A 54,267-nucleotide genomic window follows, 5' to 3' on the forward strand; every position below is an offset into this window, starting at 1 on the left:
GGCGGCTTCGCTGAGCGGGCGAAGCTGTCTGTTTATTTTCTTTTTGGCACGATTTTTACGATCGCCATTTACCCGGTGATCGGCCATTGGGTGTGGGGCGGCGGCTGGCTCGGGCAACTCGGGATGCAAGATTTCGCTGGTTCAACCGTTGTCCACTTGCAAGGCGCGATTGCGGCGCTCATCGCCACGGTCTTGCTTGGCCCGCGCATCGGCAAGTTCAATAAAGACAAGACGCCAAACGTCATTCCGGGGCATAACCAAGTGTATACAGTCATTGGCGGATTGATTTTATGGATCGGCTGGTTCGGCTTTAACGCTGGCAGCACGATGGCGGTTGGCGACGGATTTTTCGGCTATGTGGCCTTGACGACGAACTTGGCTGCTGCGGCGGGGGCGGTCGCTGCGATTGTGACGGCGAAAATTTTGGTCGGCAAAGCGGACATTCCGACGATGGTCAACGGTGTGTTGGCGGCATTGGTTGCCATTACAGCGGCGTGCGCGTTCGTCGAACCGTGGGCGGCGGTCATCATCGGTGCAGTGGCGGGATCGTTCACGTTCTGGACGTCCATCTACTTCGAACGCAAAGGGATTGATGATCCAATTTACGCCTTTTCCGTCCACGGCATTGCCGGCATTATCGGCACGATTTCAACTGGGTTTTTCGCTTCGCCGCGTTTAGTCGAGATCACGGGCATCGGGAAGGCCGGACTGTTTTACGGCGGCGGATTTGATCAGCTGATTGTGCAAACGGTCGGGGTGCTCGGCGCTGCGGTGTATGTCGCTGCCGTTTCGTTTATCATCTTATATGCCATGAAGAAAACGATCGGACTGCGTGTGACGGCGGAACAAGAAATTTCAGGTCTTGATATTAGCGAGCACGGCTCTTATGGCTATCCGGAACAGCTCGATCCCGCGTATCAGCCGAAGACAGCTGCCCAGCAATAGCCAAGGGGGAAAAGGAGGTGGAATCGTTGGCGGAAAAGGTGGCCGAACGGCTAAGTGCAGCCGAGTCGGCCGCCGAACTTCGTTTTTGTCATGATGAACTGGCGCGTGAACTGCGGCGCTGTTTGACGCTTGAACAAATGGAGCAGCTTGCAAGCGACATCGTTTGTGTGCATGAAGCCATCCTTCGCCGCGCGTTTTTCCTTGCGGAGCGGGAGACGATGAAACAGTCGGTCGGCATTCGTCCCTCGGCGTGGTGCTGGTATGTGATGGGAAGCATCGGCCGGCGTGAGCCGACGATCTGGACGGATCAGGATCACGGCGTTTTATTCGACTGTCCCGAGGAAGTGGAGGCGGATTGTTATGAATTCATCCGCCATATGGCGGCGATTGGGGTGGACATGTTGCATGAGGCTGGGTATCCGTACTGCTCCGGTTACGTGATGGCGACGAACAAGCGGTGGGCGCAGTCGGTCCGCGGTTGGGAGCAACAACTTTCTTCCTATTTCGAAAGCGGGTGGCCGAACGACATTCGTTTTTTGTTGATCGCGATGGATATGCGTCCGCTTTATGGCGAGCTGAGATTGGCTGAGGAGGGCAGGAGGATGTTGTTTTCAGCGGTGGCCAAACGGCCGCCGCTGTTGGCGCGCATGGGGGAGCACGTTCAATTCCCTCCGGTTCCGCTCGGTTGGCTGGGTAACGTGCAAACGGAGCGATGGGGGCCGCATAGTGGGGCCGTTCATATGAAACAAAGCGGCTACGTGCAACTCGCCAACGCCTTAAAATGGTTAGCCTGTTTTGCTCAAGTCCCAGCGGCGGACACGGCAGAGCGGCGGCGGGCGCTTGAGGCGGCGGGCGTATTGACGGCACCGCTTTCCACCGCCGTTGGCGAGGCGCTGTCTGTTTACTATTCGATTCGTCTCAAGTACAGCACCGAGGCGAGGGATGGTCGTGAATATGTGTTATGGCGGACGCTTGAGCGGACAGAGCAAAAGCAGCTGAAGCAAGCGATGCGCACCGCAAAACGGTTGCAGCGCTTTGTCGCCCGGCAGGTGGCTCGCATTCATGCATGAGCGGCACCGTTTTTGGCAGCGGGCGCTCCGCTTGTTGTCGCTTGGCGTTCCGCGCGAGGCATCATCCGCCTTATTTGGGCATGACCATTCGCTGCAACAGGAAACATGGCTTCGCTCGCTGCAAAAGGAAAAACAGCACATCATCAATTGGCATGACCGTTTGACTGACATCCCGTTTGTCATCATCGATATGGAAACGACCGGCTTTTCCCCGGAGCAAGGCGATGAAATTTTGGCCATGGCGGCAGCGAAAACGGTCGGAGGAGCCGTGACCGATATGTACATGACGCTCGTCAAGCCGGAAAAGCCGATCCCGCAACACATCTCCGCCTTGACCGGCATTGAGGCGAAGGATGTGGTGTTCGCTCCGCCGCTTGCCGAGGCGCTGCGCACGTTTGTGCCGTTTATTGCCACAGGCGTTTTAGTCGGCTATCATATCGGCCATGATTTGGCGTTTTTGCGCCATGCCCTTTGGCGCCATTATCGGCAAAAATGGAGCGGACGATTTCTTGACTTGCAGCCGATGATGACGCTGATCGGCCATTCGTGCCCGACGTTTGACGATGCGTTAGCTTGTTACGGCATCTGTTGCCCGCGCCGCCATACGGCGGATGGCGACGTCGAAGCGATGGCAAAGCTATGGGCGATTTTGCTCGATGAATTCCGCCAGCGCGGCATCGACACGCTGCATGATCTGTACGCCGCGCTCAGCCGCCACTGACGCTCCTAGGCAGGGCAGAGGACTGGAAGGTTGGTGGAGAATGGTCATTGTTCGCCAAGCGATCGAGTTCGCCGTGAACAAAGAGTTGATTTTACAGGATCAATGTCGTTTTGGCCTAGGGCATCGGCTGAACGAAAAAAAGCGCTAAGTTTGGCGCTTTTTTTGCTGGTATTAGAGCGGTTTGGTCGGCGTCGGTTCGGCGTAGCCTTCTTTATATTTTTCATCGATCATATGCCGAATGTCTTTGATCGATTTCCCTTGATCGTAAGCGGCGATCGATTCAGCGGCGATCTCCAAGCAGACGCCGCATTTGGTCGCATGATCATCCCAGACGACCGAGCCGTCTTCTTTAGTTTCATAGACAAAGCAGTCATAACTGTTCTTATGGCCAGCTGATTGCCCGCAGCCGCAATAGCAAGGGATATTCTCAAGCAGCTCGCGGTGTTCAGCAGCCTGTTGGTACAAGACCGCCATCTCTTCTTCAAACGCGCTCAAAAAGCTTGGCAAATGCTCGATCGATTTTGTTGTTTCGCGAATATCGCCAGTGGCGGTTTTCGTTATATGCGAATGGCTTTGTTCTTGGCTGTTGCCATCTGCGCATCCTGACAGAAGAACGCTAAACGACAACATACATGCCGCCATCCATACTGGACGTCTCAAATTTCTTCTTCCTTTCTTTTTGGTCGTTTCCTGGCTCGGTTATTGACAGTTTGAATGTATCATACTTTGTCTTGGGCGGCAACCATCTTGTAGCTAGGCGCGCTGCGCTCACCATTCCAGCATAAAAATGACTGATCAAGGCAGTGCGTTTTCATAAGAAAAAAAGAAGACGATGCAAAGGAAGAAGAGGCTTTGCATCGCCTTTCACTGCATTACTGGCCTTGCAGAAAATATTTTTCAATATCATCCAACATCAAGTGGGCCGCAAGTACTCCGCCAGCCGTGTTCCAAATCGTGTCGCTCACTTTGTACACCTTGCCTTGTTTCGCGACGTTTAAGTTTTGAAAGAGTGGGTCGTTGATCCATTCTTTTTCAAGTTCGCTCGCTTTGCCGTCCCCCGTCTCATATGTAAAGTAGAACAGGATGTCGCCATCCATTGCTGGAATGCGTTCTTTCGTCACGCCGGTTTCCGCAAAGTCGTTTACGTTTTGCGATTCCGGGCGGGCGAAGCCAAGTTGATCCAAAATGACGCCGGAGAACGAGTCTTTATGGTAAATGCGCACGTCACCGGCCATAAAGCGGACGATCGAGACTTTCATGTTTAACTTGTCGCCGAGTTTTGCTTTTAAGTCTTCAATGCGTTTGTCATATTCAGCAATGATTTGTTTCCCTTTTTCCTCTTGGTTCACAGCTTTCGCATACAGCATAAAGTTGTCTTTCCAGTTGCCGCGCAGCGTTTCTGAGAACACGGTCGGGGCGATTTGTTTCAGTTGTTCGTAAATTTTTTCATGGCGCATTTTGTTGCCGATGATCAAATCCGGTTTCAAGGCGTCGATCGCTTCCACGTTCGGCTCTGACTCCAAACCGAGCTCTTTGACGCCTTCCATTTTATCTTTAATATGGTCGTACCACGGATCGCCCGTCCACGATTTGACGGCGCCGACCGGCTTTATGCCTAGCGCCAGCAACGCTTCTGTTCCTTCGTTCGTCAAAATGACGACCCGTTTGGGTGTTCCTTTGATTTCGGTCGGGCCCATGGCGTGTTCGACCGTGTAGCTCACTTCCGCTTTCGCCCCATTGTTTTCCGCTGGTTTGGCTGTTTCTTCCTGTTTTCCGCCGCAGCCCGCGAGAAGCAGGAGAGAAAGAATGAAGGCGGAAAAAAGGGTGAGATGTCGTGATTTCACTAGCCAATCCCCCCCTTTGTATTTGATAATGAATTTCATTTACGTTGATAAATAAATAAGATTGAGAATCATTGTCAACTATAAATAAAAAATCATAAGAAAATGCGAAAAAAATATTGACGATGAGATTCATTATCAAATAGACTTGACGATAGAGATATAGAGAATGAAGCAAGGGAGATCTCAGAGATGCTGGCGACAAACCGTCAAAAAATGGTTGGCCTTATCGGTTTGCTGATTGTGCTGCTTGCCGCCATGTGGATGAGCATCGTTTGCGGATATACCGATACGAGTTGGCGGCAGGCGGCGCTGTCTTGCTTGATGGAAAAGAGATTGCCAAGCAGCCGACCAAGGAAATCGCCCGCCGTTTGGCCATTTTGCCGCAGTCGCCTGTGGCTCCGGAAGGATTGACGGTCCTTCAGCTCGTCAAGCAAGGGCGTTACCCATATCAAACGTGGCTCAAGCAATGGAGCGACGAAGATGAGCGCGCCGTTGCGCGCGCTTTGTCAGCAACAGGACTGACAGAGCTTGCCGAGCGGCCGGTTGATTCGCTGTCCGGCGGCCAGCGCCAGCGCGCATGGATTGCCATGACGCTGGCGCAAGAAACGGACATCATCTTGCTTGACGAGCCGACCACTTACTTAGATTTGGCGCATCAAATTGATATTTTGGATTTATTGTTCGAACTCAATGCAACAGAACAGCGGACGATCGTCATGGTGCTTCACGATTTAAATTTGGCGTGCCGCTATGCGCATCATCTCGTCGCCATTCGCAACAAAACGGTGTACGCCGAAGGGAAGCCGGAGGATGTCATTTCCCACCAGCTCGTGAAAGATGTGTTCCAAATGGACTGTCAAATTACGTACGATCCGCTCTTTGGCACTCCGCTTTGCATTCCGTACGGCAAAGGGCGGCGCATTCTACAGAAAGAAGGCGTATCGTGATGAGGTTAAGTGAAGAAGAAGTGAAAGCGTTGGAAACGTACCGTTTTTCGAGCGAAGCTGCTGATGTCTCGTCATCGATGTTGTTGGCCCGGCTGCTGAATGATGACGGGCAGCTCGCGAAGTATGTGGCGCACGTCCGCGCCGAGATGGGGGCGGCAAACGACGCGGTTGCCGCTTCGATGCTCGTCAAGCGCCTAAGCTTTTTGGCGCCGATGGCCTTATACGCCATGTCGGTGTGGAACAAGCGGCTTGTGCTCGATCCTGAGCGAATTTGGCTTGATACGGACGGCGAAGGGGAAATGTGGATGCCGCGCTTTTGCCTTGCGCCGCCGGAAGCGGAGATGTGCGGCATTGAGCGCAGCGGTTGGCGCGAGCAGGCCGTTCGCGACGTGTTCGCCGGCTTGTTCGCTCCGCTCATCGTCCGGTTGCGGCGCCTGACGCGTGTATCGCCGCTCATCTTATGGGAAAATGTCGCGATTTATGTGTACTGGGTATATGAACGTTGGCTTGAGGATGAGTCGCTTGCTCCGGTCGCCGACCGGCTGCGCGATGATTTTTATTTCCTTGTTTATGACGCAGACGGCCGCCTGTTTGGCCAAAAAGACAATCCGCTCCGTCGCTTTTGGAAAGGCGCGAGCGGCATGCAGCGGACAACGTGCTGCCTATACGTGCAAACCAACGGGGGGACATGCTGCCAAACGTGCCCACTCAAAGCCCGCCAGCGGCAAACCGGGTGACCGGAAGGCCGCCGGTGGGCAGTTCCATATTTTTGACAAAATGTTTGCGAAATTTGTTGATTTTTGCCGTGATTTTCGTGAAAATGGAAGTGTGGACATCGCTTATTTTGGTGAAACGGCGAGGTAGCAATTGCATGGACAAATATACGGCCTTTTTCCATCACTTCACAGAAGCAGTGGTCATCTTGAATTTGCAAGGCGTGATCATTTACAACAATCCGGCTTTTGCCGGCTTGGCGCTGAGTGAAGAAGTACAGAGGACGCTGTCCGTCGAAGGACGGGCGTTGGTTGAACGGGTGAAACAGCGCCCGGCTGCCTTTCGCTGGGAGTTGCTTGGCGGCTTATTGGTTGCGGGGGTGTCGCCGATCATCGGTGAAAACGGACAGACGGCCGCCGTCTTATGCGTCCTGCGCCGTCAAGCGGAAGAGAGCGGGCTGCAGGAGCGGCTGGCCGAAGCGGAAAGGCGCTTGCAGCTGATCGTCGAACATTCGAGCGATTATGTATTGATTTTTTCCCGCCACGGTGAGTTGGCGTACATTCCGCCGTCGTGGAAACACAAAACGGATGAGCGCCATCCGATAACGTACAAAGATGTGCTGGCGTTTGTCCATCCGGATGATGCGCCGGCGGTGGCGCAAAAACTGGCTGAGCTGTACGATACATATGAAACGCAAGCTGCAGAGTTTCGCAAACAAGGGGAGCAGGGCGAATGGATTTGGGTCGAAGCGCAAGGGGAGGCGATTCTCGACGAGGCAGGGGCATTGGATTGCGTCATTGTAACCGTGAAAAACATCAGCGAGCGGAAACGGTATGAAGAGAAGCTCTGTCAGCTTTCCTACTTCGATTCGCTTACCGGCATCGCCAACCGCAGCTATTTCGAGCGGCATATTCATGAGCTGATCGCGAGTCAGACGCCGTTTGCCCTTTGCTATTTGGATTTTGACAAATTCAAATGGATCAACGATCATTTTTCCCATCAAGCCGGCGATTACTTTTTGCGCGAGGCGGTCAAGCGCGTCGAGCGGGCGTTGCGTCCCGGCGACTTTTTTGCCCGCATCGGCGGCGATGAGTTTGTTCTCTTGTTGCCAAACATCACGAAAACGGAGATGACCGCCTTGGCCGAGCGGCTTGTCAGTTCGTTTCACGAGCCGTTTTATTACGACAAACAGCTCATCCAATCGACTTTATCGATCGGCATCGCTTTTTTCCCGAAAGACAGCGATCGGATCGAGCAAGTGATGAAATACGCTGATCAAGCGTTGTACGAAGTGAAAGAGCGGGGGCGGAACGGCTATGCCTTTTACCGCCCGACCGAGCATCGGCAGGCGGTGATCGAGCAAGATTTGCCGTTTGCCGTTATGCGCGGGCAGTTTTATTTATGCTATCAGCCGAAAGTGAGGCTTGCCAAAGGCCGGGCAATGGGCGTTGAGGCGCTGTTGCGCTGGCGCCACCCGGCGCTTGGCGACATTCCGCCGCTTGATTTCATCCCGCTGGCTGAAGAGAGCGGCTTTATTTTTGAAATTACGCTATGGGTGTTGGAACGGGCGTGCCGCCAAGTGAAAGAATGGGAAAGAAAATTTCCCAGACTGAAGTTAGCGGTCAATTTATCGCCGTTTTTGCTCAACCGCCCCGAACTTGTCGAGCATGTGAAGCGCATTTTGCGCGAGACGGGGCTAGCGCCTGATCGGCTCATTTTAGAAGTGACAGAAAGCGGGCTGATGGAAAACATTGAGACAGGAAGACACATTTTAACCGAACTGCAGCGACTTGGTGTACAGGCGGCGATCGATGACTTTGGCACCGGTTTCTCTTCGCTCGCGTATATCCGCAATTTGCCGGTGTCGCTGTTGAAAATTGATCGCAGTTTTATTCAAGGCATTGCGGAAAATTCGAAAGATGCGACGATTGTCGATACGATCATTCATTTAGCCAAAAGTTTGGATATTGAAGTGTTGGCGGAGGGAGTCGAGACGGAGTCGCAAGTGGCGCTTCTGTCGCAAATGGATTGCGACTACGCGCAAGGATTTTATTTCAGCCGTTCGCTTGAAGCGGAAAAGCTGCAACAATGGCTAGAAGAACACAACCGCAACGCTTGCGGCGAACCGCCGGCGTAGCCGATCTTTTCCGTTCATTCTTTTCCTCGTTTTGCCGCACACTAACATTGAGCATGGGCAAAGAGGAGGAAACGAAGATGGAATTTGTGCCAAGAAGCGTCGTGATCGACGAGTTTATCGACACGCTTGAGCCGATGATGGAAGCGTATGGCCTCGACCAAGTCGGCATTTTTGAAGAGCATGGTGAAGGCAATCGCTATTATATCGGTTATACGATCAACAAAAATGACGAGATGATCACCATTCACATGCCGTTTGTCAAAAACGAACGCGGTGAACTGGCGCTTGAGAAGCAGGAATGGACCGTTCGAAAAGACGGTCGGGAGAAAAAAGGCTTTCATTCGCTGCAAGAGGCGATGAAAGAAATCATCCATTAACAAGCAGGCGGCCCAGCTCGGCCGCTTTTTTGGCTGACGGAAGGGGAGAGAGGAGCATGATTGCGGAACTCCGCATAGCAGATGAAAAAATGGCCGCTATGGTGCTACGCCTGCAGCGGCGGCGTATGCGATCGAGGCGCAGCTCATCGGCAGCACAGCGCTTCCGCCGCTTCACGATGCGATCGCTTCTCTGCAACGATGCAGCGATCGCTTTTTTGGCTATTTTCAAGGCGAATGGCTCGTTGGGGCGATCGCCTATGAGCGAAGCGGCCCGACGCTTCACCTTTGCCGGCTGATGGTCGACCCGGATTTTTTCCGCCAAGGGATCGCCAGCACGTTGCTTGACTTTGTCATCAAGCAAGAACCGTCGATCAGCGAGATCGTCGTGACGACCGGAAGCGGCAACGCGCCGGCCATTTGCTTTTACGAACGCCATGGGTTTCGCGCCATCGAGCGCATCGAAACACCAGAAAAAATCGAGTTACTGAAACTCGTGAAACGAAGCGGATGACAAGCGGGTGTGAGTTTTCAGTTGTGCATAATGCCGATCTTGGCCATACAGATCCAATGGCAGTGCTGCCGAAAGGCGCTCAAGCAGAGATGAAAAGCGGATCTGTTGCGTTTCGTTTGCCTGAGCGGGCGGTTGAATGATCGATAGATGAATAGAGAGGAGAAGCAAAGGAACACATGGGGACAACCTTGTATTTGACCAGACATGGGGAAACGAAGTGGAACGTCGAAAAGCGGATGCAAGGATGGCAAGACTCGCCGCTCACGGAAAAAGGGCGGCAAGACGCCATGCGGCTTGGAAAGCGGCTTGAAGCGGTGGAATTGGCCGCGATTTACACAAGCACAAGCGGCCGGGCGCTGGAAACGGCCGAGCTCGTCCGCGGCGGGCGGCTCATTCCGATCTATCAAGACGAGCGGCTGCGAGAGATTCAACTTGGCGATTGGGAAGGCAAGACGCATGACGAGATTCGGCAAATGGATCCGACTGGGTTCGATCATTTTTGGAACGCGCCCCATCTGTACGCTCCAAGGCGAGGCGAGCGGTTTTGCGACGTGCAGCAGCGGGCGCTTGAAGCGGTGCGGCGCATCATCGAGCGGCACGAGGGAGAAACGGTGTTAATCGTCACTCACGGCGTTGTGCTGAAAACGCTTATGGCGGCGTTCAAGGGCGCGCCGCTTGACCAGCTGTGGGCGCCGCCGTATATGTACGGCACGAGCGTGACGATTGTGGAGGTGAATGCGGACGTGTTTCGCCTGGTTGTGGAAGGCGATGTTTCCCATCTAGAAGAAGTCAAGGAAGTATAGATAGGGAAGAAGGATGGAGAATTGGAGGCGGCGCTGTTTCTTCGGTTCATCGCCATAATATGCGCTTGGCCAAGCGGATCGGTTTCTTGCGCCATCATGCATCCTCATTCATGATTCAAGAAATGGATGAAAGCTATGAGTGGGCGCCTTCCAGTACAACGTTTGGTGAAGAACTGCTTTTTCTTATCAAGTCTAGTTATCCAAAAAAACAGCCCCGTTTTCCTCGATCGGGAAGCGGGGCTGCGCCGTTTATACGAGCCCGAGCCATCTCGCTAGCTGTGCGGTCGTAAAGGTGACCGCAATGGCAATCGCTGTCGGCAAGGCAAAGGCGACGAACGTCCATTTTGCGCTTTTCGTTTCTTTGTAAATGTTGACGAGCGTCGTGCCGCATGGGTAGTGAAGCAGGGAAAACAGCATCATATTAAGGGCGGTGAGCCACGTCCAGCTGTGGTCGAGCAAAAGTTGTTTAAGAGAATGCAGACCATCGGCTTCGATGAGCGCCCCCGCGGATAAATAGCCCATCAGCAAAATCGGCACGACAATTTCATTGGCTGGCAAGCCTAAAATGAACGCCATCAAAATGTAGCCATCCAATCCCAATGCTTTGGCAAATGGGTCAAGCCAGTCGGCTAAATACGCCAGCACGGTCGTATCTCCCACGTGAACGTTGCCGAGCACCCATGTCAGAATGCCGGCCGGCGCCGCAACCGTTACCGCCCGTTTCAGCACATAGAGCGATTTGTCGAGGGTGGTCCGGATGATCGTCTCCATGATTTTCGGGCGTCGGTACGGCGGCAGCTCCAGCGTGTAATGGGTCGGAATGCCGCGCAAGGCCGTCTTGGATAAGACCCATGAAACGGTCAACGTGACGACGATGCCAAACAACACCATGGCGACGACCACACCTGCTGTCACGAACGTGTTCCATCCGCCTGTATAGCCGGCTGCCATAAATAAGGAGGAAAGCAGGATCAGCGTTGGCCAACGTCCATTGCAGGGGACGAAGTTGTTGGTCAAAATGGCCAGCATTCGTTCGCGCGGTGATTCGATAATGCGCGTCGACATGATGGCCGCCGCGTTGCAGCCGAAGCCCATGGCCATCGTCAGTGATTGTTTGCCATGCGCCCCCGCTTTTTTAAACAAGCGATCCATGTTAAAGGCGACACGCGGCAAGTAGCCATAATTTTCGAGCAACGCGAATACGGGAAAGAAAATCGCCATCGGCGGCAGCATCACGCTGACGACCCAAGCCGTGCCGCGGTATAGGCCAAGTACAATGAGGCCGTGCAACCAGTCGGGGGCGTGAATCGCTTGAAAGGCCATGGTGAGATACGTTTCGATCGTTCCGAACAAGCGGGCGAGCGAATCGGAAAATACGTTGGCGCCGGCGATCGTCATGTACAGGACAGCGGCGAGAAGCGCCAGCATAATGGGAAATCCCCACCGCTTCGACGTGACGATCCGGTCAATTTGTTCCGTTCGATCACGTTTTGCGACCGCTGTATGCGTGACACATTCTTGAGAAAGCGCAGCGGACGTTTGGAAAATGGCAGACACGATCTGTTCACGCGTGTCAGCCGGTGCTAATGACTTGGCTTCGTTCATGAGCTGGTCAAACTGATTTGACAGATCCGCAGCAGGCATACGCGTTCCCCTCCTTGATCAATGGTTGCGGCGGTTGTTTCAGCGCTTGAAGCAGCGATGCATCACCGTCAAGGAGACGAAGAGCGATCCAGCGAGCAGGATACGTGTCTCCCATCACGTCTTTCACGAGTGGAAGAAGTTTGGCAATGCCTCGTTCGATTTCCGGGCTGTACCGGATGGAAAGCGGGGTGGTGTTGATGCGGCCATGCGCCATGGCATCCACTGTATCAAGCAGTGCATCGATTCCTTCCCGGTTGCGGGCCGAGATCGGCACGACCGGCACGCCGAGTTTGACGGCTAATTTTTTTGTATTGATATGAATGCCTTTCTTTTTCGCTTCATCCATCAAATTGATAGCGATAATGACGCGGTCGGTCATTTCCAATACTTGAAGCGCTAGATTCAAGTTGCGTTCTAATGCCGTCGCATCGACGACAACGACCGTGACGTCAGGACGTTGAAACAGAAGAAAATCGCGCGCCACCTCTTCATCGGCTGAATTGGAATAGAGCGAATACGTTCCCGGCAAGTCGACGATCCGGTACAATGCGCCGCGGTGGCGGCATTCTCCTTCGGCATGAGTGACCGTTTTCCCGGGCCAGTTGCCGGTATGTTGGCGCAGGCCCGTTAAGACATTGAACAACGTGCTTTTGCCGGTGTTCGGATTTCCCATTAAGGCAATCGTATACGTCATATCAGTCATGGTGGATCTTCTCCCCGTAAATATAGTCGCTTTCTTCTTTCCTTAATGCGATCGTCGTGCCACAAACGCGATAGGCGGTCGGGTCGCCAAGCGGGCTTCTTTGTCCCACCTTCACTTCCCCGCCGGGTACAAATCCCAAATCAAGCAACCGCCTTTTTAACATAGGATCAGGAACATCAACCTTTTCGATGCGAAATCGATCGCCCGGTTTCATATCGGAGAGGCAGCAGTATTTTGCTTTTGCCATAAAAGTTTCCCTCCAGTTAATATTTTTTGTTAAGGACATTTTTTTGGATTAGACCAACTTTTGAATTTATCATATTCCAGTTGCCTCGCTGTTGTCAACAAATTCGTTTCATCTTTTTCTGACAGAGTTGTCGAACCAACAACTATTCAAAACAGTAGGAAATCATGTTATCATATGAATAGTCTGAACAAATTCCGAAAACGCTAAACGGCAAGAAAATGGAGATTCCGATCCGCAAGCTGCTCCTTGGCTTCCCGCTCGAAAAGGCGGTCAACCCAGGCTCGATGGCCAATCCAGAGGCGCTCGACTTTTTCCTCGAGCTGGCGAAGACGCTGGCGGCGAAGACGCAGACAAGCTGAAATGCGAAAGGTTGTTATTAAGTGACGATGCTTAATAACAACCTTTCTATGTATTAGTGAATTATAAATAGAGGAGTCGGGGGCATGGAAGAAAGCAAGCGGACTAGGCTAGTTTGGAAATCCATCGGTGATTGAGGAGCGGACGACGGTGAAAGAGATGTTGGGGCGATGAGACGAGACGGTGTCCGTTTTCATGATGAGAAAGTCCGGAAGATCTGTTTAGGAGAACCTTCCGGGCTTCATTTGCGGCGACGATGATTCGGAGTTTTAGTATGACGTAAGCAGGGGGATGTTGTTTGATAATGGCTATGTTCACACAGGATATGGAACAAGCGTTCAACGTCGAAGAGATCAACGAAATGGAGCGGACTGACGTCTAGTACATATTGAGCGCCGTCTTGACCCGCCTGATCTCCTTTTTGTTTTCGAACAGCTCTTCAACTAAAATGTTTTGGCCGTTGGCGACATCGGTGATCCGTTTGTCCATGTCGGCCACTTGCTGGCTTAATTGGTTGAGTTGTTCATTCGTTTGCTGCACTTGTTTGGCGAGCTGGTCGACTTGCTCATGAGTTTGCTGTACTTGGTGATTCAGCTGCTGCACTTGGCTGTTAAGGTGTTGGACTTGTTGGCCCAGTTGCTGCACTTGTTCGTTTGTTTGTTGCACCTGTTGACCGAGCTGTTGCACTTGCTCGTTTGTTTGTTGCACCTGTTGGCCCAGTTGCTGCACTTGTCCGTTCGTTTGTTGCAGCTGCTCGGCAAGTTCTTTAATGGCTTGCCAAATCATTTCATTTGTAATATCCCCCATTCGACAATCTCCTTTCTCGTTCGATTCTCTCTCTATTATACATGACGAAAGATGGGAACGATAGAGAAAAGATGGCGAAATGTTTTTCTTTGCGGCGCGCCCCCTCGATGTGATATAACAAAAGAATGTCAACAGTACACTATTGGAGGATGGGCACTGTGATCCGTGTCAGCCATTTGCATAAATCGTTCCGCGTCCATCGCCGCGATGCGGGATGGCTTGAGGCGGTGCGTCATTTATGGCGGCGCGACTATCGCGTCATTGAGGCGGTGAAGGACGTTTCGTTTACGATTGAGAAAGGGGAAATCGTCGGCTTTTTAGGGCCAAACGGGGCAGGGAAAACGACGACGATGAAAATGTTGGCCGGTCTCTTGCATCCGACGTCAGGAGAGATCACGGTCGGCGGGTTTGTGCCGTTTGAGCAAAAGCCGGAGTTTAAAAAAATGATGAGCTTGGTGATGGGGCAAAAAAGCCAGCTCATTTGGGACATTCCGCCGATGGAGACGTTTTTGGTCAATAAAGCGATTTATGACATCGACGATCGGTCGTTCCGCCAGACACTCGAGGAATTGACGGAGCTGCTCGACTTGGCGCCGCTTCTTGACAAGCCGACGCGTAGCTTGTCGCTTGGCCAACGGATGCGCTGCGAGCTGGCGGCCGCGCTGTTGCATCGGCCGCACGTGTTGTTTTTGGATGAGCCGACGATCGGGCTGGACGTCCATACGCAGGAAAACGTGCGCCGCTTTATCGTCGACTACAATCGGGAGCACGAGACGACGATTTTGTTGACGTCGCATTACATGGGGGATGTCGCGGCGCTTTGCGACCGGGTGATGATCATTAACTACGGGCGATTGATTTACGATGGGGAGCTGTCGGTGCTGACGGAGAAGCTGGCGCCGTACAAGCGGCTTGAGGTTCGGTTTTCTCGGCTGCCGAATGTCGATTGGAGCGAGTACGGCGAAGTGGTGGAAATCGAAGAAGGAACGATTGTGCTCAGGGTGGCGCGCGAGACGGCGGCGGAGACAGCAGCGCGGTTATTGGAACGGTTTGATGTCCGCGACATCAACATCGAAGACCCGCCGCTTGAGGAAGTGATTGCGCGCGCGTTTTGGGAGGAACACGTATGATTCGCAAATATATCGCCCTATTGCGGATGAAATACATCGAAATGCTTGCGTATCGGCTTGCGACGTTCGTCTGGATGACGGGCGCCATCACGCAGCCGCTCATTACGATGTTTGTCTGGATGAACATTCATCCGGAAGAGAGCGAGTCGTTTCTGTTCTATTTTATGGCGGTCATTTTTGTCGAGCGGATGACGAGCGCGTGGGATGTATGGGAGCTCGACCGTGAAATTCGCGAAGGGACGTTTTCGAATTTGCTGCTTAGGCCGGTTCATCCGATCCATTGGGCGATTGCGGAAAACATCGTTTACAAATGGCTGTTTGCCGTCATTTTAGCGCCGGTTTGGCTGGTGGGGGCGGTGTTTTGGCCGCCGCTTCGCCCGCATATGACGGCAGGGCAAGCGGTGCTGTTTTTGGCGGCGGTCGTATTGGGTGCGGCGCTTCGGTTTTTGTTGAGCTACTCGTGCGGGCTGCTCGCGTTTTGGGTCACAAAGGTGGCGGCGGTGTACGGGGTGATCGACGTCATTTCGTTGTTTTTGTCAGGACGGATCGCGCCGCTGGAAATGCTGCCGCCGGCGCTTCGCGAATGGAGCGAATGGCTGCCGTTCCGCTATATGATCAGTTTTCCGATTGAAATCGCCACCGGGGCGGCGGATGGAGGAGAGTTGGCGCGCGGCTTTGCGGTGGCGGTCGGGTGGATGGCCGTGTTTGTCGCGGGGGTGCAGTGGCTTTGGAAAGCAGGAATGCGAAAAAACCAGGCGGTAGGTGGGTGAATATGCGGCGGTATGGGCGGGTGTTCCGCGAGTTTTTCCGTGCTTGTTTGGTTGAGGAATTGGAATATCGAAGCGAATTTTTCGGCAATTTCATCGCCAGCTTTTTTGGTCTCGGCATCGCCCTGCTTACGATCCATATCTTTTTTTATCAGACGGACCGGTTAGGCGGCTGGACGTATGGGGAAGTGCTTGTGCTGCTCGGCGTTTTTAATACGCTGCGCGGATGGATCGATTTCGCGCTTCGGCCGAACATGCCGCGTTTGCTTGAGCATGTCCGGCGCGGCACGCTCGATTATATTTTGACGAAACCGGTCGACAGCATGTTTTACGTCAGCTTCCGCCACCTTGTCTTTTGGCGGTTGATCGATGTGGCGCTTGGCTTTGGCGTCATCGGCTACGGCTTGTATGTCGAACGCTACGTGCCGTCGGCGGCGGACGTCTTGATGTTTTTCGTCGTGATGACCGCGTCACTCTTGCTTATTTATTCGTTATGGATGATCCTCATGACGACGTCGTTTTGGGTGGTGCGCATTGATGATTTGTCGTTTATTTTCGATTCGTTTTTTGATACGGCCCGCTTCCCGGGCAGCATGTACCGCGGCGCGGTGCGCTTCGTGATTACGTACGTTCTGCCGGCGGTGTTGATCACCAATACGCCGGCTTTGGCGCTGCTTGGGAAATGGAGCATGGCTGCGGTGCTGGCGGCTTTGGCTGTGGCTATGCTCTTTTTATGGGCTTCCCGCCGCTTTTGGCGGTTTGCCTTGCGCTTTTACACCGGGGCGGGCGGGTGAGGAAACGGCTCCCTAGACGGGGGCTTTTTTTCTTTAGTCATGGCTATTTGGCCAAGATATCGACGGTGATCGGCAGTATATCGACGAGCATCATGCTGCTCGATTCGCTTCTTTCCGCCGTGAATGATGGGGAAGCGTTCCAGTGTTTATGACTCGAGCGTTCGGTTGATTGTTTCTTTCCTTGCATTGGCTCGGGATGCTCTCCTTTCGCCGGCGACTCCCAGATCCATTTTTTCCATATTGATGGTTGGATGGCGGAGAGAATGGACACGGAGAAGGGGGAGGATGACTGTTTCTTTGCTTTCATATTCGTTGACTTTTACGTCAACGTCAATTAAAATAAAATTCATAATATTACTTCTATAAAAGGGATGGCCATGCACTATTTCACCATTTCCGATTTGGCGCACGAGTTTGATGTGAGCACCCGGACGATCCGCTATTATGAAGAACGCGGATTGCTCTCCCCAATCCGGACCGAGTCAGGGCAGCGGCTGTATACGAAAAAGGAGCGGGCAAAGCTCAAGCTCATTTTGCGCGGCAAACGGTTCGGCTTTTCGCTTGACGAGATTCATGAGATGATTTCGCTGTTTGATGAGGACCGAACGGGGAAGAAACAGCTGGAAAAAACGGTCGAATACGGGCGGCGGAAATTGAAGGAGGTGAACGAGCGGATTGAGGATTTGCTGCAGCTGAAGGCGGAGATGGAAGCGCTGCTTTCCGATTTTGAACAGCGATTGCGGCAATGGGAGGGATCGGATGGTTGAACATTTCAGAGCTGCTTGCCCGCAATGCGAGGAAATTTCCCGACAAGACGGCGATTATCGATGGGGAAACGGAGCTTTTCTACGCCGAAGTCAACCGAACGGTCAACCTATATGTATGGGAAGAACAATCGAAAGGGGCAACGTATATGATTCCGATCGTAACGGCTGAGGAAATGTACGCCATTGACCGGGAAGTGGCAGAACGGATCGGCATCAGCGCTGACTCGTTGATGGAAAACGCCGGACAGGCGCTGTTTTGGGCGCTGAAGAAGCGGATTCCGCCCGCTGCCAAGGTGGCGGTGCTCGCGGGCACGGGCAACAACGGCGGCGATGGGTTCGTCATCGCGCGCATGTTGAAAAGTTATGGCTATGAAACCGATGTCTGGCTCGTTCCGCCAAAGGAAAAGGTGAAAGGGGCGGCGCGCACGGCGCTTGAGGTGTACGAGCGGTCCGGTTATGCATGGATCGCTTATGAAGGAAAAGAGCGGGAGTTGGCGGCGCTCTTGCCGCATTATGACATCATCATTGACGCCTTGCTTGGCATCGGCGTCAAAGGGGACGTACGTCCGCCATATAAGGAAATCATCGAGCAAGTGAACCGTTCGCCGGCGGTCGTTTATGCGATTGACGTGCCGAGCGGGGTGCCGGCGGACGGTGGGGAAGCCGGCATGGCGGTCCGCGCTGATGCGACACTGACGGTGCAATGCCCGAAACTTGGGGCGTACACGTTCCCGGCGGCCGATTATTACGGAGAGCTCACCGTCGTGGATATCGGCATTCCGCCGGCGGCGGTGCAGGCGAAGGCGGCTGCTCGGTTTTTGTGGGAAAAGAGCGATGTGGTGCGGACGATGCCGAAGCGAACACGGTCATCGCATAAAGGAACGTACGGCAAGCTGCTCATTGTCGGCGGGTCCAAGGCGATGGCCGGCGCGGTGACACTCGCCGCGAAGGCGGCGCTTCGCAGCGGGGCGGGGCTGGTGACGATCGCCGTTCCGGAAGCGATGTATGAGGCGGTCGCCAACCGCGTGCCGGAGGCGATGTGTCGATTATGGCCGGCCGAGGGCGGCGCGTTTGCCGGCGCGGCCGATTGGGACGGGCTTGAGATCGATGCGATCGCGGTCGGCCCAGGGATGGGCCGGACGGAAGGGGTTCGCCGCTTGGTCAATGAGCTTGTGCGCCAGCCGGTGCCGCTTGTCATCGACGCCGATGCCTTGTTTTTTTGGGGCGACTACGCCGAGCTGGTGCGCGAACGGAGCGCGCCGACGGTGATCACGCCGCATCCGGGGGAAATGGCGCGCCTCCTTCGCCGCCCGGTCAGCGAGGTGGAACGCGACCGGTTTGGCGCGTCGAAGCGGCTGGCGATGGAATATGGCGTCTATGTCGTGTTGAAAGGGCCGTATACGATTGTGACGGCGCCAGACGGGGCGCAATATGTAAACGCGACCGGCAATCCGGCCTTGGCGAAAGGCGGGAGCGGCGACGTGTTGACGGGCATCGTGGCGGCGTTTTTGCTGCAGCACGAGGCGGTGCAGCCGGCGGTGAGCAATGCAGTGTTCGTGCATGGAAAGGCTGCTGATTGGCTTGTTCAACACGGTCATTCGTCCTGGGATGTATTGGCGTCGGACGTTGTGGATGCCTTGCCGGCTGTGCTCACTTCGCTGACGTGATCAACCGGCCCATTGAAAGGGACAATGGGGGATGAACACGATTCCTGCCGGTTTGCGATGACCGGCTGGCGTATGGGCTGTATGAAATAGCCCCTTACACCGCCGGCATTTGCGAATTCTCGATCCCATTTTCAACGCTGAAGCCGTATTTGCGCCTGCGGCTGTAATGGTTGGTTTATCAGCCGACATTCAGCTTCCGCTGATCGCTGGGCTGCGACCTTTACGCGTTTGAAGCGAGAGTCTTCTTTCGAAACGATGATCAACGTTGCGGAAAGGCGGAAGCTCCATTTTTGTACAAATAGGGATATCGTGAATGTAGAAATAAAAGAAGGGAGATGGGAATCGTGCCGCGATTCGTTTGGCTTGAAACGGAGGAAGAAGTGAGAAGCGCCTTTCCGGTGATGCGTGAGCTGCGCACCCATTTGGATGAGGAAACCTACACGGCGCTCGTGCGAGAAGCGCAAGAACAAGAAGGGTATCAGCTTGTGGCGTTATATGATCAGGACAAAATGGTTGCGGTTGTCGGATTCATGCCGATGATCACGCTCTATAACGGCCGCTTTATTTGGGTGTGCGATTTGGTTACCGCTTCGAGCGAACGTTCGAAAGGATATGGAAAGGTGTTGTTGTCCTATGTGCACGAGTGGGCGAGGGAGCACGGCTACGGGATTGTTTCGCTGTCGTCCGGCCTGCAACGGATAGACGCCCATCGCTTTTATGAGGAAAAAATGGAATATGCAAAAGTCAGTTATGTGTTTTCAAAACGCTTATCGAGTTGAATCCAACGGCGTCTGTTCAGCAGACGCTTTTCATTTTGGGGGTGGAAAATTGTCCTACTTTTCATTATAATAAGAATATATAGTCCGTATTTTGGAATTAATATTCTGATATTCGGAATTGAGGGGCAATGATGAACAAAACGGTGTTAAAAACAAAAGAACTGCTTGATTTGTTTCTCGACTGCGAACGGTTGACTTTGCCAGAGATGGTCGAACGGCTTCAGATGCCGAAAACATCGGTATACCGGATGGCGCAGTCGCTTGTCGCGCTTGGCTTTTTGCAAAAGCGGGGCGATCACTATGAACTCGGTTTGGCATTGTTGACGTTTGGGTCGCTCGTTGCCGAGCGGCTCGATATTCGTCGGGTGGCGCTGCCGGTGATGGAGCGGCTGAAAGAAGCGACGAACGAAGCGGTGAATCTTGTCATCCGCGACGGTGATGAGGCGCTCTATATTGAAAAAGTCGAGACGTCCGAGCCGGTGCGCGTCTATACGAAAGTCGGCCGGCGCGCGCCGCTGTACGCCGGCGCGTGCCCGCGCGCTTTGCTGGTCTTTATGGACGAAAAAGAGCAAGCACGCTATTTGGAACGAACAAAACTTGTCAAAATCGCCAAAAATACCGTAACGGACAAGCAGGCGTTGCGTCGGCAGTTGGAAGAAGATCGGAAACGGGGCTATACGGTCAGCTATTCTGAGCTGGAAAACTATTCGGCGGCTGTGGCTGTACCGATTTTTAACCATGAAGGCGCGGCCATCGCCGGGCTGAGTGTCGCCGGCCCGGAACAGCGTTTTTTGCCGGATGATGTGGCGCGCATCGTTCCGTTGCTTCGGCAGGCGGCGATGGAGATTTCACGTGAACTTGGCTTTCAAGGAAAGGGATGGAAATGAACTATACGCTGTTTCCGTTATGTGAATATGCAGTGACCGTCCGGTTTGCCGATTATATCGATGAGACCGTAAATGATATCGTTCATGAGACAGCGGTTCGCCTAAAGAGAAAACGAAAAGAAGGGGTCAACGAAATTGTGCCGGCGTTTTCATCGCTTACCGTGTATTACGACCCGCTGGCGATTGGTTATGCGGACGTATGCCGGTGGCTGCGCGAAAAGGTCGAGTCGTCTGGACAGACGGACCGGCCTTTGGCGCGAACGGTTGTTATTCCTGTCTGCTATGGCGGTGAATTTGGGCCGGACTTACCAGAGGTCGCCCGCTTTCACGGGATATCGGAAGATGAGGTGGTTACGCTTCATTCGGCCGGCCGCTACCGTGTCTATATGATCGGGTTTTCGCCCGGGTTTGCGTATTTGGGGGGCTTGTCGCCGCGTTTGTCCACACCGAGGCGGGCGGTGCCGCGCACAAAAGTGCCCGCCGGTTCGGTCGGCATCGCCGGCGGGCAGACGGGCGTCTATCCGCTGGCGACGCCGGGCGGCTGGCAGCTGATCGGCCGGACGCCGCTCCGCGTATTTGACCCGCACCGGAAGGAGCCGAGCTTGCTTTCCGCCGGTGACATTGTTGAATTTCGGCCGATTGGCGCCGATGAATTTGCACGTTGGAGAGATGAACATGATTGAAGTCATGGAGGGCGGATTTTTTACGACCGTTCAAGACAGCGGGCGTTTCGGCTACCGGCATGCCGGGGTGCCGGTGGGCGGGGCGATGGACGCGTGGGCGTATCGCCTTGCCAATGCGCTTGTCGGCAACCATGGCGATGAGGCGGTGCTCGAGGCGACGATGTCCGGGCCGACGATTCGGTTTCACGCCGAAACGGTGATCGCCATATGCGGCGGCGAGTTCTCATGCGCGCTGAACGGGCAGCCGTTGGTGCTTTGGAAGCCGGCGGCCGTCAAGCCGGGCGATGTGTTGGAAATCGGGGCATGCCGAGTGGGATGGAGAGCGTATATGGCCGTAGCAGGCGGCATTGATGTTTCGCCTGTGATGGGCAGCCGTTCAACGTACGTCCCGGCGCAGCTTGGCGGTGTATCGGGCCGGCCGTTGCGGCGCGGGGATGTGTTGAAGATTGGGCCGGCCGCTCTCATTTTCCCTTCAAAGCCGCTGCGTTGGGGGCTCTCCCGGTTGGCCAGCCGCTATATCGGCGGAAAAACGAAAACGGTGCGCGCTGTCCCTGGTCCGGAATATGACGAGTTTACGCCGGACAGCCGCACTCAGTTGTTTGCCGCCTTCTATGAGGTGACGCCCCAATCCGACCGGATCGGCTGCCGGCTCGCAGGCCCGGCGCTAGTCCGCGCCCGCGAGAAGGAGATGGTGTCGGATACCGTCGTCTTCGGCACTGTGCAAGTGCCATCGTCCGGCCAACCGATCGTGTTGATGGCCGACAGCCAGACAACGGGCGGCTACCCGCGCATCGCCCAAGTGGCAGCGGTCGATTTGCCTTTGTTGGCGCAGGCGCGTCCCGGCGACCGTATCCAGTTTCGACCGATCGCGCTTGAGGAAGCGGTGCAGCTTTATATCGAACAACAGCAACGGCTGGATCGGTGGATTGCCGCCATTCGCCGTCAATGGGAGGGAGAACGGTGAGGACGATTGATTTGAATTGCGATTTTGGCGAAAGCTTTGGGGTGTATAGGCTTGGGCAGGAAGAAATCTTATCGTACGTGACCTCTGTCAACATCGCCTGTGGGTTTCACGCCGGCGACCCGCTCGTCATGCGGCGGACGGTGCAGCTCGCCATCCAGCATGGCGTTGCCATCGGCGCCCACCCCGGTCTTCCTGATTTGCTCGGATTTGGGCGGCGGGCGATGGCGGTTTCGCCCGAAGAAGTGTATGCGTACGTTGTTTACCAGATCGGCGCACTTGCAGCCTTTGTCAAGGCGGAAGGCGGCGTGATGACGCATGTGAAGCCGCACGGCGCCTTGTACAATATGGCGGCGAAAGACGCGGCGTTGGCCGAAGCGATCGCCAAAGCGGTGCGCGATGTCGACCCGTCGCTTGTCTTGTATGGTTTGTCGGGGAGCGAGCTCATCCGCGCGGGCCGCGCTTATGGCTTGCGAACCGCGAGCGAAGTGTTCGCCGACCGGACGTATCAGGCGGATGGTTCGCTCACTCCAAGAAGTGATGCACGTGCCATCATTGTGGATGAAAATGAGGCGGTCCGCCAAGTGCTTCGCATGGTTGGCGAACAGCGCGTCCGCTCATTGCAAGGGACGGACGTGACGATTGAAGCCGACACCGTCTGCCTGCATGGCGACAATGAGCAGGCGGTGCGATTTGCCAAGCGGTTGTATGAAGCGTTGCAGCAAGAAGGCATTGCCATTCAGGCGCTGCGATAAGAAGAGAGACAATGCATAAGAATGAAAGCCGATTAAGCGTGTTGATCGGGGCCGTTTTTTTGATGGCGACATCGGCCATCGCTCTCGGGTTGGCGACATTGCCGTTTTTCCATGTCACCGGGATGGTGCACAGCATGCACGTGCCGATTTTCGCCGGCTAAGCGCCGAATTCAAAACCGCTGCCAGCCGGCTTTGCCCGGCCGACAGCGGTTTTCCGTTTGCCGTCCGTTTTTTGCCATCATTATGAATAATTTTCCTCATTTGTTGAACAATAATGAAAGACATCAGCCGGGCGAAAGGAGGGAGAGAGGCGCTGGTGACAGAAAAACGACTTCTGTTCTTCTCACTGCTGGCCATCGCCTTATATGTGTCGCCGTACTTTGTGCTCGGTGAAGATGCGCATATGCGCGTCCATGACAATTTGGATTCCAACATTGCCTGGTATAAAGTGCTCACCCGAAGCGGCGAACTGTTTGGACCGGTTGACGGAATCATCCCGCAAATCATTAACGGATTGCCGCGCAACGCGTTCGGGACGGAGTTCAGCGGCATCGTCTGGCTTCACGCTTTGTTTCCGTCCATTTACGCCTATGGGCTCAGTCAAGCCGCAACCCGCGTATTGGCGTTCATCGGCATGTATTTGCTGCTGCGAAAACATGTGCTGCCGGCCGGACGCTGGGGATGGATCCGCATCGGCGTTTCGTTAACGTTCGCGCTGACGCCGTTTTGGCCGTCGGGGATGTTGAGCACGCTCGGCATGCCGCTTGCGCTTTGGGCGTTTTTAAACATTCGGGGCGGGGAGCGTTCATGGGTGAATTGGGCGGTGTTGACGCTCTTGCCGCTTTACTCGAGCTTTGTGCTTGGCTTTTTCTTTTTCCTAAGCGCGCTTGGGATTTGGTGGCTCATTGATGTCATCCGCGGCAAGGGTTGGAATTGGCGGTTTTTGGCGGCCATCGTCTATATGACGGTGCTCTATTCGGCGGTCGACTACCGGCTTGTCCATTCGCTCTTGTTTTCCGATGAACCGACAAGCCGAGACGAATATTTCCACGCCCGCCTGCCGCTTTGGCGGGTGATCCGTCTGACGTTCAAAAACTATGTGCTCGGCCATACTCATGTGATGACGGTGCACGGGTTCGTCATTTTGCCGGTGACGCTCATCGCCTTGTACTTCGTGTGGAAGCGGAAGCGCTGGCGGCAGGAAATGCCGTTTCTTGTGCTGCACGTATTGAACTTCGCGTTGTCGACATGGTATGCATTTTGGTTTTACAAAGGATGGCTGCCGCTCACGGAACGGTTTGATTTGCTCGATAAGTTCAATTTCGCCCGCTATCATTTTTTGCGGCCGATGGTCATTTACGTTTTGTTTGCGATGGCGCTGAAAATTATTTGGCAGGAAGGACGGCGGTGGCGGGCGGTCAGCGCGGCGGCGATCGCTTTGCAGCTGTTGGTGCTTGTCTTGCACAATGAGGAAATCGTCTACCGCAACAAGCCGTCATTTCGCGAATTTTACGCTGAGAAGCAATTTGCCGCCATCCGCGAGTATATCGGCCGTCCCGTCCATACATATCGCGTCGCCAGCATCGGCATCCACCCGGCGATCGCCCAGTACAACGGTTTTTACACGCTTGATACGTACAATAACTTTTACCCGTTGGAATACAAACACCGGTTCCGCTGCATTATCGCCAAGGAGCTGGAAAAAAACAAAAAGCTGCGCGAGTATTTTGACGAATGGGGCGGGCGTTGCTACCTTTTTGTCGACGAACTCGGCAAACATTATATGTTCAAGAAAACGTCGAAGCGGACGATCCGCCATCTTGAATTGAACACAAAAGCGTTTTACGCCATGGGCGGGCGTTATATTTTCTCGGCGTTGCCGATTGAAAACGCAAGCGACAACGCGTTGCATCTTGAGCGTGTGTTTCGCTCGGACGAATCTGCTTGGACGATTTACTTATACAAGGTCGCATGGAAAGGGGGAACGTGAGATGTCCGAACCGGTAGTAGCCATCGTCGTGCCGTGTTACAACGAAGAAGAGGTGCTCCCAGAGACGATCCGCCGCTTGCAGGCGCTGCGCGGCGAACTTGTTGAGGAAAAAATGATTTCGCCCAAAAGTGCGCTCTTGTTCGTGGATGACGGAAGCCATGACGATACATGGAAAATCATTTACAAGGCGAGCTTGTGCCATCCGGAAGTGAAAGGGCTGAAACTGGCGCGCAACGCTGGGCATCAAAACGCGTTGCTGGCCGGTCTGTTTGCGGCAAAAACACACGCCGACTGCTTGATTTCGATCGATGCCGATTTGCAAGATGATTTGTCGGCCATTCGCGAATTTGTGCAAAAGTTTCGCGAAGGGTATGACATCGTTTGCGGCGTGCGCCGGCGTCGCGATACGGATACGTGGTTTAAACGCCATACCGCCCAAGGATTTTATCGGTTAATGAAGATGTTTGGCGTTGATCTCGTGTATAACCATGCCGACTACCGTCTGATGAGCCGGCGCGCGGTCGAGGCGCTCGAACAGTTCGGGGAAGTGAACTTGTTTTTGCGCGGCATCGTTCCGCTTCTAGGTTTTCGCTCGGCGGTCGTCTATTACGACCGGAAAGAACGGCTGGCCGGAAAAACAAAATACCCGTTAAAAAAAATGATCGCTTTTGCGCTCGACGGGGTCACATCGTTTAGCGTCACCCCGATTCGCTTTATTTCGCTCATCGGCTTTCTCTCGTTTGTCGTCAGCCTCATCTTCGGCGCCTATTTTCTCTTTTTAAAGTGGGCTGGACATACCGAGACGGGATGGACGTCGCTCATTACCTCGATTTGGCTGCTAGGGGGGATGCAGCTCATCGCCCTTGGGCTGATCGGGGAATACGTTGGAAAAATTTATAAGGAAACGAAACGGCGGCCGCGCTACATCGTCGATTTGGATTTATGGAACTGGCCACTGCCGCAGCGGCTGTCGCCATCGGCTTCGTCCGAGGAGGCGGAAGCGGAGAAGCGGCTGCGGCCATAAGGAAACGGCAGGCGTGCACAAGCGCGCCGTTTTTCTTTGTCTTGCAATTCTAAAAAAGAAAGAGTAGACTGATGGATGGGAATGATATGGCGGATTGGCGGGGGATGCAGAGAAGGCGGTCTTTCGCCAGCTGGCAAAGGGTGTTTGTCGAGAAAGGGGAGGGTAAGTGATGGCCGATTGGCGTGAATGGGCGGAACTGCGCGAGCGGGTGAGAGAGGCCAATCCGCTCGTCCACAATATGACGAATGTCGTCGTGACGAATTTTACGGCGAACGGATTGCTGGCGCTTGGCGCTTCGCCGGTGATGGCGTATGCGAAAGAGGAAGTGGCAGAGATGGCGAAGCTTGCCGGCGCGCTCGTATTGAACATCGGGACGCTGAACGCTGAGGAAGTAGAGGCGATGTTGATCGCCGGCCGGGCGGCGAACGAAGCCGGTGTGCCGGTGGTGTTCGACCCGGTCGGAGCCGGGGCCACGCGCTATCGAACGGAGACAGCGCGCCGCATCGCCGAACAGGTGAAGCTTGCAGCGGTCCGCGGCAATGCGGCGGAAATCGCCAATATGATCGGCGAGACGTGGGCGATTAAAGGCGTCGACGCCGGGGAAGGAAGCGGCGATGCCGCGGCTTTGGCGAAGCGGGCGGCGGCCAAGCTTGGCACCGTTGTGATCATCACCGGAAAGGACGATGTCGTCACGGACGGAAACACGACGTATTTGGTTCACAACGGCCACCCGCTGTTGACGAAAGTGACCGGGACGGGCTGTTTGTTGACGTCGGTGATTGGGGCGTTTGCCGCTGTTGAGCGTGATATGGTGAAGGCAGCGGTGGCGGCGCTCGCCTATTATGGCGTCGCGGCGGAGCGGGCGGCTGCAGAAGCTGGGGAGCGCAGTCCGGGCCGTTTTCAGTCGTTGTTTCTAGACGCGTTGGCGCACACAAGCGCCGATGATGTGAAGCGTGACGGACAGGTCGAACAACGGTAAAAGGAGAGGGGCGCCACATGGTATTCAAAGCGTTGACGATTGCTGGTTCGGACAGCGGCGGCGGCGCCGGCATTCAAGCGGATCTCAAAACGTTTCAAGAGCTTGGTGTGTTTGGCATGTCAGCGATCACAGCGGTGACGGCGCAAAATACGCTCGGCGTGCAAGGCGTCTTTCCGCTGTCGGCGGAGGCGGTCGCCGCCCAGATCGAATCGGTGGCCGCTGATTTAGGCGCCGATGCGGTGAAAACCGGCATGCTTTTTAGCGCCGATATCATCCGCACCGTGGCTGAACAGGTGAAAAAACACGGCTGGGAGCGGCTTGTCGTCGATCCGGTGATGATCGCGAAAGGAGGCGCCCCGTTGCTGCAAGAAGAGGCGGTGGCGGCGCTGAAAGAAGAACTGTTGCCGCTGGCGCTTGTCATTACGCCGAACATTCCGGAAGCGGAAGCGCTGACCGGCACGGCCATCCGCACGATGGATGACCGCCGCGAAGCGGCGCGCCGTCTGCACCGGATGGGCGCCCGCTACGTCGTGATTAAAGGCGGCCATGATGACGACGGCGAGGAAACGGTCGATTTGCTGTATAATGGAGACGGATTTTCGTATTTTAAAAGCAAGCGGATCGACACGCGCCATACGCACGGGACCGGTTGTACGTTCGCTGCGGCGATTGCGGCTGAACTGGCGAAAGGGCGCCACCCCGCTGATGCTGTGGCAACGGCGAAGGCGTTTGTACAATCGGCGATTGCCCATCCGCTCGGCATCGGCCAAGGCCACGGGCCGACGAACCATTGGGCGTATCGGCAATATGGGGAGTGAGACGGGTGACGCGCATCACAAGCGAAGAAATGAAAGAGCGGTTGGCGGTGTACTTTATTATGGGAACCCCAAACAGTGAGAAGCCGGCGGAGCAGGTGCTCGAGGAAGCGCTTGACGGCGGCGTGACGCTGTTTCAATTTCGCGAAAAAGGACCGGGCGCTTTCAAAGGGGAAGACAAAGCGGCGCTCGCCCAGAGATTGCAGCGTCTTTGCCGCACTTATGGCGTGCCGTTTATCGTCAACGATGACGTCGAGCTGGCTATGGCCATCGATGCCGACGGTGTCCACGTCGGCCAAGATGATGAAGACGCGCGGCGCGTGCGGGAGAAAATCGGTGATAAAATTTTAGGCGTTTCCGCCCACAACGTCGAAGAAGCGATGGCGGCTATGGCGGCAGGGGCTGATTACATCGGCGTCGGCCCAATTTATCCAACCCGCTCAAAGGATGATGCGAACGAAGCGCAAGGCCCCGATATTCTTCGCCGCCTCCGCGAAGCGGGGATTACGATTCCGATTGTCGCCATCGGCGGCATTACGGCTGACAATGCAAGAGAGGTGATGGAGGCCGGAGCGGACGGGGTGTCGGTCATCAGCGCCATCGCGTCATCTCCGTCGCCTAAAGCCGCCGCTTCTCGTTTATTGGAGGCGGTGCGGGCTGCCCGTGTGAAACGGTGACCATCAAACAGACAAGACAAAAGGGTGTCCTGTTCGCAGGACACCCTTTTTGCGTCTTATGAAGCCGTCTGCCGCCACCTCGGCCACCGCCATTCAAGCAGCGGCCGCACGAGCCGGACGACCGGCCGGCTGCCGAGAACGAGCATAACGGCGACTGACAGCGCGAGCAGAAGCGGATAGCCGTGCACATCCATAATAAAATCCGTAAACGGCGTTTCGTGCAAATATTTTAAAATAAACCCGTGCAAGATATAGATGTAAAACGTGCGCGCCCCAAGCACGGAAAACGAGAAGCGCCGGCTCGGGATGAGCGACAGAAAGCCAAACATCATGAGCAGGCTCGCCCCATAAATGGCAAGGCGGCCCGCCGCGCCGGCCGGCTCCGACACGCCGAGCGTATCGTATGACTTTGAGCCGTACAACCAGTCTTGCGGCAAGTCTGGAAACCCGAAATGAATAAGCACAAACATGCCAGTCAGCACAAACAGCGAAGCGACGCGCACCGGTGCGGCAAACAGGCGCTCGATCGCCGGCTTTGGCGTGAAAAACCCGAGCAAAAAGAACGGGAAAAACGTGAGCGTTCTTGACAAGCTCAGCCATTTTTCCGCTTCCATCATCCCGCCGGCCAAGCCGAGAAGAAGCGCCATCGGCAGCGCGATCCGCTTCGGCAGCCGGCCGAACCATAACAGCAGCACGTTCCAGCTGAACAGGCTGAGCAAAAACCATAGGCTCCAATGCGGGGTCAACAAGTCAAGTTCCAACGACTGTTTGTCGTACAGGAAGAAGTAGTAGACCGAGTACAGCAGCTGGAACAGAACGTACGGAATGAGCAGCTTTTTCGTAATTTTTTGCAAGTAGCCGTGTTCATAGAACTTTTTGGCGAAATAGCCGGAAATGAAAATGAACGCCGGCATATGGAAAAAGAAAATCCACGTATACAAGCTGTGCACCCATAAGACGCCGTCAATGTACGGGCGCAGAAAATGGCCAAACACGACAAGGAGCATCAACGCACACTTCGCGTTGTCAAAATAATAGTCCCGCTCCTTCACAGTGTTTCCTCCTTTTCTAACACATCAATTCGAATCATACTTCTTTTTTTTGGGGGAGTCAACCGCAGAAACATGCCGCTGCCGGAAAGCGGCTGTCCATGCAACAGTTTGACAAAGAAAGGTGATGATTGGGTGAAAAACGACCGCCGCGAAACGGACGATATGACGCAGTTATTGCAAATCATCAACGCCAAAGGGGACGAAGGGGAATTGAACGCCATCGTCTGCAACGATGAATTGTTTTGGAAAAGCTTGCGGGCGCAGGCGGAAGACAGTGCAAAAGGAGGCGAATAAGAAATGGAGTTGCTGCGGGCGAAACGGATCGCCGAGACCGGAGAGATCGTCCCGGTGACGTATGAAGGAAAACGGGTGATCATTCAGCACGTCGATGAAGGGCGGGAAATGGCGCGCATTTATTTTGCTGATGAGCCGGAACGCGAGCAAGACGTACCGGTGCGCCTGCTTGAAGAGCTGTAGGCGCCGGGCAAGTTGTCGTTGTTTTGTCAAGGGAAAGCAGATGACACTCCTTGTTCGAATATGATATAATAGCGAAAGAAATGACGCTTGAACATTGGAGTGAGCAATATGAACATCGGGTTTGGAGAAATTGCGCTCATCGTCTTTTTCGCATTGCTCATTTTCGGGCCGAAAAAGTTGCCGGAGTTAGGGCAAGCGGCTGGAAAAACGCTGCGTGAATTCAAAAACGCGACAAAGGGCATCATTGACGACGACGAGGCGACAAAAGCGCAAAAATAAGAGGTTGGGCGAGAGCCTAGCCTCTTATTTTTTGCTTTGTCGGCCATTGTTCTCTCGCCGCAAAAAAAAAGACAAGCTCTGCTGACAAGCGCCATATACATATACGGAGGTGCGTTCGTTCGTTGCAATCAGCCGGTGGCGGAGGGGAGTCATGATGATCAAAAAAATGGCGGCGGTGATCGTCGGCAGCCTGTTGATTGGCGTTGGCATCAACGTCTTTTTAGTTCCTCACCATTTGCTTGATGGGGGAATGATCGGGCTCGGATTGATCGCCAAATATGTCTGGAACGTGCAAGCCGGATTGATGATGATCGTCTTAAGCGTTCCGCTTTACGTGGCGGCTTGGTTTTACTACCGCCCGTTTTTTTACAACAGTTTGCACGGTCTTTTGTTTTCCTCTTGGATGATTGACGTATTGTCGGTGTTGCGCGGCGTGGTGGCGCTCGATCCATTGTGGAGTGCCATGATCGGCGGAATCTTGGTTGGTGCAGGCATCGGGTTGATGCTGCGTGAGGAGACAAGCACGGGCGGCACCGACTTGCTCGCCCAGTTTATCGCGCGGCTGACGAACTGGAACGTTGGGATCGTTATTTTTGTGATTGATGCGTGCATCATTTCAGCTGGAAGCTTGATCATCGACTCCGTGCCCTTTGTTCATTCGCTTGTCGTCGTCACGGTTGTCGGGGCGGTGACAACGATATTGACGCACGAAAAAACGATGGGGGTGTAATCCAGTCCCCACCGTTTTTTCATGGCCATTCCCCGCCTGTCCGCTGTCATGATCAAGACGGAAAGGGAGGCGGTTATGGAACTTGAGCGTTCGAGCCTGCAACGCTTCGTTGAGATGGCGTCATTCCGTTGCAACGGGCGGCATGCAGGCTGTTCCAGATGGAAGGCGGGCGCTTGTTCACGGTTTCGCCAGCTCGAGGGCACGATAGACGTTGATAAGTCCGTAGCCATAATACGGATCTTTTCCTCTCTCGCCTAAGTCATCAGCGCTTTCTAAAATAATGCTGCGCACTTCATCATTCGAAAGCTGCGGGTTGACGGAACGAATCAAGGCGGCGAGCGCCGCGACGTGGGGAGCGGCCATGGATGTGCCGGAAAGAGCGGCGTACTGATGGCCGGCAAATGTGCTGGCAATGTTCGTCCCGGGCGCCACCACATCGATGTACTCGCCATAATTGGAATACAAAGCGTAGGATAGATCCGGGTCGACGGCCCCGACGCTGATCACTTCCGGATACGCGGCCGGAAAGCTCGGCTGTGATGTGCTGTCATTGCCGGAGGCGGCGACAAGGACGACATCATGGGCGTCGGCGTAGCGGATCGCCTCTTCAAGCACCGAGGATGGTTGGTAGTTGCCAAGGCTTAAATTGATGACCTTTGCCCCGTGGTCGACCGCCCAGCGGATGCCTTTCGCCACGTCGATGCTCGTTCCATAGCCGTCCGCATTTAATGCTTTGACGGCCATGATCGGGTTGAACCATGTTATGCCGGCGACTCCTTCGTCGTTGTTCGGCTGTGAGGCGATAATGCCAGCGACATGGGTGCCATGGCCATTTTCGTCATTCGGAGAGCGGTCGTCGGCCAATACGTTGTATCCGGGACCAAGGCGGCGGATTAAATCGGGATGGGTCAAATCGACCCCGCTGTCAATGATGGCGACAGGCACGGTTTGTTTGCCGCGCGACAACGTCCAGCCGGCTTCGGTATGAATGGCCGGCAAATTCCATTGGTAGCGGGCGTAAAACGAATCGTTCGGGATCAGCGCCGGCTTGTTCCACTCATTTTGCATGTAAATGTAGTGCGGTTCGCAATAATCAACCATCGGAAGGGATCGGAAATAGCGGCGCATCTCTTCGTACGTTTGCCCGCGCGAACGGAATACAAACACGTGGTCGACCTGCTTGATGAGCTGGCCGGCGATGGCTGCCTCCATTTGTTGAAGACGGCTTTCCGATGGCAATGCCCGAAAGCGGACGACGATCTCATTGGCGAAATAATGGCTTCGGTCACCGCGGCGATTATGGAGGATTTCCCGAATGCGCGGGTGCTTGTTCAACTGCTGTTTCAGCTGTTCGCCTGCGCTTAAGCTGTCTAAGGCGACAACGGTTGGATGGGTGGGTGCGACCTCGGCGTCAAACGGCTTCAGCCGTGGTGGAGCCGGGGCGTTTTCTTCTAGAGCCGGTCGCCCCAAGGCGGCTGCGGCAACGAGTAGAGCAACAACCGCGCTGGTCGCGGCCCATATTCGGTATCGGCGTTTCACGCTGTTCACCTCCTTGTTGTTAGGATGGGCGAATGGAGGGCAAATCATGAAAAATGGGATTCCCCTTGCAGCAGGCGAATCCCATTTGTGCGTTCAGCGGCCGGCTGATTGCAACACTTGCTGCGCCGTTTGCATATCGACGCGCAGCTGCTCTTGGACGTTGGTCGGATGATAGTATCCTTTGTTGATCATGTATTGGCTAATTTGCTCGTGAAACGCAATCGCGTCATTTAACTTCCCTCCGAAAGAAGTCTCCTACTTCTAAACGTGAAGGTGCGCCAGCACCAGTGAAAGTGGGAGATGAATGTCGGTTGGCGTTAGCCAACGAATAGGATAGAATATGGCTAGAACGGACACCTTCGGAACGAAGGGAAGCGTAAAGGGTTCTTGTGTGTGGCTTACCGTTCGGCGAACACGCACAAGTCGCTTGAAGCCCCCACCTCCAAGCGAAGCGTAGGTGGTGGGTAGTTCACATGTTGCTTCAGCGTATTGCGCACTTCCGGGGTTGTTGCTTCGGCAATGGCCATTGCGCACGCTTTGATCGCGCTTTTCGCCCCAATGAGATAGTCGGCGGCGATCATTTGATCATTGAATACGCCGGTCGGCGTCATCGTTGCCTGCATCGTTGTCCCTCCTCCGTTCGTTACGATAATAAGTTTTGCAAGTCGCGGATGTGCTGCTCTGTTTTTTGCATGTCTTGTTGAATGAGCGATTTCAGCTGCGGGTCGCTCGCCATTAGACTATTTGTTGTCGCACACGTCGTGCTGATCGCTTTTGGGGATGTTTTCCTTGCAATGACGTTCCTCGGATTGTCCACACTAACGGACAAGGAGGGACAATCGATGAACGAAACGTGTTTCTATTGCCAATGCGAGTGCGACGACAACGTGCATTACGTCTCGTTCCATGCGAACGATGAAGAACGCGAGGAAGCGCTTTGTCCGGAATGTTACCAAGAATGGCTGCAGGGCATGAAAGGCTAAAAAAAACCGCACCGGTTCGGTTACGGTGCGGTTTTTTCCGCGAGCGGAGGGGTGGTGACGACATCGGACAAGTCGCTCTCTTCGTCATAAGAACGATACACGGCTGCTTTGGTCCGCGGAGCGTGAAGCGACAACGATAAAATGCGCTCGTTCCCGTTGTGGGCGACTTTTGTTTCCATCCTCAGCGCCGCATCCGCCAGTGTCAGCGAGTAAAAGCGGTACGTCAAACCGAGCCAAGTGCGCTCGGACCGGACGGTGTCCGGATGATGGCGGATCAGCTCCGCCAGCTCGGCAAACGAATGGTTTTCCCGCTGAAGCCATTCGCGAATGGCGGCTGCCGTCTGTTCCAGCAAATGTTTCCATGACGGTGTCATCGACATCATCCTTTTTTACATCCAGCATGCCCATTTTCGCCCTTTGTTATGCGGGCAGGCGGATGGAAAACGTCGTCATGTCTTCATCGGATGAACAGCGGATATCTCCGCCATGGTCTTCAATCACTTTTTTGCAAATGTACAACCCGATGCCGGTTCCGAGTTTTTTCGTCGTAAAAAACGGCTCGAAAATCGTTTCCACAATGTCGGCCGGAATGGACGGACCGTTGTTGGCGATTTCGATGATGATGCTTCCGTCTTGGCAACGGGCGGCGATGTTGATCCGCCGCGGTTTTTCCCTCTCTTTCAACGCTTCGATCGAGTTGAGCAAAATATTTACCAGCACATGGCGCAGCTGATCTTTATAGGCAAATATATGTATGGATTCATCGATCGCCACCGAAAGGTCGACATCGCTGTCGACGATCGAGGCGTATAAAAACTCGATAATTTCCTCCAACAGCTGGCAAAGCGAAAACGTTTCCTTTTCGCTTTCAACAATTTCTTTGCGTGAGGCATGCAAAAATTGCGAAATGCGAAATTTCAGCTGCTGCAACTCATGGTCGATAATGTCTAAATAAGGAAGATGCGGATGCTCAAACTTCAATAATTGAATAAAACCAATAATAGCCGTAAGCGGATTGCGAAACTCATGGACAAAACTCGATGACATTTGTCCGAGCAGCGTCAGCCGGTCTTGATGCGATCTGGCAATGAGCGCATTTTTCTCATGCAGCTCCTTTTCTTTTAACTCATTGTATTTGGTGACCGCATGAAACAAAAACTGGTCAAACAACTCGTTCATATGGTCAATGAGCGGGGCGAGCTCATCGACGGACAGCGGTGCGGCCAACGCATGGTTGATGATCAGGCGCCGTCCCAAGTTTACGTTGTAAACAAGGGCGCCGATGCCGGTGTTCATCTCCGCCCGTTCTTTGGCGATTTTGTTCGCCAGCCGTTCAACCATCTCGCCGGGCCACGACTGCAGCAGCGCCTCTTTGACCAAGGTGAACACCGCCAAGCCGTTTTGTTCGACACAGTCGATATATTTGTCATCGTCGGCAATTTTCATGTGCTGCAGCCAATAGGCGAGGAAGTCCGGCAAATGGGTTTCCAAATGGGTGACAAGCTGCTGTGCGGCAGATGTCAACAAAGCCACCTCGCTTTCTGTCGTTTATTTTTATTATAATTGGGAACATCGAACTAGAACAGAGGGAAAATGGCTGCATATCCGAGAAAACTAGTTTCCTTCCGCGAAAAAGGCGGGTGGTTTGAACAAAAACGGAAAAATCATTTATAATGAATGGGACGAACAAATATTTTGCAAAAGGTTGGGGACGATCGTGAAATTGTATGACTCGATTTTAGATTTGATCGGTGGTACGCCGATCGTGAAGCTCAACCGTCTCCCGGATCGGGAGGGAGCGGACGTATATATAAAACTCGAATCGTTCAACCCAGGCGGCAGCGTCAAAGATCGGCCGGCTTGGGAAATGATCCGCCGGGCAGAGGCGGAAGGGAAAATTACGCCTGGAAAAAGCACGATCATCGAACCGACGTCCGGCAACACCGGCATCGGGTTGGCCATGGTGTGCGCCGCCCGCGGGTATCGCTGCATCATCACGATGCCCGACAATGCGACGGTGGAGCGGGTGAAAATTTTAAAGGCGTACGGAGCCGAAGTTTATTTGACGCCGGCGGAGAAGCGGATGCAAGGGGCAATTGATGAAGCGAACCGGCTGGCTGGCGAAATCCCTGACAGCTTCATTCCGATGCAGTTTGAAAATTCGGCCAATCCGGATGCGCATCGCCATACAACGGCGGTGGAAATTTACGAGGCGTTTGATGGGCGGCTCGATGCGTTCGTGCTCACCGCCGGCACCGGCGGGACGGTGACGGGAACAGGGGAGGAACTGAAAAAGCGCATTCCAAATTTGCGCATTTACGTCGTTGAACCGTACGGTTCGCCGGTGTTGTCGGGCGGGAAGCCGGGGCCGCACAAAATTCCCGGCACGGGTCCGGGGTTTATCCCGAAAATTTTAAACCGCTCGATTTACGATGACATTTTTTTGATCAAAGATGAGGATGCCCAGCAAATGGCGCGCCAACTGGCGGCCAAGGAAGGCATTTTGGTCGGCGCCTCAGCGGCGGCGAGCGCTTATTACGCCATCAAAGTGGCAAAACAGCTCCCGAAAGGCGCACGCGTCCTTTGCATGGCGCCCGATTCCGGCGAGCGGTATTTGTCATCCGATTTATTCGCCGATTAAGCGGACGTCGATCGACGAAAAAAGCGAGGATTTCTTGCCTTTCATTGGGAAGTGAAGCATTCCTCTCTGCAAAACAAAGAGGAATGCTTTTGTTTGATCGTTTGCCGGTGTGGAGAACAAAAAAACCGACCGGTCGTTCTTGATGAAGGATGACAATCGGCTTTCTTTCTGGTTCCTTGGCGCATGCGTTGAGCGCCTCAGCGGGGAGTGCGGTGAATCGTTGCTGTTCTTTTGGCAGATCGAACGAGCGCAGCGCTGCGTCATGGTCGGAATGATAAAAACAGTGACGGATTTCATGAACCATTTCGAATCCTCCATCGATGACGGCAGGAACGCTTGGGGAGATGGGCCGGCAATTGCCGGTGATGTTGCTGACAGCGTTCATCGCTTTGGCGCCGGGGGGTATGGATCAAATGGGGATTTTGGCGCGGGAAGCGCATGCCGATCTTGCTGTTGTGACAAGTTATCAAATGTTCCGCATTTTTTTTATTTTGCTTGTCGTTCCGCCGGTGCTGAAAAAATGGTTTGCCGCCCGCTGGTTTCGATCGATTGAACGATGGGTCATGCCGTCTGCGTCAATCCAAAAGAAAGGGCTGTGACAAGAAACAAATATATGCTAAACTAGAAAGAAAAAGGAGGGGGGTTGCCATGAACCATTCGACCGTTTATCGTCCGCACAGCCCGGTGGCGAAGTTGGCGGTTTCCTTTTTAGCGGCGCTGGCTGTTGCGACCGCAGGGCTGTATGCCGGGCAATGGGTGCCGGCCGGGATGTACTTGCCGCTCTATGGCTTGGAACTCATTTTGCTTTTGGTGATGATCTTCGCCCGCAGCAAAAAAGCGGTCGGCTATCCGCTCATGTTTGCGTTTATGTTTGTCTCGGGGGCGACGCTCTATCCGCTCATCGGCTATTACTTGTCCGTCATCGGTGCAGCGGCGGTGTTCAAAGCGTTTGCGCTGGCCGTCGTCTCGTTTTCCGGCGTTGCCATTTACGCGGCGAGAACGAAAGAAGATTTTTCGTTCCTCGGCGGGTTTTTGATGCTTGGCGCGTTTGCGCTTCTTGGCTTGCTGATCATCCAATGGTTCATTCCATTTTCCAGCGTCGGGCAAATGGGCATCGCTGCTTTGGGGATTTTGATTTTCCTTGGCTTTACGATTTACGACATCAACCGTTTGGCCCGCTACGGCTTTACGGAAGCGGATATCCCGATGATTGTCGTCAATATTTACCTTGATTTCATCAATTTGTTTGTCTACATTTTGCGTTTTTTCGCCAGCGATGAGGATTGAGTGCCAAAAAGGGCTGCCAAAAGGAGCAGCCCTTTTTCTATGACGATGGCACAGATCAAAGCGGCAAGTCGAAATGGTGCGGCTATTTTTTTACGGCATGAAAGGTGAAACGCGGTGAGGCAGGAATCGGCAAATGGTGGGGCGAATAAAAGAAAGAAATGGAGAAGAAAGGGGCCTCATGATGAAGTTTGCCGTCAATGTTTCGACGATTTTCACGGAAGCGCCGTTTCTTGCCCGGTTTTGCCAAGGCGAAGCAGCACAGGTTTTCGCACGTTGAGTGCCAGTTTCCGTACGCTGCGGCGCCTGAGGCGGTTGCCGCTGAACTGGAGGAATACGGGCTGTCGCTCGTTACGATCAACTTGCCGGCCGGCGATTGGGAAAAGGGGGAGCGCGGACTGGCGATTCTTCCCGGCCGTCATGACGATTTCCGCCGTGCGCTTGAGGAAGGGGTGCGCTATGCGCTCGCGCTTGGCGCGCCGCGTCTTCATTGCATGGCTGGAGTGGTTCCGGCCGATTTGCCGCGGGAACGGGCGAAAGAAATATACATGCGCCGCTTGGATGGGGCGGCCGCTGCGCTCGGCGTCCACGGTTTGACGCTGACGATTGAACCGATCAATCCGTTCGATATGCCGGGCTACTTTTTAACGGATATTGATGAAGCCGTGGCCATCATTCGCGCTCTTGGCAGGGCAAATGTGAAAGTGCAATACGACATCTACCATATGGCGCGGCTTGGGCGCGATGTGACAGCGACGTTTGCGGCCTATGAACCATTGATTGACCATGTGCAATTTGCCGATGCCCCCGGGCGGCATGAGCCGGGGACGGGAGCGCTTCCGTATCGCGAGATTTTCGCATTTTTGCAAGAGCACGCTTTCCGAGCGGCTGACGGGACGGCCGGTTTATACGCTTGTGATCGGGTGTGAAGATGTGGAAAACGCCGTCCATTACCAAGAACAATGGGTGGAACGGCTGCGGCCGAAAATGGCGGAAATGTCCGTTTTAGCTGCTGAGGAGGCTTCCGTCTTTTGGCAGGCGTTTTATACAGCGGCGTCGAACGGGCGCCTGGCGCTGGCGAAAAACGGCGTGGAAGCGGCGGTGAAAATCGGCGTCGTCAACTTGGATGTGCTCGCCGTCTTGCAGGAAAGCGTTCTTATCGTTGATCGCTGCCACGTCCGTCTTGAGGCGCACGGTGGATTGGGCCATGGGCTTTGCCAGGTGTATGTACACGGAAGCGAAGAAGGGGTGTTGGCGGCCATTGAGGAGCTGCGTCAGGCAGCAGTTCGCCTTGGCGGCTATGCGATCGTGAAACATTTACCATTTTCGCTGCGCCAGCGCGTTGACGTTTGGGGCGGAAAGCCATCGTACTTTTTCTTGCTCGAAGGCATTAAGCGAAAAGATCCAAACAAAACGCTCAACGATCAGTGCTTTATTGGGGGGATTTAATCATGAGCACGATAATCAACGAACGGACGGACAGCCCGGCGTGTGCGACCACAAGCCTCGGCAACTCCCGATTTCCCGACTTGCCGGACCCGAGCAAGTGGGCTGATTGCGTCCACTGCGGCATGTGCTTGGAGTCGTGTCCGACGTATGAACAAACCGGCCAAGAGCAGCACTCTCCGCGCGGCCGCGTTTCCAGTCGGCCATCCGAAAGACATCGCCGCGCTGTTGCTCATTGAAGTGGACGGCATTTTCGCCGGGATTGACGAGCAAATCGACGATATTTTAACGATTTGCCGCCGCCACCATGTGCGCGAAGTGAAAGTCGCCCAGTCAGAGGAAGAGCGGGCGCGCTGGTGGGCGAACCGGAAAACCGGCTTTGGCGCCATGGGGGCGATTTCGCCGGATTATTTAGTGCAAGACGGCGTCATTCCGCGCAGCCGGCTGCCGGAAGTGTTGAACGAAATCGCCAACATCAGCCGCAAATACGGGCTTCTGATTGTGAATATTTTCCATTCTGGAGACGGCAATTTGCACCCGCTTGTGTTGTTTGATGCGAGCAAGCCGCTCGGCCCGGTTATTGAAACGGAGCTTGACCCGCTGTCGGTGTCGGTGAAAGCGCGCGTGAACGGCGTCGAAAAACAAAACAGCCCGACAGAGCTCATGATCATTTCGATCAGCAAAATGATCTCCTATTTGTCCCATGTCATGACGTTGCAGCCGGGCGATGTCATTTTAACCGGAAGCCCGGTCGGCGCTGAGCTGGTTGGCCCGGGAACAGTCATTGAATGTGAAGTGGACGGCATCGGCACGCTCCGCAATACGTTTGTCGCCGCCAAAGCGCCGGCTGTCGCCGCCGAGATCATCGACCGGAAAGGGTTGCCCAGACATACCGATTGGACGATCACCGACCGCGAGGCGTTTTTCCGCGAGCTTGACACCATTCGGCAAAACGGATATGCGCTTGACCTGGAAGAAAATGAATATGGCATCCGCTGCGTCGCGGTGCCGATTTTCGACTATACAGGAAGCGTTGTCGCCGCCGTCAGCGTTTTCGGCCCGACGATCCGCATGACGGATGACCGCATCATGAGGCTTGCTGCGCGCATGCGCCAAATCGGCAAAGAACTCTCCGCCCGGCTCGGCCATCGGCCGATTCATTCCGTCCAGCCGTAACGGCTGGGCGTTTTGTTTTGCGGCGCGAACGGCCGGCTGGGCATGGCGGACGGAAGGGCATGCAGCCGAGCCGTGTTGCGCTTCGCTTTCCGAAAGACGCCCGCTTTTCGCCGCGTTTTGCTAGTGCAAACGGCAATGATGCATGTAAAATAGAAACGAGGTGATTGGCAACGTGAACAAACAGACGCTTTCCGAGTGGATCGAACAGCTTCGTCAGGACCCGAACGTCGTTCATTGGCATGAAATTGAGCCGAAAGAAGCCGACACAGTTCCGTTTCCGACCGAATTGAATCCGCGGCTGCGCGCGGCGCTTGAAGCGCGCGGCATCGCCTCGCTTTACACGCACCAGGCGTCAGCGTATGAGGCGGTGCGAAGCGGGCGGAACATCGTCGCCGTGACGCCGACGGCATCCGGCAAAACGCTCTGCTACAATTTGCCTGTGCTGCAAGCGATCGCGGAGGCGCCGGAAAGCCGCGCTCTTTACTTATTTCCGACCAAGGCGCTCGCCCAAGATCAAAAAAACGAATTACATGAAATCATCGCCGAGATGGGAACGCCGATTTACAGCTATACATACGACGGCGATACGGCGCCGGCGCTGCGGCAAAAAATCCGCCAGGCCGGTCATATTGTCATCACCAACCCGGACATGCTCCATACCGCCATTTTGCCGCACCATACGAAATGGATGTCGCTGTTTGAACAGTTGCGCTACGTCGTCATCGACGAACTGCATACATACCGCGGCGTGTTCGGCAGCCATGTCGCGAACGTCATCCGCCGCCTAAAGCGGATTTGCGCCTTTTACGGCAGCCGGCCGACATTTATTTGCACCTCGGCGACGATCGCCAATCCGCAGGAGTTGGCTGAGCGGCTGATTGGCGAACCGGTGGCGCTGATTGACAACAACGGGGCGCCGCGCGGACGGAAACATATCGTGTTTTACAATCCGCCGGTCGTCGAGCGGACGATGAACGTCCGTCAAAGTGCGACGAAAACGGCGGTCGAACTGGCGCGGCAGCTTTTACGCAACCACATTCCGACGATTGTGTTCGCCCGCAGCCGCGTCCGCGCCGAACTTATCTTAAGCCATTTGCAGGCGGCGGTGAAGGGGCGGATTGGGGAAACGATGGTCCGCGGCTACCGCGGCGGCTACTTGCCGAACGAACGGCGCGCGATTGAAAAGGGGCTGCGCAGCGGGGACATTATCGGGGTGGTCAGCACAAACGCGCTCGAGCTTGGCGTTGATATCGGCCAGCTGCAGGCGTGCATTCTCGCCGGTTACCCAGGAACGATTGCCAGCACGTGGCAGCAAGCCGGCCGCGCCGGCCGCCGCCATGGCGATTCGCTCGTGATTATGGTGGCCGGTTCAAGTCCGCTTGACCAGTACATCGCCGCCCATCCGGAATACTTCTTCGCCCGCTCGCCGGAAACAGCCCGCATCAATCCGGATAATATGCTCATTTTAGTCGACCATCTTAAATGCGCCGCGTACGAGCTTCCGTTTCGGCGCGGCGAGACGTTTGGTGGAGTCGAGGTCGAAGAAGTGCTCGATTTTTTGGCTGAGCAGGGGGTGCTTTATGAGCGCAGCGGCCGCTGGCATTGGATGAGCGAAGCGTTTCCGGCGCAAAACATTAGTTTGCGCTCTGCGGCGCAGGAAAATGTCGTCATTATCGATGTTTCTGACACCGCCCGCCATCGTGTCATCGGTGAGATGGATCGCTTCAGCGCGATGACGCTGCTCCATGAAGAAGCGATCTATTTGCACGAAGGGACGCAATACCAAGTTGAGCAGCTTGATTGGGAGGAGAAAAAAGCGTACGTCCGTCAAGTGGATGTCGAATATTTCACCGATGCCAATCTGGCCGTGCAGCTTGAAGTGCTGTCTGAAGACCGTACTGCCGAACGAGGGGCGATGGCCGTCAAGTACGGCGATGTATCGGTCCGGGCGATGGCGACGATGTTTAAAAAGCTGAAACTGTCGACGTTTGAAAACATTGGATGGGGGCCGATCCGCCTGCCGGAAGAAACGCTTCATACGTCGGCGGCATGGCTCGAATGGATGGAAGTGCCGCCGCGGTTTTCCCCGGCGTTGTTTGAGCACATTCTGGTGGGCATCGCCAACGTGCTTGGCCATCTAGTGCCGATGTTTGTCATGTGCGACCGCTCGGATATTCATGTTGTGCCGCAGCTGAAGGCGCCGCACTCCGGACGGCCGACCATTTTCCTTTATGACCGCTATCCGGGCGGCATCGGTTTATCGGAAGCGCTGTTTGAGCGGTATGAACAAATGCTGGCGAAAGTGAAAGAGTGGGTGGAGCGCTGTCCGTGTGCGGATGGCTGTCCATCGTGCATCGGTGCTCTTGATGCGGCAGGAATGCCGGTCAAGCATGAATTGGTGCAGTTTTTAGCTGAACAGCTCGCTGTGCGGAGCGGTTCCTCGGCTTAGCGCCAACCGCGCCCTGCGGCGCAGCTTCCCGGTCATCGAGACTGGACGGAAAGGAAGGGCGAGACGGATGAAGCCAAAGCTGTCGCAATGGAAAGAGCTGCTGGCCGCCCGGCATCAACCGAAGGCTGCGGCCGGAGAACTTGAAGCAGAAGCGGGTGAATGCCGGGCGGCGGACGTGCCGTTTGCTGAGCAGTGGCGACAATGCGGCGTTGTTCCGCATTCGTTTGCCGGCGATTATTGTCTTGTCCGCGAGACGGTGTACCCGCTTGATCACGAACATGGCCGCTATCGGCTCGGTGCGTTTTATGAGGTGCACCGGCGCTGGCAGGAGGCGCCGTTTTCCCACCCGCTCTCGTGCCGCGGGTTTGCCGTTGGCGACTTGTTCTTTTTTGACACGGAGACGATGGGGCTTTCAAGCGGAGCGGGAAATGTCATGTTTTTGCTCGGCCATGCCCGCTTTGCCGGTGATTGCGTCATCGTCCGCCAGCATTTTTTGCCGCATCCCGGAGCGGAAGTGGCGCTTTATCAAAGTTTCTTATCCGATGTCAACTATACGACGCTTGTTACGTACAATGGAAAAGCGTTCGACTGGCCGCGGCTGAAAACGCGCCATGCCCTTGTCCGTGACATGGTGCCGAAGCTGCCCGCGTTCGGTCATTTCGATTTGTACCATGCCGCCCGCCGATTATGGAAAGGCCGGCTCGATTCGCTGCGGTTGGCTGAAGTGGAGCGGCATATTCTTGGCGTCAAACGGAACGATGATGTGCCTGGTTTTTTGGCGCCGATGATGTACCAAGCGTTTTTGCAAACGCCCCATCCCGACCGGATCATGCCCGTTTTGCGCCATAATGAGCAAGACGTGTTGTCGCTCATCGTGTTATACATTCATTTGTCGATTCAGCTGCTTGACGCAAACCAACTCACCGATCCAGGCGAACAGCTGGCCGCTGCCCGCTGGTTGGAAACGGTCGGGGAGACGGCGGCCGCGCGGGGCGTCTATGAACAGGCGGGCGCCGGGCAGGCGAAAGAAGCGCATATGGCGAAGTGGCAACTGTCGCTTTTATATCGGAAGGAAAAACGGTATGACGAGGCGGCGGCGCTTTGGCGCGACTTATTGGAGTGTGGCGTCTATTGGAAGATGAAAGCGGGCCTTGAGCTGGCGAAAGCGTACGAACATTATTTCCGTGACCTTGATGAAGCGCACCGTTATGCGGCGGCGGCGTATGAGGCATGGCGGTCGCTTGCCAGGGCGAGCCGGCAGGCGGCGGACGGGGAGGAGCGGGAGTGGCGCAAGCGGCTTGAGCGGCTTATGCGCAAGAAAAACAGGCCGGGAAAATGAGACGCCCATTTCCCCGGCAAGCGCAAAATGTGACAGAAACAGAAAAATTCCTACTCTTCTTTTGCTGCGAATCTTGTAGAAAAATAAAAAAACGTGTACAATGGCGTCGGAATGAACGAAAACGAGGGCAGGGAGAAGAATGTGATGAGGAGCATGTACAAAAAAATTTTGTACCTCTTTTTTATTGTCGTCGGCTTGACGTTTGTCGTGTTCCATTATGTTTATTAACGGTTCACGATGCCCGAGATGACCGGCGCCGCGTGGGCGGGGCTGAAGAAGCGGATTCGGTTTGGCAGCGCCGCCGTGCAAAATGGGTATCTACACTAGTACGAGTTCGGTTCGTTCATCATAGGCTAGTATTGCAAACCAACAGTCTAGATGAAAGGAGAAGGATGCCTATGCATTGCCCGCCTTATGTAACGGCGCCGATTGTTCATCCGCCTCAATGCTGCGTCCAACATCATTTTCAAGCAACGATTGTGCCGCATATCCATCCGTCGCATACGATGCATGTGTATCACCAATTGTATGAACATCACCATTATTTCCCGCATACGGAATCGGCCGTCGCTCAGGCTGCCAACCGGCACCTGTATTGCCCAGGGCCGATGCCGCCGTTCCCGGTTGGATATTAAACAAACGGACGAAGGGGCCGCTCGCCGGCCTCTGTTTTTTGTCAAACGGTGTCCGGACCATGCGCTGGAACATCCGTTTTCAAGTATGAGGGGATGGATGGAATCATTTCCTTTTATTCGGTTTCGCGACCGGAATAAAGAAAACGTCAATTGACAACCGGACCGATTTCTGAAAAAATAAAGAAAAGAGTTGAAAGCGGATTGAGGTGAAAGCCATGTCAGCCAATCGCGTAAAACTAACGCCGAAAGACATTTTAGAAAAGGAATTTAAGGTGAGCATGCGGGGGTACAATCAAGACGAAGTGGACCAGTTTTTAGATATGATCATCAAAGATTACGAAGCGTTTCAGCAGGAAATTGAAGAGCTGCAACAAGAAAACGCCCGCCTGAAGCGGCAAGTCGAGGAGCTGCAAAAGCGGCCGTCGGTATCGGCCGGGACGACAAACTACGATATTTTGCAGCGCCTGTCCAATTTAGAGAAACATGTGTTTGGCCGGAAGCTGTACGAGTAGGCGATGTAGACAAATTCCAATTTTTTTCTCTTGCTCTTATGTGAAAAATCGATTATACTGTAAAATGCTCGCAGCGTTAATCATGCTCGGGTAATCGCTGCGGCCGGTTTCGGCCGTAGAGGAAAGTCCATGCTCGCACGGTGCTGAGATGCCCGTAGTGTTCGTGCCTAGCGAATCCATAAGCTAGGGCAGCCTGGCTTCGGCTGGGCTGACGGCGGGGAAAGAACCTACGTCCCGGCTCGGGATATGGTTCGATTACCCTGAAAGTGCCACAGTGACGGAGCTCTAAGGGAAACCTTAGAGGTGGAACGCGGTAAACCCCACGAGCGAGAAACCCAAATGATGGTAGGGGCACCTTCCCGAAGGAAATGAACGGAGGGAAGGACAGGCGGCGCATGCAGCCTGTAGATAGATGATTACCGCCGGAGTACGAGGCGCAAAGCCGCTTGCAGTACGAAGGTACAGAACATGGCTTATAGAGCATGATTAACGTGGTGATGGCATCATGAAAAGCCCTCCTGCATGAAGGAGGGCTTTTCTTGTATCGGTTGTTTTGCAGGATGGTTATACTTGGAGATGAAATACATATTGCCTGCCAGAATAGGGGGAAGCGGATGGAGCGATTTTCAATCATTGCCACGGCCGCGATGGGGCTCGAAGCGGTTGTGGCGGATGAAGTGCGCCGGCTTGGCTACGAATGCCAAGTGGAAAACGGCAAGGTGATGTTTGAAGGTGATGCGGCTGCGATTTGCCGCGCCAATCTTTGGCTGCGCACTGCCGACCGTGTGAAGCTCAAAATCGGCGAGTTTCGGGCGACGACGTTTGAAGAGTTGTTTGAGCAGACGAAGGCGCTGCCATGGGCTGATTATTTGCCGAAAGACGCCTCGTTCCCTGTTATTGGAAAATCGGTGAAATCAACGTTGTTCAGCGTCTCCGATTGCCAAGCCATCGTCAAAAAAGCGGTTGTTGAAAGCCTAAAGGAGCGCTATCGGCTGTCGTGGTTTCCTGAAACAGGGGCGCTCTACCGCATCGAAGTGGCGCTCCATAAGGACATCGCCACCTTGACGATCGATGCGAGCGGCGCCGGGCTGCACAAGCGCGGCTATCGTCTCCGCCAAGGGGAAGCGCCGCTCAGAGAGACGCTCGCCGCCGCCTTGGTGCTGCTGACCAACTGGACGCCGGATCGCCCGTTTGTTGACCCGTTTTGCGGCTCGGGCACGATCGCCATTGAGGCAGCGCTCATCGGCCAAAACATTGCCCCTGGATTCAACCGCGACTTTGTTTCCGAACAATGGCCGTGGATCGGGAAACAAGTGTGGGAGCGCGCGCGCGAAGAAGCAGAAGCGCTGGCCCGCTATGACCAGCCTTTGGATATTATCGGGATGGACATCGATCCGCACATGGTGGAAACCGCCAAGGCGAACGCGGCGGAAGCAGGGCTTGCCGATTTATTGTCGTTTCGAGTCGGGCGGGCGGAGCAGTTTCGGACGGACAAGCGGTACGGAGTGATTGTCGGCAATCCGCCGTATGGGGAGCGGCTTGGCGAACGCCGGGAAGTGGAAGCGCTCTATCGCGCTATCGGCCGCGCCTACGCCTCTTTGGATACGTGGTCGGTCTATATCTTAACCGCCCACCGCGGCTTTGAAACGCATTACGGCCGACCGGCAACCAAACGGCGCAAGCTGTTTAACGGCTTTATCGAAACGCATTACTACCAATATTGGGGGCCGCGGCCGCCGCGTGAAGGCTAGAAGTTGACTTCTCGGCGGCGATCCATCATAATATTGTCTTGTTATTGAGAATAAGCGCGCAACAAACTTGTTGCGCGCTTATGCATGATGATGCCGGGGGAGTTTATGCCAATTTGGAGGGGTGGCGGCGATGAGCCATGATCGTTATCCATTTACAGTAGAAAAAAACGAAAACTTCTTTGACAAGCTCAGCCAATGGATCGGCGATGTTTTTTACGATATTTTGCCAGAGGCCGGGTTTGAGCTGCGCGATGAGCAAATTTATATGGCGTTCCAGCTCGAGCGCGCGTTTCGCGAGAAAAAGGTGATGTTTGCCGAAGCCGGGGTCGGCACGGGAAAAACGATCGTCTATTTGCTGTATGCGATTTGTTACGCCCGCTACACTGGCAAGCCGGCCATCATCGCCTGCGCGGATGAGACATTGATCGAGCAGCTCGTCAAAAAAGAAGGGGATATCGCCAAATTGTCCGATGTGCTTGGACTGCATATCGACGTCCGGCTGGCCAAATCGCCGGATCAATATTTATGTTTAAATAAGCTCGAAGAAGTCACGACATATGATGACGAGGATATCGAATTATACGAGCGAATTTTTGATGAGCTTCCGGCATTCGTCCACGATAATAAACCGATGCAGTCGTTTTACCGCTATGGCGACCGGAAGGAATACGCCCATTTGAGTGATGAGCAGTGGAAAAAAATCGCCTGGGACCCGTTTCAGGATTGTTTTACATGTGAAAAGCGGCACCGCTGCGGCCAGACGCTTTGGCGCGATTATTATCGAAAAGCGACGGATTTGATCGTCTGTTCGCACGATTTTTATATGGAACACGTCTGGACGTATGAGGCGCGCAAGCGGGAAGGCCAGCTGCCGCTGTTGCCGGAGGCGAGCTGCATCGTGTTCGATGAGGGGCATTTGCTTGAGTTTGCCGCGCAAAAGGCGCTGACGTACCGGATGAAAGAGACGACGCTTGAGATGCTGCTGACAAGGCTGCTCGAAAACGACATCCGTGAACAGCTCGCTTATTTAATTGAGGAGACGTTGGAGACGAGCGCGCGCTTTTTTGCGGAATTGAAAGCGTGCGCGAAAGACGTTCCCGGATCGAACCGGAAAGAAATTTTGCCGTCGCCCGCCCTGCAGCAATGGGCGAAGCAGCTGCACAGGCAAATCGTTGAAATCGGCAATGAGCTTGTGTTTGAAAGCGAGACGTATACGATCGACCATTATCAGCTGAACATCGTGGACGAATATTTGGATCAAATTCAATATTCGCTCGACTTGTTTTTGACGAACGCCGATGCGATCACATGGCTTGAGTCATCGCGCCAAGAGGCGACTTTGGTCGTCATGCCGCGCACCGTGCAGGAAGTGCTGCGCGAAAAAGTGTTCAGCAAACGAATGCCGTTTATCTTTTCATCGGCGACGCTGTCGAGCGGAAAATCGTTTGCCTATATTGCCCAAAGCTTGGGCATTGATGACTATTTGTCGTTCAGCGTGCCATCGCCGTTTGATTACGATGAGCAAATGACAATTTATATGCCGACGTTCCGCGCCGGCGAGACGCTGTTTGCGGAAAAATATCGCTATGCGCTCGAAAAATTGCGCGAAACCGGCGGCCGGGCGCTCATCTTGTTCCCGACGCGCGAAGAGCTGCTCCAATTTAAAGAAGAAGCGGCCGATGAACCGTTTTCGTTCTTGTTTGAGGGAGACCGTGAAATCAGCGATTTGGTCGCCGAGTTTCAGCGCAATGAGGAGACCGTGCTTTGTTCGGAACATTTATGGGAAGGGCTTGACATCCCGGGGCCGTCATTGTCAAACGTCATCATTTGGTCGCTTCCGTATCCGCCGAACGATCCGGTGTTTCAGGCGAAACGGAAGGCATACCGCGATCCGTTTTGGAGCGTTGATGTGCCGTACATGCTGCTCCGCCTCCGTCAAGGGGTCGGACGGCTCATCCGCACCCGCGATGATCGCGGCATCGTCTCCATTTTTGTCACTGACCGCGACGATGCGCAAGTCATCCAAGCGGTCAAAGAGGTGCTGCCGACAGCGGTGAGGGAAGAATAAGTTCTTCCCTTTTTCTTTTTGCAGCCGAAGCGGATATTTCCCGATGTGTCAGCAGGAAAATGCCCACTTGTTATGGAAATGATGATACGGCCAACAAAAACAGTGGGAGGATGGGGCTCGATGAAGCGAATGGAAGAACAATTTTTGGAATATGTCAAAAAAATGATGGGATACCATGAGGCGATCGGCCTCATGTATTGGGATTTGCGGACCGGGGCTCCGAAGAAAGGAGTCGGACAGCGCTCGGAAGTGATCGGCATGCTGTCGGCGGAAGCGTTCCAAATGTCGATATCCGAAGAGATGGCGGCGTTTATCGCCAAACTGTCAGCCAAAGGGGTGTATGAACAGCTTGGTGAAGTGACGCAGCGCACGCTCGATGAGTGCAAAAAAGAATATGAGCGCAATAAAAAAATTCCCGTTGCCGAATACAAGGAGTATGTAGTACTTCGCTCCAAAGCGGAAAGCGTCTGGGAAGAGGCGAAAGCAACCGCTGATTTTTCCCGTTTTCGCCCGTACTTGGAGCGAATCATCGAGTTTCAGCGCCGTTTTATCGAGTACTGGGGATATGAAGGGCATCCGTACAACACGCTGCTTGATCAATATGAGCCGGGCATGACGGTCGAGCTGCTCGATCAGCTGTTCGGCCGGCTGCGTGAACGCATCGTTCCGCTTGTACAAGCCGTTGCCGCCGCCCCAAATAAGCCGGATACGTCGTTTTTGTTTGCTGCGTTTCCGAAAGAACGGCAACGGGCGTTTCTTTTGGAGCTGCTTCCGGAACTCGGCTATGACTTTGGCAAAGGGCGGCTTGATGAGACGGTTCATCCGTTTGCGATCGGGTTGAACCCAAACGATGTGCGCATTACGACGCGCTACGACGAACGCGATTTTCGCACCGCCATCTTCGGGACGATTCATGAGTGCGGCCATGCCCTGTATGAACAACATATTTCCGAAACGCTTGTCGGCACGCCGCTTTGCGGTGGGGCATCGATGGGCATTCACGAGTCGCAGTCACTGTTTTTCGAAAATATGGTTGGCCGCCACTATTCATTTTGGAAGCGGCATTATTCACGTCTTTCGCAATACGCGCCATCGCAGTTTGCCGGCGTTTCGCTGGATGCGTTTTACCGGGCGATCAATGAGGCGAAGCCGTCGCTGATCCGGATTGAAGCCGATGAACTGACGTATCCGCTTCACATTATCATCCGCTACGAAATCGAAAAGCAGCTGTTTGCCGGCGATATCGAAGCGGCGGACTTGCCGGACGTATGGAATGAGAAATATGAGCAATATCTTGGCATCCGCCCGTACAACGATGCGGTCGGCGTGTTGCAGGACGTCCATTGGTCGGGCGGCAGCTTCGGCTATTTTCCGTCGTATGCGCTCGGCTATATGTACGCGGCGCAATTCAAACAGGCGCTCGAAAAAGAACTCGACATGGCGGCGTTGCTTGAAGAAGGGAACATCGCGCCGATTCGTGAATGGCTGACCGAGCGCATTCATCGATTCGGAAAAACGAAAAAGCCGCTCAACCTTGTGCGCGATGCCACCGGTGAGCCGCTCAACGCCGAACACTTGATCCGTTATTTAGAAGAAAAATATAAAGCGATTTATTGTCTATAAAGCAAATCCCCCTCTCCGGTTTGGAAGAGGGGGATTTGCTTACCATAATTTGTATCCTTTCGACCCCGGCGGAGCATTTTGAATGATGTCAATGAGCGGCACCGTATAGGCGATGACAATGAGCGCCACAACGAGGCCGATCCACAGCTTCCAGTTTTCGAGCGCCAACGCCGCCCGTTCCTGCGGGGCGGCCGCTTCGGCGACCGGGAATTCGGTTTCGCCTTTCGGAGCGAAAAACGCTAGGTTAATGACGATGACAAGAATCAAAATGATGCCGATGAACAAAATGGTGCCGCCGACCGCCTGGGCGATTTGGTACGGAATCCATTCAAGCGCCTGCGGCGAGTTGCCGTATGTGGAGAACGCTGAGCGCCGTGGCGCCCCGAGCAAGCCTGCAAAGTGCATCGAGCCGGACATAAATGTCATCCCGACCGCCCATACGATCGTTTGGATGATGGCAAGCCGGTTCATCGCTTTCGTCATCACCCGGCCGGTCAAATGCGGGATGAGCCAATACGATGCGCCAAAAAACGTTAACACAACCGTCGTGGCAACGGTCAAATGGAAGTGGCCGGTCACCCAAATCGTGTTATGAACGACTTGGTTGAGCTGGTGCGAAGCATTGATGATTCCACCCGTGCCGGCCGGAATGAAAAACAGCATCCCGACAAACGGTGCGAAAAAGCGGGCGTCGCCCCACGGCAATTTCCGCCACCAGCCGAACAGGCCGGTTGCCCCCTGCGAGCGGCCGTACGATTCAAACGTCGCAAACATGGCAAACGCTGTCATGAGCGACGGAATGATGACCATAAACGTCAAGACGACTTGCACGTACTTCCAAAACGGCGAAATCCCTGGCTCCAGCAATTGATGGTGAAAGCCGACTGGAATCGAAAACAGTAAAAACAAGATAAACGCCAGCCGCGCGAGCGAATCGGAGAATATTTTGCCGCCGATCACTTTCGGGATGACAGCGTACCAAACCATATACGCCGGCAATAGCCAGAAGTAGACGAGTGGATGCCCGAAATACCAAAACAGCGTCCGGCTCAAGAGCACGTTCACCCGATCCGTGAGCCCAAGCGACCACGGAATGAGCTGAAAGACGACGGTGGCGGCTACGCCAAGCGTGCAGATGAGCCATAATACCATATTCGTGACAGACATAAACGCCAACAGTGGGCTCGCCTGACCGCGGTGCGCCTTCCGCCAGCGCGCGTAATGGGCAAACATTCCAAACCCGCTCCCCCAGCTGCCGACGACGACGAGCGCCAAGCCGATGTAAAAGCCAGCGTGCGCCTGAAGCGGCGCGTAAAACGTATATAAGACAGATGCTTGGCCGGTTAGGATGAAAAAGGCTGTGCAGGCCGTCCCTGCCGTCATCATCCAAAAACCGATCCAGCCGAGCCGGCGCGAACCGTCCGAGAGCGCTCCGGTCGTGCGGCTGACCGCAGCGAACTGAAAGCCGATAATGAAAAACGTCGTCAGCACAAGCCCAAGCAAGACGCCGTGCGTCGTCAAAATCGTGTAATAGCTGATCCCAGCCGGCAGCTCAAACTTGCCGGAACGGACGAGTGTTTGCAACAAACCGGCGAATCCCCCGAGCGCCAGGGCGGTAAAGGCGACAAACAAATGTGCCAGCGCCAGTTTGGCGTCGCGGCGATCGACTTTTTCCAACGAGTTCACCATCTCACTCCACCACCTTAATGCGCGCCGTCATCATATGGTGGCCGGCGCCGCAATATTCATTGCAAAGAATCGTATACTCGCCCGGTTTGTCAAACGTCGTTGTCAAGCTGTTGACATAGCCGGGTTCGACCATCATATTGATGTTCGTTCCGGGAATTTCAAACCCGTGAATGACATCTTTTGAGGTGACGTTGATCGTCACTTTCGCTCCTTTTGGAATTTCAATGGCATTTGGCGTAAAGGAAAACGCGGCCACGACGATGTTCAGTTCGTATTCGTCATCCCCTTTTTTCACAAGCCCCGGATGATCAAACGGCGGGGTAGTGTCCACTTTTTCCGGATCGATCGTCGTCAGACAGCTTGGCGGCTGCTGTCCGGCGGCGAAAGCGCTCACGCCGACGACCGTCAAAAAGACGATCAAACAACCGATGCCGAACGTCAGCCAAATTTTTTCATACTTATGAATGTGCATCTCAAGTCCCTCCCTTGCCGCTTACAGGCGGTGTAAAAATAAAAAGTAGACGCTGACCCAGGCGAAAATGATGAAAAAGCCGAGCAAAAACACGGACGACAGCGTGCCGCTGAGCGCCGGCTCTTTTTCCTTTTTTGTTTGCCGGTCCATTGCCGTCGGTTTTGTCCGCTCTGGTTTGGCCATCCTTTCATCCCTCCTCGTGCGTTTTGGATTCATCCCCCATAACGTTGACAGGCAGGTGCGCCAAGCGTGAGTTTCCCTGCTTTGACACTATCATAACCGTACAAAACGGCTGCAACAGTGACTTTTCTCACAAAAACAACACAAGAAGTTTGAACAAATGGTGACGATGGTGAACAATGTAGGAAAAGGGCGGGAAGGAAAAAGGCGGCGGATCCGTCTGATGAGGGACAGCGGCAACGGTTTTGTCCCGGACAGAATCGGAACGAAGATAGCTGACGGCAAAGGAGAGTAAAAACGAATGATTAATTATTTTTTTATTTAATGTTCGTTTTTTTTTTTTATTAAAAAACCGCTTCTCATCCGCCGCTTTCCATGGTATACTGCTAGTAACTGAATCACGCTGACTCACTCATATAATCGCAAGAATACGGCTTGCGAGTCTCTACCAGCCGACCGTAAATCGGCTGACTATGAGTGGTAATGTCAAGGGGGGCGGCCATGGCCGTCTTGCGCCTTCCTTTTGCCTTGGCTTAAAAGACATTGCCTGACTCATGGAATGAGTGAGGCCGGTGTTTTTTAAGCTTTTTTATTTTGGAGGGGATTGGCATGCGCGAATTGCTCGAAAAAATTGCCACTGAAGGAGAGGTGCTGGCCGGCGGGGTGCTGAAAGTCGATCGCTTTTTGAACCATCAGGTCGCCCCACAGCTGATGAAGCGGATCGGCGAAGCGTTTGCCGGCCGGTTTTGCGGCGAGCGGCCGACGAAAGTGTTGACGCTTGAGTCATCGGGCATCAGCCCGGCCATCATGGCCGCGTATGAACTTGGCATCCCGCTTGTCGTTGCCCGTAAGCCGATTTGGCTATGCAAGAAAACTTGCTGATCATTGCTTGCTCGGTCGGCATAGGGCTTGGGGTGACGGCGGTGCCGAACTTGTTTGCTGAGCTTCCGGCGGGCCTGCGCATTTTGACGGACAGCGGCATCGTCGCCGGCGGCCTCACCGCCATCCTTTTAAATGCCGTCTTCCATTTCGGCAAGGCGAGAAAATCGGCTGCACTGCCGTTGCAGGAACAAAAAATTTCATAATCGTATTGATCGCTTTCATAGAAATCCATCAGCTGTTCCTGAGGCTGCGGCCGCGCTTCGTGCCGCCGCTGCGGGGAGAACGGGCGTGTGTTTCCGGCAGTGCGCAAGTAAAACAAAGACAGCCGGCTGTGAAACGGTTCCATTGACGCCAATGGCTCGCCGGCTGCGGGCCGGGGAAAAACATTCATCCCGCTGAACGAACCGGCGGGATTTTTTTGTTTTCCTATTGGGAAACGGGGCGAAATACAGTAAAATGAATGTAAATGACATTGACGGAAACAAAGGGGTTTTGGTCATGGGAATATTGTGATCGAGCGGCCGCCATTGCGGCCGTGGCTGGCGAAAATGACAAATA

58 protein-coding genes, 1 other RNA gene, 7 pseudogenes and 1 riboswitch (1 of these 67 running past the window's edge) are annotated in these 54,267 nt (G+C 54.4%); of the genes and pseudogenes, 49 read left to right on the forward strand and 17 right to left on the reverse strand.

Annotated features, from left to right (window positions below; genetic code table 11):
* The 3 genes in view from QSJ10_RS06635 to QSJ10_RS06645 are tightly spaced (at most 17 nt apart) and all read left to right on the forward strand, a layout consistent with a single transcriptional unit that may run on beyond the window.
* Positions 1 to 945, forward strand: the 3' portion of a protein-coding gene (locus QSJ10_RS06635; RefSeq protein ID WP_033016584.1) for an ammonium transporter. Its footprint begins 357 nt before the window's first position; the window shows 945 of its 1,302 coding nt (coding positions 358-1,302); its start codon lies beyond the left edge, outside the window; it ends in the stop codon at positions 943 to 945.
* Positions 946 to 962: 17 nt separating this feature from the next.
* Complete coding sequence (locus tag QSJ10_RS06640; RefSeq protein ID WP_033016586.1) at positions 963 to 2,015, forward strand: DUF294 nucleotidyltransferase-like domain-containing protein; 1,053 nt, start codon at positions 963 to 965, stop codon at positions 2,013 to 2,015.
* Positions 2,008 to 2,736, forward strand: a complete 729-nt coding sequence (locus QSJ10_RS06645; protein ID WP_033016587.1) for a 3'-5' exonuclease — start codon at positions 2,008 to 2,010, stop codon at positions 2,734 to 2,736. Before QSJ10_RS06640 ends, QSJ10_RS06645 begins: the two co-directional genes overlap by 8 nt.
* Before the next feature lie 171 nt (positions 2,737 to 2,907).
* Here the strand turns inward: QSJ10_RS06645 and QSJ10_RS06650 are convergent, their stop codons facing one another.
* Together QSJ10_RS06650 and QSJ10_RS06655 are read right to left on the reverse strand one after the other, a co-directional pair.
* Positions 2,908 to 3,378 (reverse strand): PCYCGC motif-containing (lipo)protein, encoded by a 471-nt coding sequence (locus tag QSJ10_RS06650; protein WP_375153654.1) that lies wholly within the window; start codon positions 3,376 to 3,378, stop codon positions 2,908 to 2,910.
* Positions 3,379 to 3,608: 230 nt separating this feature from the next.
* A complete protein-coding gene (locus QSJ10_RS06655; RefSeq protein WP_053532507.1) occupies positions 3,609 to 4,580 on the reverse strand; it encodes an ABC transporter substrate-binding protein in 972 nt (323 codons plus the stop codon).
* A gap of 302 nt (positions 4,581 to 4,882) precedes the next feature.
* Between QSJ10_RS06655 and QSJ10_RS06660 the strand changes: the two are divergent.
* The 6 genes and pseudogenes from QSJ10_RS06660 to QSJ10_RS06690 form a co-directional block, all read left to right on the forward strand.
* Positions 4,883 to 5,527, forward strand: a pseudogene (locus QSJ10_RS06660) (ABC transporter ATP-binding protein); the annotation flags it as partial.
* Positions 5,527 to 6,264 carry an IucA/IucC family C-terminal-domain containing protein gene (locus tag QSJ10_RS06665; protein ID WP_053532505.1) on the forward strand — a complete coding sequence of 246 codons (738 nt, stop codon included), beginning with the start codon at positions 5,527 to 5,529 and terminating at the stop codon, positions 6,262 to 6,264. The pseudogene QSJ10_RS06660 and the gene QSJ10_RS06665, both read left to right, overlap by 1 nt.
* 134 nt (positions 6,265 to 6,398) lie before the next feature.
* Positions 6,399 to 8,378 (forward strand): putative bifunctional diguanylate cyclase/phosphodiesterase, encoded by a 1,980-nt coding sequence (locus tag QSJ10_RS06670; RefSeq protein WP_053532529.1) that lies wholly within the window; start codon positions 6,399 to 6,401, stop codon positions 8,376 to 8,378.
* Between the two features lie 77 nt (positions 8,379 to 8,455).
* Positions 8,456 to 8,755: a DUF5634 family protein gene (locus QSJ10_RS06675; protein WP_053532503.1), complete on the forward strand. Its 300-nt coding sequence runs from the start codon at positions 8,456 to 8,458 to the stop codon at positions 8,753 to 8,755.
* A 56-nt stretch (positions 8,756 to 8,811) separates the two neighbouring features.
* A pseudogene (locus tag QSJ10_RS06685) lies at positions 8,812 to 9,266 on the forward strand (GNAT family N-acetyltransferase).
* Positions 9,267 to 9,442: 176 nt separating this feature from the next.
* A complete protein-coding gene (locus tag QSJ10_RS06690) occupies positions 9,443 to 10,069 on the forward strand; it encodes a histidine phosphatase family protein (RefSeq protein ID WP_049625324.1) in 627 nt (208 codons plus the stop codon).
* Between the two features lie 249 nt (positions 10,070 to 10,318).
* Here the strand turns inward: QSJ10_RS06690 and QSJ10_RS06695 are convergent, their stop codons facing one another.
* Genes QSJ10_RS06695 through QSJ10_RS06705 form a run of 3 tightly spaced genes read right to left on the reverse strand, consistent with a single transcriptional unit; the run spans position 10,319 to position 12,663 of the window.
* Complete coding sequence (locus QSJ10_RS06695) at positions 10,319 to 11,713, reverse strand: nucleoside recognition domain-containing protein (RefSeq protein ID WP_049625323.1); 1,395 nt, start codon at positions 11,711 to 11,713, stop codon at positions 10,319 to 10,321.
* The gene (locus tag QSJ10_RS06700; protein WP_033016595.1) at positions 11,682 to 12,416 is read right to left on the reverse strand and encodes a FeoB small GTPase domain-containing protein; all 735 of its coding nucleotides are present in this window, start codon (positions 12,414 to 12,416) and stop codon (positions 11,682 to 11,684) included. The genes QSJ10_RS06695 and QSJ10_RS06700 overlap by 32 nt, the downstream gene beginning before the upstream one ends.
* The gene (locus QSJ10_RS06705) at positions 12,409 to 12,663 is read right to left on the reverse strand and encodes a FeoA family protein (RefSeq protein ID WP_053532501.1); all 255 of its coding nucleotides are present in this window, start codon (positions 12,661 to 12,663) and stop codon (positions 12,409 to 12,411) included. Before QSJ10_RS06705 ends, QSJ10_RS06700 begins: the two co-directional genes overlap by 8 nt.
* Positions 12,664 to 12,881: 218 nt before the next feature.
* On the opposite strand from QSJ10_RS06705, the gene QSJ10_RS06710 reads away from it, so the two are divergent.
* On the forward strand, positions 12,882 to 13,022 hold the full coding sequence (locus tag QSJ10_RS06710) for a hypothetical protein (RefSeq protein WP_160331340.1): 141 nt from the start codon (positions 12,882 to 12,884) through the stop codon (positions 13,020 to 13,022).
* Between the two features lie 376 nt (positions 13,023 to 13,398).
* On the opposite strand, the gene QSJ10_RS06715 is transcribed toward QSJ10_RS06710, so the two are convergent.
* Entirely contained in the window at positions 13,399 to 13,827 is a 429-nt protein-coding gene (locus QSJ10_RS06715; protein WP_033016597.1) for a hypothetical protein, read from the reverse strand.
* A gap of 158 nt (positions 13,828 to 13,985) precedes the next feature.
* On the opposite strand from QSJ10_RS06715, the gene QSJ10_RS06720 reads away from it, so the two are divergent.
* Genes QSJ10_RS06720 through QSJ10_RS06730 form a run of 3 tightly spaced genes read left to right on the forward strand, consistent with a single transcriptional unit; the run spans position 13,986 to position 16,518 of the window.
* Positions 13,986 to 14,957: an ABC transporter ATP-binding protein gene (locus QSJ10_RS06720; protein WP_033016598.1), complete on the forward strand. Its 972-nt coding sequence runs from the start codon at positions 13,986 to 13,988 to the stop codon at positions 14,955 to 14,957.
* A complete protein-coding gene (locus tag QSJ10_RS06725) occupies positions 14,954 to 15,727 on the forward strand; it encodes an ABC transporter permease (RefSeq protein ID WP_033016599.1) in 774 nt (257 codons plus the stop codon). Before QSJ10_RS06720 ends, QSJ10_RS06725 begins: the two co-directional genes overlap by 4 nt.
* 2 nt (positions 15,728 to 15,729) lie before the next feature.
* Positions 15,730 to 16,518, forward strand: a complete 789-nt coding sequence (locus QSJ10_RS06730) for an ABC transporter permease (RefSeq protein ID WP_033016600.1) — start codon at positions 15,730 to 15,732, stop codon at positions 16,516 to 16,518.
* A 43-nt stretch (positions 16,519 to 16,561) separates the two neighbouring features.
* Here QSJ10_RS06730 and QSJ10_RS06735 read toward each other — a convergent pair whose 3' ends face one another.
* Positions 16,562 to 16,825, reverse strand: coding sequence for a hypothetical protein (locus QSJ10_RS06735; protein WP_033016601.1), 264 nt, complete (start codon positions 16,823 to 16,825; stop codon positions 16,562 to 16,564).
* Positions 16,826 to 16,895: 70 nt separating this feature from the next.
* On the opposite strand from QSJ10_RS06735, the gene QSJ10_RS06740 reads away from it, so the two are divergent.
* From QSJ10_RS06740 to thiE, 14 genes are all read left to right on the forward strand, one after another.
* The gene (locus tag QSJ10_RS06740; protein ID WP_025950097.1) at positions 16,896 to 17,285 is read left to right on the forward strand and encodes a MerR family transcriptional regulator; all 390 of its coding nucleotides are present in this window, start codon (positions 16,896 to 16,898) and stop codon (positions 17,283 to 17,285) included.
* A 146-nt stretch (positions 17,286 to 17,431) separates the two neighbouring features.
* A complete protein-coding gene (locus QSJ10_RS06745; RefSeq protein WP_053532527.1) occupies positions 17,432 to 18,952 on the forward strand; it encodes a bifunctional ADP-dependent NAD(P)H-hydrate dehydratase/NAD(P)H-hydrate epimerase in 1,521 nt (506 codons plus the stop codon).
* An 86-nt stretch (positions 18,953 to 19,038) separates the two neighbouring features.
* Positions 19,039 to 19,119, forward strand: a complete 81-nt coding sequence (locus QSJ10_RS06750; RefSeq protein ID WP_230581381.1) for a hypothetical protein — start codon at positions 19,039 to 19,041, stop codon at positions 19,117 to 19,119.
* 168 nt (positions 19,120 to 19,287) lie between these two features.
* Positions 19,288 to 19,731 carry a GNAT family N-acetyltransferase gene (locus QSJ10_RS06755; RefSeq protein WP_053532499.1) on the forward strand — a complete coding sequence of 148 codons (444 nt, stop codon included), beginning with the start codon at positions 19,288 to 19,290 and terminating at the stop codon, positions 19,729 to 19,731.
* Positions 19,732 to 19,862: 131 nt separating this feature from the next.
* Entirely contained in the window at positions 19,863 to 20,618 is a 756-nt protein-coding gene (locus QSJ10_RS06760) for an IclR family transcriptional regulator (protein ID WP_049625428.1), read from the forward strand.
* Positions 20,609 to 21,301, forward strand: a complete 693-nt coding sequence (pxpB, locus tag QSJ10_RS06765; RefSeq protein WP_196332691.1) for a 5-oxoprolinase subunit PxpB — start codon at positions 20,609 to 20,611, stop codon at positions 21,299 to 21,301. Before QSJ10_RS06760 ends, pxpB begins: the two co-directional genes overlap by 10 nt.
* A complete protein-coding gene (locus QSJ10_RS06770; protein WP_053532495.1) occupies positions 21,294 to 22,265 on the forward strand; it encodes a 5-oxoprolinase subunit C family protein in 972 nt (323 codons plus the stop codon). The genes pxpB and QSJ10_RS06770 overlap by 8 nt, the downstream gene beginning before the upstream one ends.
* The gene (locus QSJ10_RS06775; RefSeq protein WP_053532493.1) at positions 22,262 to 23,017 is read left to right on the forward strand and encodes a 5-oxoprolinase subunit PxpA; all 756 of its coding nucleotides are present in this window, start codon (positions 22,262 to 22,264) and stop codon (positions 23,015 to 23,017) included. Before QSJ10_RS06770 ends, QSJ10_RS06775 begins: the two co-directional genes overlap by 4 nt.
* A gap of 11 nt (positions 23,018 to 23,028) precedes the next feature.
* Positions 23,029 to 23,178, forward strand: coding sequence for a hypothetical protein (locus tag QSJ10_RS06780; RefSeq protein WP_155266792.1), 150 nt, complete (start codon positions 23,029 to 23,031; stop codon positions 23,176 to 23,178).
* Positions 23,179 to 23,291: 113 nt separating this feature from the next.
* Positions 23,292 to 25,007, forward strand: coding sequence for a DUF6044 family protein (locus QSJ10_RS06785; RefSeq protein ID WP_053532491.1), 1,716 nt, complete (start codon positions 23,292 to 23,294; stop codon positions 25,005 to 25,007).
* A gap of 1 nt (position 25,008) precedes the next feature.
* Positions 25,009 to 26,031, forward strand: coding sequence for a glycosyltransferase family 2 protein (locus QSJ10_RS06790; RefSeq protein ID WP_033015374.1), 1,023 nt, complete (start codon positions 25,009 to 25,011; stop codon positions 26,029 to 26,031).
* Between the two features lie 169 nt (positions 26,032 to 26,200).
* A complete protein-coding gene (thiM, locus tag QSJ10_RS06795) occupies positions 26,201 to 27,010 on the forward strand; it encodes a hydroxyethylthiazole kinase (protein ID WP_033015373.1) in 810 nt (269 codons plus the stop codon).
* Between the two features lie 17 nt (positions 27,011 to 27,027).
* Entirely contained in the window at positions 27,028 to 27,828 is an 801-nt protein-coding gene (gene thiD / locus QSJ10_RS06800; RefSeq protein WP_033009277.1) for a bifunctional hydroxymethylpyrimidine kinase/phosphomethylpyrimidine kinase, read from the forward strand.
* Positions 27,829 to 27,833: 5 nt separating this feature from the next.
* Positions 27,834 to 28,502, forward strand: a complete 669-nt coding sequence (gene thiE, locus QSJ10_RS06805) for a thiamine phosphate synthase (protein WP_049625119.1) — start codon at positions 27,834 to 27,836, stop codon at positions 28,500 to 28,502.
* A gap of 56 nt (positions 28,503 to 28,558) precedes the next feature.
* Here thiE and QSJ10_RS06810 read toward each other — a convergent pair whose 3' ends face one another.
* Positions 28,559 to 29,554 carry an acyltransferase family protein gene (locus QSJ10_RS06810; protein WP_033015367.1) on the reverse strand — a complete coding sequence of 332 codons (996 nt, stop codon included), beginning with the start codon at positions 29,552 to 29,554 and terminating at the stop codon, positions 28,559 to 28,561.
* Between the two features lie 72 nt (positions 29,555 to 29,626).
* Here QSJ10_RS06810 and QSJ10_RS06815 point away from each other — a divergent pair, with 72 nt between their 5' ends.
* From QSJ10_RS06815 to QSJ10_RS06830, 4 genes are all read left to right on the forward strand, one after another.
* Positions 29,627 to 29,848, forward strand: a complete 222-nt coding sequence (locus QSJ10_RS06815; protein WP_033015364.1) for a hypothetical protein — start codon at positions 29,627 to 29,629, stop codon at positions 29,846 to 29,848.
* A 3-nt stretch (positions 29,849 to 29,851) separates the two neighbouring features.
* Complete coding sequence (locus QSJ10_RS06820; RefSeq protein WP_053532489.1) at positions 29,852 to 30,031, forward strand: H-type small acid-soluble spore protein; 180 nt, start codon at positions 29,852 to 29,854, stop codon at positions 30,029 to 30,031.
* 108 nt (positions 30,032 to 30,139) lie between these two features.
* Positions 30,140 to 30,310, forward strand: coding sequence for a twin-arginine translocase TatA/TatE family subunit (locus tag QSJ10_RS06825; RefSeq protein ID WP_020959661.1), 171 nt, complete (start codon positions 30,140 to 30,142; stop codon positions 30,308 to 30,310).
* A 154-nt stretch (positions 30,311 to 30,464) separates the two neighbouring features.
* Positions 30,465 to 31,040 carry a YitT family protein gene (locus QSJ10_RS06830; RefSeq protein WP_033015362.1) on the forward strand — a complete coding sequence of 192 codons (576 nt, stop codon included), beginning with the start codon at positions 30,465 to 30,467 and terminating at the stop codon, positions 31,038 to 31,040.
* A gap of 177 nt (positions 31,041 to 31,217) precedes the next feature.
* On the opposite strand, the gene QSJ10_RS06835 is transcribed toward QSJ10_RS06830, so the two are convergent.
* The 3 genes from QSJ10_RS06835 to QSJ10_RS06850 all read right to left on the reverse strand — a co-directional run bounded on the left by QSJ10_RS06835 (position 31,218) and on the right by QSJ10_RS06850 (position 33,408).
* Entirely contained in the window at positions 31,218 to 32,579 is a 1,362-nt protein-coding gene (locus tag QSJ10_RS06835; protein WP_049625120.1) for a S8 family peptidase, read from the reverse strand.
* Between the two features lie 398 nt (positions 32,580 to 32,977).
* Entirely contained in the window at positions 32,978 to 33,202 is a 225-nt protein-coding gene (locus QSJ10_RS06845; RefSeq protein ID WP_015374703.1) for a spore coat protein, read from the reverse strand.
* A gap of 20 nt (positions 33,203 to 33,222) precedes the next feature.
* The gene (locus QSJ10_RS06850) at positions 33,223 to 33,408 is read right to left on the reverse strand and encodes a hypothetical protein (protein WP_061567589.1); all 186 of its coding nucleotides are present in this window, start codon (positions 33,406 to 33,408) and stop codon (positions 33,223 to 33,225) included.
* A gap of 13 nt (positions 33,409 to 33,421) precedes the next feature.
* On the opposite strand from QSJ10_RS06850, the gene QSJ10_RS06855 reads away from it, so the two are divergent.
* Positions 33,422 to 33,562 carry a hypothetical protein gene (locus QSJ10_RS06855; protein ID WP_015374705.1) on the forward strand — a complete coding sequence of 47 codons (141 nt, stop codon included), beginning with the start codon at positions 33,422 to 33,424 and terminating at the stop codon, positions 33,560 to 33,562.
* A 20-nt stretch (positions 33,563 to 33,582) separates the two neighbouring features.
* Here the strand turns inward: QSJ10_RS06855 and QSJ10_RS06860 are convergent, their stop codons facing one another.
* Positions 33,583 to 33,936, reverse strand: a complete 354-nt coding sequence (locus QSJ10_RS06860) for a hypothetical protein (protein WP_033006776.1) — start codon at positions 33,934 to 33,936, stop codon at positions 33,583 to 33,585.
* A 46-nt stretch (positions 33,937 to 33,982) separates the two neighbouring features.
* Positions 33,983 to 35,086, reverse strand: coding sequence for a histidine kinase N-terminal domain-containing protein (locus tag QSJ10_RS06865; protein ID WP_053532313.1), 1,104 nt, complete (start codon positions 35,084 to 35,086; stop codon positions 33,983 to 33,985).
* A gap of 193 nt (positions 35,087 to 35,279) precedes the next feature.
* On the opposite strand from QSJ10_RS06865, the gene cysK reads away from it, so the two are divergent.
* Complete coding sequence (gene cysK, locus QSJ10_RS06870) at positions 35,280 to 36,203, forward strand: cysteine synthase A (protein ID WP_033009303.1); 924 nt, start codon at positions 35,280 to 35,282, stop codon at positions 36,201 to 36,203.
* Here cysK and QSJ10_RS06875 read toward each other — a convergent pair.
* A complete protein-coding gene (locus QSJ10_RS06875; protein WP_033015338.1) occupies positions 36,189 to 36,500 on the reverse strand; it encodes a hypothetical protein in 312 nt (103 codons plus the stop codon). The two genes, cysK and QSJ10_RS06875, sit on opposite strands and share 15 nt — an antisense overlap.
* A gap of 65 nt (positions 36,501 to 36,565) precedes the next feature.
* Between QSJ10_RS06875 and QSJ10_RS06880 the strand changes: the two are divergent.
* The 14 genes and pseudogenes from QSJ10_RS06880 to QSJ10_RS06945 all read left to right on the forward strand — a co-directional run.
* Positions 36,566 to 36,802, forward strand: a pseudogene (locus QSJ10_RS06880) (AbrB family transcriptional regulator); the annotation flags it as partial.
* 49 nt (positions 36,803 to 36,851) lie between these two features.
* Complete coding sequence (locus tag QSJ10_RS06885; protein ID WP_020755708.1) at positions 36,852 to 37,490, forward strand: Bax inhibitor-1/YccA family protein; 639 nt, start codon at positions 36,852 to 36,854, stop codon at positions 37,488 to 37,490.
* A 197-nt stretch (positions 37,491 to 37,687) separates the two neighbouring features.
* Entirely contained in the window at positions 37,688 to 38,416 is a 729-nt protein-coding gene (locus QSJ10_RS06890; RefSeq protein ID WP_230847105.1) for a TIM barrel protein, read from the forward strand.
* A pseudogene (locus QSJ10_RS06895) lies at positions 38,361 to 38,936 on the forward strand (FAD-binding protein); the annotation flags it as partial. The gene QSJ10_RS06890 and the pseudogene QSJ10_RS06895, both read left to right, overlap by 56 nt.
* A gap of 2 nt (positions 38,937 to 38,938) precedes the next feature.
* Positions 38,939 to 39,127, forward strand: a pseudogene (locus QSJ10_RS06900) (4Fe-4S dicluster domain-containing protein); the annotation flags it as partial.
* Positions 39,084 to 40,109 (forward strand): IclR family transcriptional regulator domain-containing protein, encoded by a 1,026-nt coding sequence (locus QSJ10_RS06905; protein ID WP_053532314.1) that lies wholly within the window; start codon positions 39,084 to 39,086, stop codon positions 40,107 to 40,109. The pseudogene QSJ10_RS06900 and the gene QSJ10_RS06905, both read left to right, overlap by 44 nt.
* Before the next feature lie 172 nt (positions 40,110 to 40,281).
* A complete protein-coding gene (locus QSJ10_RS06910) occupies positions 40,282 to 42,558 on the forward strand; it encodes a DEAD/DEAH box helicase (protein ID WP_049624871.1) in 2,277 nt (758 codons plus the stop codon).
* Positions 42,559 to 42,625: 67 nt separating this feature from the next.
* A complete protein-coding gene (locus QSJ10_RS06915) occupies positions 42,626 to 43,897 on the forward strand; it encodes a ribonuclease H-like domain-containing protein (protein WP_033015329.1) in 1,272 nt (423 codons plus the stop codon).
* 398 nt (positions 43,898 to 44,295) lie between these two features.
* The gene (locus tag QSJ10_RS06920; RefSeq protein ID WP_033009240.1) at positions 44,296 to 44,532 is read left to right on the forward strand and encodes a CotD family spore coat protein; all 237 of its coding nucleotides are present in this window, start codon (positions 44,296 to 44,298) and stop codon (positions 44,530 to 44,532) included.
* Between the two features lie 215 nt (positions 44,533 to 44,747).
* The gene (gene gpsB, locus QSJ10_RS06925) at positions 44,748 to 45,044 is read left to right on the forward strand and encodes a cell division regulator GpsB (RefSeq protein ID WP_033009238.1); all 297 of its coding nucleotides are present in this window, start codon (positions 44,748 to 44,750) and stop codon (positions 45,042 to 45,044) included.
* An 82-nt stretch (positions 45,045 to 45,126) separates the two neighbouring features.
* Positions 45,127 to 45,525: RNase P RNA component class B (rnpB, locus tag QSJ10_RS06930), an RNA gene on the forward strand.
* 133 nt (positions 45,526 to 45,658) lie between these two features.
* Complete coding sequence (locus tag QSJ10_RS06935; RefSeq protein ID WP_033009237.1) at positions 45,659 to 46,795, forward strand: THUMP domain-containing class I SAM-dependent RNA methyltransferase; 1,137 nt, start codon at positions 45,659 to 45,661, stop codon at positions 46,793 to 46,795.
* A 130-nt stretch (positions 46,796 to 46,925) separates the two neighbouring features.
* Positions 46,926 to 48,863, forward strand: a complete 1,938-nt coding sequence (locus QSJ10_RS06940) for an ATP-dependent DNA helicase (protein ID WP_033015327.1) — start codon at positions 46,926 to 46,928, stop codon at positions 48,861 to 48,863.
* 120 nt (positions 48,864 to 48,983) lie between these two features.
* Positions 48,984 to 50,486, forward strand: coding sequence for a carboxypeptidase M32 (locus QSJ10_RS06945; RefSeq protein ID WP_033015325.1), 1,503 nt, complete (start codon positions 48,984 to 48,986; stop codon positions 50,484 to 50,486).
* 39 nt (positions 50,487 to 50,525) lie between these two features.
* On the opposite strand, the gene QSJ10_RS06950 is transcribed toward QSJ10_RS06945, so the two are convergent.
* Genes QSJ10_RS06950 through QSJ10_RS06960 form a run of 3 tightly spaced genes read right to left on the reverse strand, consistent with a single transcriptional unit; the run spans position 50,526 to position 52,830 of the window.
* On the reverse strand, positions 50,526 to 52,175 hold the full coding sequence (locus QSJ10_RS06950) for a b(o/a)3-type cytochrome-c oxidase subunit 1 (protein WP_053532315.1): 1,650 nt from the start codon (positions 52,173 to 52,175) through the stop codon (positions 50,526 to 50,528).
* 1 nt (position 52,176) lies between these two features.
* Complete coding sequence (locus tag QSJ10_RS06955) at positions 52,177 to 52,647, reverse strand: cytochrome c oxidase subunit II (RefSeq protein ID WP_033015318.1); 471 nt, start codon at positions 52,645 to 52,647, stop codon at positions 52,177 to 52,179.
* 21 nt (positions 52,648 to 52,668) lie between these two features.
* A complete protein-coding gene (locus QSJ10_RS06960; protein ID WP_049625393.1) occupies positions 52,669 to 52,830 on the reverse strand; it encodes a cytochrome c oxidase subunit 2A in 162 nt (53 codons plus the stop codon).
* Between the two features lie 389 nt (positions 52,831 to 53,219).
* A riboswitch (purine riboswitch) is annotated at positions 53,220 to 53,321 on the forward strand.
* Between the two features lie 115 nt (positions 53,322 to 53,436).
* Here QSJ10_RS06960 and QSJ10_RS06965 point away from each other — a divergent pair.
* Together QSJ10_RS06965 and QSJ10_RS06970 are read left to right on the forward strand one after the other, a co-directional pair.
* Positions 53,437 to 53,679 (forward strand): annotated as a pseudogene (locus tag QSJ10_RS06965) (type I phosphoribosyltransferase); the annotation flags it as partial.
* A 2-nt stretch (positions 53,680 to 53,681) separates the two neighbouring features.
* Positions 53,682 to 53,912, forward strand: a pseudogene (locus tag QSJ10_RS06970) (solute carrier family 23 protein); the annotation flags it as partial.
* Between the last annotated feature and the right edge of the window lie 355 nt (positions 53,913 to 54,267).

This window comes from Geobacillus stearothermophilus ATCC 12980 (assembly GCF_030369615.1).
GTDB lineage: Bacteria > Bacillota > Bacilli > Bacillales > Anoxybacillaceae > Geobacillus > Geobacillus stearothermophilus.

What these genes read in the sequence shown, in the direction of transcription:
- QSJ10_RS06645 (WP_033016587.1), top strand. Translation starts at nt 2,008, where the DNA reads ATGCATGAGCGGCACCGTTTTTGGCAGCGGGCGCTCCGCTTGTTGTCG.
- QSJ10_RS06650 (WP_375153654.1), bottom strand. Translation starts at nt 3,378, where the DNA reads ATGGCGGCATGTATGTTGTCGTTTAGCGTTCTTCTGTCAGGATGCGCA.
- QSJ10_RS06665 (WP_053532505.1), top strand. Translation starts at nt 5,527, where the DNA reads ATGAGGTTAAGTGAAGAAGAAGTGAAAGCGTTGGAAACGTACCGTTTT.
- QSJ10_RS06670 (WP_053532529.1), top strand. Translation starts at nt 6,399, where the DNA reads ATGGACAAATATACGGCCTTTTTCCATCACTTCACAGAAGCAGTGGTC.
- QSJ10_RS06675 (WP_053532503.1), top strand. Translation starts at nt 8,456, where the DNA reads ATGGAATTTGTGCCAAGAAGCGTCGTGATCGACGAGTTTATCGACACG.
- QSJ10_RS06690 (WP_049625324.1), top strand. Translation starts at nt 9,443, where the DNA reads ATGGGGACAACCTTGTATTTGACCAGACATGGGGAAACGAAGTGGAAC.
- QSJ10_RS06695 (WP_049625323.1), bottom strand. Translation starts at nt 11,713, where the DNA reads ATGCCTGCTGCGGATCTGTCAAATCAGTTTGACCAGCTCATGAACGAA.
- QSJ10_RS06700 (WP_033016595.1), bottom strand. Translation starts at nt 12,416, where the DNA reads ATGACTGATATGACGTATACGATTGCCTTAATGGGAAATCCGAACACC.
- QSJ10_RS06705 (WP_053532501.1), bottom strand. Translation starts at nt 12,663, where the DNA reads ATGGCAAAAGCAAAATACTGCTGCCTCTCCGATATGAAACCGGGCGAT.
- QSJ10_RS06710 (WP_160331340.1), top strand. Translation starts at nt 12,882, where the DNA reads ATGGAGATTCCGATCCGCAAGCTGCTCCTTGGCTTCCCGCTCGAAAAG.
- QSJ10_RS06715 (WP_033016597.1), bottom strand. Translation starts at nt 13,827, where the DNA reads ATGGGGGATATTACAAATGAAATGATTTGGCAAGCCATTAAAGAACTT.
- QSJ10_RS06725 (WP_033016599.1), top strand. Translation starts at nt 14,954, where the DNA reads ATGATTCGCAAATATATCGCCCTATTGCGGATGAAATACATCGAAATG.
- QSJ10_RS06730 (WP_033016600.1), top strand. Translation starts at nt 15,730, where the DNA reads ATGCGGCGGTATGGGCGGGTGTTCCGCGAGTTTTTCCGTGCTTGTTTG.
- QSJ10_RS06735 (WP_033016601.1), bottom strand. Translation starts at nt 16,825, where the DNA reads ATGAAAGCAAAGAAACAGTCATCCTCCCCCTTCTCCGTGTCCATTCTC.
- QSJ10_RS06740 (WP_025950097.1), top strand. Translation starts at nt 16,896, where the DNA reads ATGCACTATTTCACCATTTCCGATTTGGCGCACGAGTTTGATGTGAGC.
- QSJ10_RS06745 (WP_053532527.1), top strand. Translation starts at nt 17,432, where the DNA reads ATGATTCCGATCGTAACGGCTGAGGAAATGTACGCCATTGACCGGGAA.
- QSJ10_RS06755 (WP_053532499.1), top strand. Translation starts at nt 19,288, where the DNA reads ATGGGAATCGTGCCGCGATTCGTTTGGCTTGAAACGGAGGAAGAAGTG.
- QSJ10_RS06760 (WP_049625428.1), top strand. Translation starts at nt 19,863, where the DNA reads ATGAACAAAACGGTGTTAAAAACAAAAGAACTGCTTGATTTGTTTCTC.
- pxpB (WP_196332691.1), top strand. Translation starts at nt 20,609, where the DNA reads ATGGAAATGAACTATACGCTGTTTCCGTTATGTGAATATGCAGTGACC.
- QSJ10_RS06770 (WP_053532495.1), top strand. Translation starts at nt 21,294, where the DNA reads ATGATTGAAGTCATGGAGGGCGGATTTTTTACGACCGTTCAAGACAGC.
- QSJ10_RS06780 (WP_155266792.1), top strand. Translation starts at nt 23,029, where the DNA reads ATGCATAAGAATGAAAGCCGATTAAGCGTGTTGATCGGGGCCGTTTTT.
- QSJ10_RS06785 (WP_053532491.1), top strand. Translation starts at nt 23,292, where the DNA reads ATGAAAGACATCAGCCGGGCGAAAGGAGGGAGAGAGGCGCTGGTGACA.
- QSJ10_RS06790 (WP_033015374.1), top strand. Translation starts at nt 25,009, where the DNA reads ATGTCCGAACCGGTAGTAGCCATCGTCGTGCCGTGTTACAACGAAGAA.
- thiM (WP_033015373.1), top strand. Translation starts at nt 26,201, where the DNA reads ATGGCCGATTGGCGTGAATGGGCGGAACTGCGCGAGCGGGTGAGAGAG.
- thiD (WP_033009277.1), top strand. Translation starts at nt 27,028, where the DNA reads ATGGTATTCAAAGCGTTGACGATTGCTGGTTCGGACAGCGGCGGCGGC.
- QSJ10_RS06815 (WP_033015364.1), top strand. Translation starts at nt 29,627, where the DNA reads ATGCCGCTGCCGGAAAGCGGCTGTCCATGCAACAGTTTGACAAAGAAA.
- QSJ10_RS06820 (WP_053532489.1), top strand. Translation starts at nt 29,852, where the DNA reads ATGGAGTTGCTGCGGGCGAAACGGATCGCCGAGACCGGAGAGATCGTC.
- QSJ10_RS06825 (WP_020959661.1), top strand. Translation starts at nt 30,140, where the DNA reads ATGAACATCGGGTTTGGAGAAATTGCGCTCATCGTCTTTTTCGCATTG.
- QSJ10_RS06830 (WP_033015362.1), top strand. Translation starts at nt 30,465, where the DNA reads ATGATCAAAAAAATGGCGGCGGTGATCGTCGGCAGCCTGTTGATTGGC.
- QSJ10_RS06845 (WP_015374703.1), bottom strand. Translation starts at nt 33,202, where the DNA reads ATGCAGGCAACGATGACGCCGACCGGCGTATTCAATGATCAAATGATC.
- QSJ10_RS06855 (WP_015374705.1), top strand. Translation starts at nt 33,422, where the DNA reads ATGAACGAAACGTGTTTCTATTGCCAATGCGAGTGCGACGACAACGTG.
- QSJ10_RS06860 (WP_033006776.1), bottom strand. Translation starts at nt 33,936, where the DNA reads ATGACACCGTCATGGAAACATTTGCTGGAACAGACGGCAGCCGCCATT.
- QSJ10_RS06875 (WP_033015338.1), bottom strand. Translation starts at nt 36,500, where the DNA reads ATGAAATCCGTCACTGTTTTTATCATTCCGACCATGACGCAGCGCTGC.
- QSJ10_RS06885 (WP_020755708.1), top strand. Translation starts at nt 36,852, where the DNA reads ATGAACCATTCGACCGTTTATCGTCCGCACAGCCCGGTGGCGAAGTTG.
- QSJ10_RS06890 (WP_230847105.1), top strand. Translation starts at nt 37,688, where the DNA reads ATGTTTCGACGATTTTCACGGAAGCGCCGTTTCTTGCCCGGTTTTGCC.
- QSJ10_RS06905 (WP_053532314.1), top strand. Translation starts at nt 39,084, where the DNA reads ATGAACAAACCGGCCAAGAGCAGCACTCTCCGCGCGGCCGCGTTTCCA.
- QSJ10_RS06915 (WP_033015329.1), top strand. Translation starts at nt 42,626, where the DNA reads ATGAAGCCAAAGCTGTCGCAATGGAAAGAGCTGCTGGCCGCCCGGCAT.
- QSJ10_RS06920 (WP_033009240.1), top strand. Translation starts at nt 44,296, where the DNA reads ATGCATTGCCCGCCTTATGTAACGGCGCCGATTGTTCATCCGCCTCAA.
- gpsB (WP_033009238.1), top strand. Translation starts at nt 44,748, where the DNA reads ATGTCAGCCAATCGCGTAAAACTAACGCCGAAAGACATTTTAGAAAAG.
- QSJ10_RS06935 (WP_033009237.1), top strand. Translation starts at nt 45,659, where the DNA reads ATGGAGCGATTTTCAATCATTGCCACGGCCGCGATGGGGCTCGAAGCG.
- QSJ10_RS06940 (WP_033015327.1), top strand. Translation starts at nt 46,926, where the DNA reads ATGAGCCATGATCGTTATCCATTTACAGTAGAAAAAAACGAAAACTTC.
- QSJ10_RS06945 (WP_033015325.1), top strand. Translation starts at nt 48,984, where the DNA reads ATGAAGCGAATGGAAGAACAATTTTTGGAATATGTCAAAAAAATGATG.
- QSJ10_RS06950 (WP_053532315.1), bottom strand. Translation starts at nt 52,175, where the DNA reads ATGGTGAACTCGTTGGAAAAAGTCGATCGCCGCGACGCCAAACTGGCG.
- QSJ10_RS06955 (WP_033015318.1), bottom strand. Translation starts at nt 52,647, where the DNA reads ATGCACATTCATAAGTATGAAAAAATTTGGCTGACGTTCGGCATCGGT.
- QSJ10_RS06960 (WP_049625393.1), bottom strand. Translation starts at nt 52,830, where the DNA reads ATGGCCAAACCAGAGCGGACAAAACCGACGGCAATGGACCGGCAAACA.